Source organism: Saccharothrix deserti (assembly GCF_009769385.1).
Lineage (GTDB): Bacteria > Actinomycetota > Actinomycetes > Mycobacteriales > Pseudonocardiaceae > Actinosynnema > Actinosynnema deserti.
In genome coordinates this window covers 1-55,834 of sequence record NZ_VKAB01000046.1, presented here as the reverse complement: position 1 = coordinate 55,834, position 55,834 = coordinate 1, and the positions used below count along the sequence as shown (strand labels likewise).

Annotated in this window: 60 protein-coding genes, 1 other RNA gene and 2 pseudogenes (1 of these 63 cut by a window edge); 24 read left to right on the top strand and 39 right to left on the bottom strand. The window is 69.2% G+C overall.

The annotated features are described in order from the left end of the window. Nucleotides 1-1,754, bottom strand: the 5' portion of a protein-coding gene (locus FM051_RS42865; RefSeq protein ID WP_158852835.1) for a phage tail protein. It extends 445 nt beyond the left edge of the window; only the first 1,754 of its 2,199 coding nucleotides appear in the window; it begins with the start codon at nt 1,752-1,754; its stop codon lies beyond the left edge, outside the window. Nucleotides 1,755-1,969: 215 nt separating this feature from the next. Beyond that, on the bottom strand, nt 1,970-2,461 hold the full coding sequence (locus FM051_RS42860; protein WP_420803659.1) for a DUF7426 family protein: 492 nt from the start codon (nt 2,459-2,461) through the stop codon (nt 1,970-1,972). 213 nt (nt 2,462-2,674) lie between these two features. On the opposite strand from FM051_RS42860, the gene FM051_RS42855 reads away from it, so the two are divergent. Beyond that, nucleotides 2,675-3,595, top strand: coding sequence for a YaaC family protein (locus tag FM051_RS42855; protein ID WP_158852833.1), 921 nt, complete (start codon nt 2,675-2,677; stop codon nt 3,593-3,595). Nucleotides 3,596-3,610: 15 nt separating this feature from the next. Here the strand turns inward: FM051_RS42855 and FM051_RS42850 are convergent. The 4 genes and pseudogenes from FM051_RS42850 to FM051_RS42835 all read right to left on the bottom strand — a co-directional run. Next, a pseudogene (locus tag FM051_RS42850) lies at nt 3,611-4,042 on the bottom strand (phage tail tube protein); the annotation flags it as partial. A gap of 397 nt (nt 4,043-4,439) precedes the next feature. Further along, nucleotides 4,440-4,694, bottom strand: coding sequence for a hypothetical protein (locus tag FM051_RS42845; protein ID WP_158852831.1), 255 nt, complete (start codon nt 4,692-4,694; stop codon nt 4,440-4,442). Nucleotides 4,695-4,714: 20 nt separating this feature from the next. Next, the gene (locus FM051_RS42840; protein WP_158852830.1) at nt 4,715-5,149 is read right to left on the bottom strand and encodes a minor capsid protein; all 435 of its coding nucleotides are present in this window, start codon (nt 5,147-5,149) and stop codon (nt 4,715-4,717) included. Continuing rightward, the gene (locus FM051_RS42835; protein ID WP_202919338.1) at nt 5,146-5,391 is read right to left on the bottom strand and encodes a hypothetical protein; all 246 of its coding nucleotides are present in this window, start codon (nt 5,389-5,391) and stop codon (nt 5,146-5,148) included. Before FM051_RS42835 ends, FM051_RS42840 begins: the two co-directional genes overlap by 4 nt. Before the next feature lie 188 nt (nt 5,392-5,579). Between FM051_RS42835 and FM051_RS42830 the strand changes: the two genes are divergently transcribed. Continuing rightward, nucleotides 5,580-6,299, top strand: coding sequence for a restriction endonuclease (locus FM051_RS42830; RefSeq protein ID WP_158852829.1), 720 nt, complete (start codon nt 5,580-5,582; stop codon nt 6,297-6,299). Here the strand turns inward: FM051_RS42830 and FM051_RS42825 are convergent, their stop codons facing one another. From FM051_RS42825 to FM051_RS42805, 5 genes are read right to left on the bottom strand one after another with little or no spacing between them, the layout of a single operon-like run. Beyond that, the gene (locus FM051_RS42825; RefSeq protein ID WP_158852828.1) at nt 6,300-6,632 is read right to left on the bottom strand and encodes a hypothetical protein; all 333 of its coding nucleotides are present in this window, start codon (nt 6,630-6,632) and stop codon (nt 6,300-6,302) included. Nucleotides 6,633-6,646: 14 nt separating this feature from the next. Continuing rightward, a complete protein-coding gene (locus FM051_RS42820) occupies nt 6,647-7,054 on the bottom strand; it encodes a hypothetical protein (RefSeq protein ID WP_158852827.1) in 408 nt (135 codons plus the stop codon). A gap of 5 nt (nt 7,055-7,059) precedes the next feature. Further along, on the bottom strand, nt 7,060-7,329 hold the full coding sequence (locus FM051_RS42815; protein ID WP_158852826.1) for a hypothetical protein: 270 nt from the start codon (nt 7,327-7,329) through the stop codon (nt 7,060-7,062). After that, a complete protein-coding gene (locus FM051_RS42810) occupies nt 7,326-8,204 on the bottom strand; it encodes a major capsid protein (RefSeq protein WP_158852825.1) in 879 nt (292 codons plus the stop codon). Before FM051_RS42810 ends, FM051_RS42815 begins: the two co-directional genes overlap by 4 nt. Nucleotides 8,205-8,206: 2 nt before the next feature. Continuing rightward, nucleotides 8,207-8,836, bottom strand: coding sequence for a hypothetical protein (locus FM051_RS42805; RefSeq protein ID WP_158852824.1), 630 nt, complete (start codon nt 8,834-8,836; stop codon nt 8,207-8,209). Nucleotides 8,837-8,977: 141 nt separating this feature from the next. Between FM051_RS42805 and FM051_RS42800 the strand changes: the two genes are divergently transcribed. After that, complete coding sequence (locus tag FM051_RS42800; RefSeq protein ID WP_158852823.1) at nt 8,978-9,166, top strand: hypothetical protein; 189 nt, start codon at nt 8,978-8,980, stop codon at nt 9,164-9,166. A 540-nt stretch (nt 9,167-9,706) separates the two neighbouring features. Here the strand turns inward: FM051_RS42800 and FM051_RS42795 are convergent. From FM051_RS42795 to FM051_RS42780, 4 genes are all read right to left on the bottom strand, one after another. After that, nucleotides 9,707-11,626 (bottom strand): phage minor capsid protein, encoded by a 1,920-nt coding sequence (locus tag FM051_RS42795; RefSeq protein WP_158852822.1) that lies wholly within the window; start codon nt 11,624-11,626, stop codon nt 9,707-9,709. After that, nucleotides 11,598-13,106 carry a phage portal protein gene (locus tag FM051_RS42790; protein ID WP_202919337.1) on the bottom strand — a complete coding sequence of 503 codons (1,509 nt, stop codon included), beginning with the start codon at nt 13,104-13,106 and terminating at the stop codon, nt 11,598-11,600. The genes FM051_RS42795 and FM051_RS42790 overlap by 29 nt, the downstream gene beginning before the upstream one ends. A 138-nt stretch (nt 13,107-13,244) precedes the next feature. Beyond that, the gene (locus FM051_RS42785) at nt 13,245-14,078 is read right to left on the bottom strand and encodes a hypothetical protein (protein ID WP_158852820.1); all 834 of its coding nucleotides are present in this window, start codon (nt 14,076-14,078) and stop codon (nt 13,245-13,247) included. A 123-nt stretch (nt 14,079-14,201) separates the two neighbouring features. Continuing rightward, a complete protein-coding gene (locus tag FM051_RS42780; protein WP_158852819.1) occupies nt 14,202-15,461 on the bottom strand; it encodes a PBSX family phage terminase large subunit in 1,260 nt (419 codons plus the stop codon). Nucleotides 15,462-15,516: 55 nt separating this feature from the next. Here FM051_RS42780 and FM051_RS42775 point away from each other — a divergent pair, with 55 nt between their 5' ends. Beyond that, complete coding sequence (locus FM051_RS42775; protein WP_158852818.1) at nt 15,517-15,987, top strand: hypothetical protein; 471 nt, start codon at nt 15,517-15,519, stop codon at nt 15,985-15,987. Here the strand turns inward: FM051_RS42775 and FM051_RS42770 are convergent. From FM051_RS42770 to FM051_RS42700, 15 genes are all read right to left on the bottom strand, one after another. Then, nucleotides 15,962-16,456, bottom strand: coding sequence for a helix-turn-helix domain-containing protein (locus FM051_RS42770; protein WP_202919336.1), 495 nt, complete (start codon nt 16,454-16,456; stop codon nt 15,962-15,964). The two genes, FM051_RS42775 and FM051_RS42770, sit on opposite strands and share 26 nt — an antisense overlap. 164 nt (nt 16,457-16,620) lie before the next feature. Continuing rightward, entirely contained in the window at nt 16,621-17,349 is a 729-nt protein-coding gene (locus FM051_RS42765; protein WP_158852817.1) for a hypothetical protein, read from the bottom strand. Further along, nucleotides 17,312-18,208, bottom strand: coding sequence for a hypothetical protein (locus FM051_RS42760; RefSeq protein WP_158852816.1), 897 nt, complete (start codon nt 18,206-18,208; stop codon nt 17,312-17,314). The genes FM051_RS42765 and FM051_RS42760 overlap by 38 nt, the downstream gene beginning before the upstream one ends. 743 nt (nt 18,209-18,951) lie before the next feature. Next, complete coding sequence (locus FM051_RS42755) at nt 18,952-19,485, bottom strand: WhiB family transcriptional regulator (RefSeq protein WP_158852815.1); 534 nt, start codon at nt 19,483-19,485, stop codon at nt 18,952-18,954. Continuing rightward, on the bottom strand, nt 19,469-19,663 hold the full coding sequence (locus tag FM051_RS42750; RefSeq protein WP_158852814.1) for a hypothetical protein: 195 nt from the start codon (nt 19,661-19,663) through the stop codon (nt 19,469-19,471). The genes FM051_RS42755 and FM051_RS42750 overlap by 17 nt, the downstream gene beginning before the upstream one ends. Then, entirely contained in the window at nt 19,663-20,115 is a 453-nt protein-coding gene (locus tag FM051_RS42745) for a RusA family crossover junction endodeoxyribonuclease (RefSeq protein WP_202919335.1), read from the bottom strand. The genes FM051_RS42750 and FM051_RS42745 overlap by 1 nt, the downstream gene beginning before the upstream one ends. Continuing rightward, nucleotides 20,112-20,645 carry a zinc finger domain-containing protein gene (locus FM051_RS53430; protein WP_158852813.1) on the bottom strand — a complete coding sequence of 178 codons (534 nt, stop codon included), beginning with the start codon at nt 20,643-20,645 and terminating at the stop codon, nt 20,112-20,114. Before FM051_RS53430 ends, FM051_RS42745 begins: the two co-directional genes overlap by 4 nt. Next, nucleotides 20,642-21,505 carry a helix-turn-helix domain-containing protein gene (locus FM051_RS42735; RefSeq protein ID WP_158852812.1) on the bottom strand — a complete coding sequence of 288 codons (864 nt, stop codon included), beginning with the start codon at nt 21,503-21,505 and terminating at the stop codon, nt 20,642-20,644. The genes FM051_RS53430 and FM051_RS42735 overlap by 4 nt, the downstream gene beginning before the upstream one ends. Then, nucleotides 21,502-21,744, bottom strand: a complete 243-nt coding sequence (locus FM051_RS42730) for a hypothetical protein (protein ID WP_158852811.1) — start codon at nt 21,742-21,744, stop codon at nt 21,502-21,504. The genes FM051_RS42735 and FM051_RS42730 overlap by 4 nt, the downstream gene beginning before the upstream one ends. Before the next feature lie 94 nt (nt 21,745-21,838). Continuing rightward, nucleotides 21,839-22,183: a hypothetical protein gene (locus FM051_RS42725; protein ID WP_158852810.1), complete on the bottom strand. Its 345-nt coding sequence runs from the start codon at nt 22,181-22,183 to the stop codon at nt 21,839-21,841. Next, entirely contained in the window at nt 22,162-22,428 is a 267-nt protein-coding gene (locus FM051_RS42720; RefSeq protein ID WP_158852809.1) for a hypothetical protein, read from the bottom strand. The genes FM051_RS42725 and FM051_RS42720 overlap by 22 nt, the downstream gene beginning before the upstream one ends. Next, nucleotides 22,425-22,811, bottom strand: a complete 387-nt coding sequence (locus tag FM051_RS42715; protein ID WP_238413064.1) for a hypothetical protein — start codon at nt 22,809-22,811, stop codon at nt 22,425-22,427. The genes FM051_RS42720 and FM051_RS42715 overlap by 4 nt, the downstream gene beginning before the upstream one ends. Further along, on the bottom strand, nt 22,808-23,647 hold the full coding sequence (locus tag FM051_RS42710; protein ID WP_158852808.1) for a recombinase RecT: 840 nt from the start codon (nt 23,645-23,647) through the stop codon (nt 22,808-22,810). Before FM051_RS42710 ends, FM051_RS42715 begins: the two co-directional genes overlap by 4 nt. A gap of 63 nt (nt 23,648-23,710) precedes the next feature. Beyond that, the gene (locus FM051_RS42705) at nt 23,711-24,490 is read right to left on the bottom strand and encodes a YqaJ viral recombinase family nuclease (RefSeq protein ID WP_274383875.1); all 780 of its coding nucleotides are present in this window, start codon (nt 24,488-24,490) and stop codon (nt 23,711-23,713) included. Nucleotides 24,491-24,544: 54 nt separating this feature from the next. After that, the gene (locus FM051_RS42700) at nt 24,545-24,805 is read right to left on the bottom strand and encodes a helix-turn-helix domain-containing protein (protein WP_158852806.1); all 261 of its coding nucleotides are present in this window, start codon (nt 24,803-24,805) and stop codon (nt 24,545-24,547) included. Nucleotides 24,806-25,954: 1,149 nt separating this feature from the next. On the opposite strand from FM051_RS42700, the pseudogene FM051_RS42695 reads away from it, so the two are divergent. The 6 genes and pseudogenes from FM051_RS42695 to FM051_RS42670 form a co-directional block, all read left to right on the top strand. Next, nucleotides 25,955-26,590, top strand: a pseudogene (locus tag FM051_RS42695) (S1 family peptidase); the annotation flags it as partial. 87 nt (nt 26,591-26,677) lie between these two features. Beyond that, an RNA gene (ffs, locus tag FM051_RS42690) (signal recognition particle sRNA small type) lies at nt 26,678-26,774 on the top strand. Nucleotides 26,775-26,804: 30 nt separating this feature from the next. Then, complete coding sequence (locus tag FM051_RS42685; protein ID WP_158852805.1) at nt 26,805-28,850, top strand: DNA polymerase III subunit gamma and tau; 2,046 nt, start codon at nt 26,805-26,807, stop codon at nt 28,848-28,850. A 74-nt stretch (nt 28,851-28,924) separates the two neighbouring features. Next, nucleotides 28,925-29,251, top strand: a complete 327-nt coding sequence (locus tag FM051_RS42680) for a YbaB/EbfC family nucleoid-associated protein (RefSeq protein ID WP_238413062.1) — start codon at nt 28,925-28,927, stop codon at nt 29,249-29,251. Continuing rightward, a complete protein-coding gene (gene recR / locus FM051_RS42675) occupies nt 29,251-29,844 on the top strand; it encodes a recombination mediator RecR (protein WP_158852803.1) in 594 nt (197 codons plus the stop codon). The genes FM051_RS42680 and recR overlap by 1 nt, the downstream gene beginning before the upstream one ends. After that, the gene (locus FM051_RS42670) at nt 29,841-30,326 is read left to right on the top strand and encodes a uridine kinase family protein (protein WP_158852802.1); all 486 of its coding nucleotides are present in this window, start codon (nt 29,841-29,843) and stop codon (nt 30,324-30,326) included. The genes recR and FM051_RS42670 overlap by 4 nt, the downstream gene beginning before the upstream one ends. A gap of 7 nt (nt 30,327-30,333) precedes the next feature. Here FM051_RS42670 and FM051_RS42665 read toward each other — a convergent pair whose 3' ends face one another. Next, nucleotides 30,334-33,660 (bottom strand): AfsR/SARP family transcriptional regulator, encoded by a 3,327-nt coding sequence (locus tag FM051_RS42665; RefSeq protein WP_158852801.1) that lies wholly within the window; start codon nt 33,658-33,660, stop codon nt 30,334-30,336. A gap of 229 nt (nt 33,661-33,889) precedes the next feature. On the opposite strand from FM051_RS42665, the gene FM051_RS42660 reads away from it, so the two are divergent. The 5 genes from FM051_RS42660 to FM051_RS42640 are packed head-to-tail and all read left to right on the top strand — an operon-like array spanning nt 33,890 to nt 39,700. Further along, nucleotides 33,890-35,572 (top strand): ABC transporter substrate-binding protein, encoded by a 1,683-nt coding sequence (locus tag FM051_RS42660; RefSeq protein WP_158852800.1) that lies wholly within the window; start codon nt 33,890-33,892, stop codon nt 35,570-35,572. 37 nt (nt 35,573-35,609) lie between these two features. Continuing rightward, nucleotides 35,610-36,614, top strand: coding sequence for an ABC transporter permease (locus tag FM051_RS42655; RefSeq protein ID WP_158852799.1), 1,005 nt, complete (start codon nt 35,610-35,612; stop codon nt 36,612-36,614). A gap of 6 nt (nt 36,615-36,620) precedes the next feature. Further along, a complete protein-coding gene (locus FM051_RS42650; protein ID WP_158852798.1) occupies nt 36,621-37,553 on the top strand; it encodes an ABC transporter permease in 933 nt (310 codons plus the stop codon). A gap of 3 nt (nt 37,554-37,556) precedes the next feature. Further along, nucleotides 37,557-38,552 (top strand): ABC transporter ATP-binding protein, encoded by a 996-nt coding sequence (locus FM051_RS42645; protein ID WP_158852797.1) that lies wholly within the window; start codon nt 37,557-37,559, stop codon nt 38,550-38,552. 56 nt (nt 38,553-38,608) lie between these two features. Continuing rightward, nucleotides 38,609-39,700 (top strand): ABC transporter ATP-binding protein, encoded by a 1,092-nt coding sequence (locus tag FM051_RS42640; RefSeq protein ID WP_158852851.1) that lies wholly within the window; start codon nt 38,609-38,611, stop codon nt 39,698-39,700. 46 nt (nt 39,701-39,746) lie between these two features. On the opposite strand, the gene FM051_RS42635 is transcribed toward FM051_RS42640, so the two are convergent. Next, complete coding sequence (locus FM051_RS42635) at nt 39,747-40,454, bottom strand: SDR family oxidoreductase (RefSeq protein WP_158852796.1); 708 nt, start codon at nt 40,452-40,454, stop codon at nt 39,747-39,749. Nucleotides 40,455-40,533: 79 nt separating this feature from the next. On the opposite strand from FM051_RS42635, the gene FM051_RS42630 reads away from it, so the two are divergent. Further along, entirely contained in the window at nt 40,534-40,971 is a 438-nt protein-coding gene (locus FM051_RS42630) for a winged helix-turn-helix transcriptional regulator (protein ID WP_238413061.1), read from the top strand. Nucleotides 40,972-41,028: 57 nt separating this feature from the next. On the opposite strand, the gene FM051_RS42625 is transcribed toward FM051_RS42630, so the two are convergent. After that, nucleotides 41,029-41,592, bottom strand: coding sequence for a TIGR03086 family metal-binding protein (locus tag FM051_RS42625; protein WP_158852795.1), 564 nt, complete (start codon nt 41,590-41,592; stop codon nt 41,029-41,031). A gap of 69 nt (nt 41,593-41,661) precedes the next feature. On the opposite strand from FM051_RS42625, the gene FM051_RS42620 reads away from it, so the two are divergent. Continuing rightward, entirely contained in the window at nt 41,662-42,291 is a 630-nt protein-coding gene (locus tag FM051_RS42620; protein WP_158852794.1) for a TetR/AcrR family transcriptional regulator, read from the top strand. Here FM051_RS42620 and FM051_RS42615 read toward each other — a convergent pair. Then, nucleotides 42,246-42,815, bottom strand: coding sequence for a DedA family protein (locus FM051_RS42615; protein WP_158852793.1), 570 nt, complete (start codon nt 42,813-42,815; stop codon nt 42,246-42,248). The genes FM051_RS42620 and FM051_RS42615 overlap by 46 nt on opposite strands. 481 nt (nt 42,816-43,296) lie before the next feature. Here FM051_RS42615 and FM051_RS42610 point away from each other — a divergent pair, with 481 nt between their 5' ends. Beyond that, entirely contained in the window at nt 43,297-43,671 is a 375-nt protein-coding gene (locus FM051_RS42610) for a peptidase inhibitor family I36 protein (protein WP_158852792.1), read from the top strand. A gap of 28 nt (nt 43,672-43,699) precedes the next feature. On the opposite strand, the gene FM051_RS42605 is transcribed toward FM051_RS42610, so the two are convergent. Further along, on the bottom strand, nt 43,700-44,665 hold the full coding sequence (locus FM051_RS42605) for a helix-turn-helix transcriptional regulator (protein WP_162470798.1): 966 nt from the start codon (nt 44,663-44,665) through the stop codon (nt 43,700-43,702). Nucleotides 44,666-44,728: 63 nt separating this feature from the next. On the opposite strand from FM051_RS42605, the gene FM051_RS42595 reads away from it, so the two are divergent. Continuing rightward, nucleotides 44,729-45,973 (top strand): epoxide hydrolase family protein, encoded by a 1,245-nt coding sequence (locus tag FM051_RS42595; RefSeq protein ID WP_158852790.1) that lies wholly within the window; start codon nt 44,729-44,731, stop codon nt 45,971-45,973. 57 nt (nt 45,974-46,030) lie between these two features. Here FM051_RS42595 and leuA read toward each other — a convergent pair whose 3' ends face one another. After that, entirely contained in the window at nt 46,031-47,821 is a 1,791-nt protein-coding gene (gene leuA / locus FM051_RS42590) for a 2-isopropylmalate synthase (RefSeq protein ID WP_158852789.1), read from the bottom strand. A 247-nt stretch (nt 47,822-48,068) separates the two neighbouring features. On the opposite strand from leuA, the gene FM051_RS42585 reads away from it, so the two are divergent. Beyond that, the gene (locus FM051_RS42585) at nt 48,069-48,368 is read left to right on the top strand and encodes a hypothetical protein (protein ID WP_158852788.1); all 300 of its coding nucleotides are present in this window, start codon (nt 48,069-48,071) and stop codon (nt 48,366-48,368) included. On the opposite strand, the gene FM051_RS42580 is transcribed toward FM051_RS42585, so the two are convergent. Both FM051_RS42580 and FM051_RS42575 read right to left on the bottom strand, forming a co-directional pair. Continuing rightward, the gene (locus tag FM051_RS42580) at nt 48,365-48,949 is read right to left on the bottom strand and encodes a nitroreductase family protein (RefSeq protein WP_158852787.1); all 585 of its coding nucleotides are present in this window, start codon (nt 48,947-48,949) and stop codon (nt 48,365-48,367) included. The two genes, FM051_RS42585 and FM051_RS42580, sit on opposite strands and share 4 nt — an antisense overlap. Nucleotides 48,950-48,965: 16 nt before the next feature. Then, on the bottom strand, nt 48,966-50,189 hold the full coding sequence (locus tag FM051_RS42575) for a hypothetical protein (RefSeq protein ID WP_158852786.1): 1,224 nt from the start codon (nt 50,187-50,189) through the stop codon (nt 48,966-48,968). A 75-nt stretch (nt 50,190-50,264) separates the two neighbouring features. Here FM051_RS42575 and FM051_RS42570 point away from each other — a divergent pair, with 75 nt between their 5' ends. From FM051_RS42570 to FM051_RS42560, 3 genes are read left to right on the top strand one after another with little or no spacing between them, the layout of a single operon-like run. Next, a complete protein-coding gene (locus FM051_RS42570) occupies nt 50,265-51,530 on the top strand; it encodes an aspartate kinase (protein ID WP_158852785.1) in 1,266 nt (421 codons plus the stop codon). After that, nucleotides 51,527-52,588: an aspartate-semialdehyde dehydrogenase gene (locus FM051_RS42565; protein ID WP_158852784.1), complete on the top strand. Its 1,062-nt coding sequence runs from the start codon at nt 51,527-51,529 to the stop codon at nt 52,586-52,588. The genes FM051_RS42570 and FM051_RS42565 overlap by 4 nt, the downstream gene beginning before the upstream one ends. A 25-nt stretch (nt 52,589-52,613) precedes the next feature. Further along, nucleotides 52,614-54,041, top strand: a complete 1,428-nt coding sequence (locus FM051_RS42560) for a gluconokinase (RefSeq protein ID WP_158852783.1) — start codon at nt 52,614-52,616, stop codon at nt 54,039-54,041. On the opposite strand, the gene FM051_RS42555 is transcribed toward FM051_RS42560, so the two are convergent. Beyond that, on the bottom strand, nt 54,024-55,208 hold the full coding sequence (locus FM051_RS42555) for an MFS transporter (RefSeq protein ID WP_158852782.1): 1,185 nt from the start codon (nt 55,206-55,208) through the stop codon (nt 54,024-54,026). The genes FM051_RS42560 and FM051_RS42555 overlap by 18 nt on opposite strands. Nucleotides 55,209-55,294: 86 nt before the next feature. On the opposite strand from FM051_RS42555, the gene FM051_RS42550 reads away from it, so the two are divergent. After that, a complete protein-coding gene (locus FM051_RS42550; protein WP_158852781.1) occupies nt 55,295-55,729 on the top strand; it encodes a Fur family transcriptional regulator in 435 nt (144 codons plus the stop codon). The last annotated feature ends 105 nt before the right edge of the window (nt 55,730-55,834 follow it).

Genomic DNA, 55,834 nt, shown 5'->3' with positions numbered 1-55,834 from the left:
TCGTACAGGAGCCGACCGAGGTCGCCGAGCGCGTCGAGGATGCGCCCAGGCACGCCGCGTACCCAGTCGACCGCCTCGGACCAGCGGGCCACCACGGCATCCTTGACCTGCACAAACCAGGCACCGACGCGCCCCGGCAGCTCGCCCAGCCATCCGACGGCGTCGAGCACCCACTGCACCGCGGTGCGCACGCCCGAGACGATCGAGTCCCAGTGTTTGATGATCAAGCCGGGCAACGACCAGTTGAGGAACAGGTCGACGAGGAACTCGGCCGCTCCCCGGACCGCGCCGACGATCCAGTCCCAGGCCGCTTGACCAGCCGAAACGAGCCAATCCCAGGCGGCGCCGACGGTCGAGGTGATTGTGTCCCAGTTGGTGACGATCAACGTGACGAGCGTGATCGTGGCGGCGATGATCAGCGCCCAGGGGTTCGCGGCGCTGATCACGTTCAGCACGCGCACGGCCGTCGAGACCACCCCGAACGCCTGCGCAGCCGCGTAGAGCCCGATCGCCAACGGGCCTAGCCAACCGATGTTGGCCGAGAGGAACCCGGCCAGGTTCAACAGGAGCGGACCGGCCATGAGCAGGGCCGAGGTCAGGCTCGAACCGAGCTGCGTCGCCAGTTCCGAGAAGCTCGGCACCAGCGCCACGACCACGGGGGCGAGCTGGCGTAGCGCGGTCAGCAGAACCGATGTCACGACCGACGAGACGGTGCCGAGCAGCTCGCCGAGAGAGGCTAGGGCCTGCTGCCCCTCGAACGATTCGAGGAACTCACGCACCCCGCCCGTGACGCGCAGCAGCGTGTCGACCAGCGACGCGCCCCCGGTGTCCAGCGCTCCGAACACGCTGCGCGCGATGGCGAACAAGTTGCCGAGCACCTGGCCCAACTCGCCCAGCGTCGACAGCCCCGACGAGATCCACTCGCGTAGCTGCCCGCTCTCGCGTGCCGCGCTCACGAACTCGGCCGCGCGCTGTGCGGCGTCGCCGAACCCACCCGACAGGTTCGGGAGGAACTCCGAGCCGACGGCGACCAGGTCGAGCAGGATCGACACCAGCGCCGGAACCGCCGAGGTCGCCGCGCCGATCGACGCCCGGACCTGCCCGAAAATGCCGCTGACGGTCTGCACCTGCTGCGACTGCGCCAGGAACCCGGCGGTACCGCGCGCGGCGACGTTGAACTCGCCCGCCACTCCGGACAACCCGGTTTTCAGCACCGGCAGGTACCCGGCGCCCAGCTTGCGCACCTCGTCGGCGACCCCGGCGAACAACGCGTCTTGCGTGGCCTGCTGAACGCCCTTCCACGCGGGCGCGAGATCCCGCACGGCGAGCGCGGTCTCACGCGCCGCCGGGGAGAGCTTTTCGAGGCTCTCGGCGAACTTCGCCGGGTCGTCGATCGCGGCGAGCGCGTCACCGAACCCGGCCATACCGACCTTGGCCGCGACCATGCCGACCGCCACGGCCGCGCCGATCGCGGGCAGCAGCGCCAGGGCGCCGCCCATCGCGGCGACGATCCGCACGACACCTTGCGCGGCCGACGCGGCGCCCGCCACGTTGGTGATCGACATCGCCAGGCGCAGGAACGACGCGCCCGCCTTGCTACCCGCCGAGTCGACGCGGTCGGCGAGGTCTTTCAAGTCGCGCGCGGAATCCCGAGCGATCCGGGAGAGCGCGGCACGCGCGTCGCCGAGCCCGCGGCGCCACGCCGACGTGTCGACGCGCAGGTACCCGACCAACTCGCCGATGGTCAGCGCCACGGGGGACCACCCCCCGGCGTGCTGGTCGGGCGCCGATCAGTGGCGCGGCCGGTGCCGTTCGGGAGGGGCCAGGGCGCGGGCGAGACGGGACTCGCACGAGAGCAACCCGACGATGCGGGTACGCAGCCAGCGCCACGACCGGGCGCGCAGAATGCCCGACTCGACGTCGACGCCGTAAACCTCGTGCAGGTCAGCCTCGACGAGCTGCCAGCGTTCTAGGACTTCCGTCCACGTGTGGCCTTCGCCGTCGCCTTCGGCGCTGCCTTGCGGGTGCGGGTCGTACCACTCGCGGAGTCCGGTTGCCGGGTCGATCGGGCCGCCCGACGGCTCGCCCGATTCCCGGCCAACGCTTCCGGGGAGCCGGCCGCGTTCCAATACGCCTCGGCCGTCTCGCGCGACATCGCGGCGTCGAGCCACGCCGTGACACCGGCGATCTTCAACGCCGGCCACGGCACCCGGTCGGCGACCATCTCGTCGTACGCGGCGCCGAGCGCGTCGCGGTAGAGGTCGACCTCGGCGGCGTCGTCGAGCACGATGCCGTCGAGCGACCCGCCGTTCTCGGCGGCGTCGGCGACCTGCGCGGCGACCTCGGCGAGCCGTTGCAGCTTCAGACCCGTCTCGGCGTCGACCGGGGGCACGGTGTAGACCTTGCCCCAGATCGGAAGCGCGAGCCCAGCATCGAGAACTTCTGATAGGTCACGAAACATGTGCGACCCTCCAATAATGAATCACATGTGGATGCCGACTCGAAGTCACTGACTGGCTAATCGGACTTCGTATGACAAGATGGCGGGATGATGACACCTGGCTCGCCGATCGGATTTATGGCCAGTAGGGCTCCCACCTGGGGCTCCTTGGCGCGGGCGCCGCTAGATGCCGTTTGGAGGCAAATCAGAAGCCTGCGGCATAGCCCTCCAGGATTGGCCGTCGAAGGTGAAAGACGAAAAGTCTTCAGCGCTTCCCTGGAGCAGGCGGAACAGTTGTTCGCCGCAGCATCTAGGGTTGATTGGGCTAGTCGGCCCATTCTGCTCTTCTATGGACTCAGTCAGGCGGGCCGTGCTATCGCTGCGGCGGCAAACTCCCTCAACGACGACGATTCCCGGCTCGCTGGACACGGCATAAAGCAGGTCAACCTCGACGATCGTCCTGACTTGTCCGCCCTTGAAGTCATGGATACCCGAAAAGGAAGCTTTGTAACGCTCGCGCGAGCTTTGAATTCCTCGACGGTCCCAGATGGAACCACGCTTGGGGAGATATGGCAGACCATACCCGAGTTGGCTCAGCATCCGCTCGAAAAATCTGCTCCGGGGTACCCGCCGTTGTTGCTTGAACTATTCACCCCGAGCGCGGGCGATGAGGTGATCTACGGTGCCATTCGTTCGAAAGTGCTGCCTGCTCTGCTGGAGAACACGGAGGAAGGGGTCGTGTCCTTCCTTGGCCACTATCCGACTTTGCGGGACTCGCTAAAGCCGGATAACGGTATCGGGAGTGTGAACCGGGCGCATGAGGGCATGGCTTTGACAAGAGCGTGGAGTATGCCTCAAGACGTCAAAGCGCTTAAGCGCAGGATCACAAACCCGTATCTGGACAGGAATGACCTATGGGTGTTCCCGGCTGTGGTAGGCAACGGTCGTCCGCTGCATCCGCTAATTTCCTGGTGGGCGGTACTCTTTGCGCTGTCCATGCTGGCCCGCTACGAACCGTCGAGTTGGGTTAGTCACCTAACAGTCGACGAAAGTGCCGACGCCACTCGGCTGGAATTCGCGCAAGATATCGCCTTGGACGTTTGTCCACGTCTTATACTTAATGCGATTGAGACTGTTGCGGGCGGTGTGGAGTAGTCGGGCGATTATCGGTTAGGTGTTCGTTGCATCCTGCTGTACCGATGGATTGGGAATCTCGACCGGAGCGCCCTGCCCGTTCAACGTGAAGTTGAACGGTTCGAGGTCAGTCACGGCGCCGCCCTTGGTGAACCCCGACACGGTCGCGGTCCCTTCGTAGGCGTCGGGGGAACCGTCGCGCCGGTACCAGCGCACGCGGATGTTGGCGGAGAACCCCACCACGCGCCCGGCCTTGCGAATGGACTCCTGTCCGGGGTCGGGGGTGAACGCCTGCGCATCGGTGCGCTTGCGCTTGCCCTCGGCCTCGATCGACCACGTGCGCTGTGTGACGACCGTGGAACCCCAGCCGTCGGAGTCGAAATCGCCGTCGTCCTCGGTGTTGTCGTCGGTGGTTTCGGTGAAGCTGGTCAATCCGTTGACGCGCGTCCACTGGGGGAGTGGCGGCGCCTGTTGCGCGGGTGTCCACCTCCAATGCCCAGTCTTTTGCTAGGAGTGACCTGAGTGCCATCATTACCTCTCATTTTTGCTTGGCAGACGCGATGGCAGGGAATGACTGAAGTCGGAGTTCTTTTCTGATCTGCGCCAGAGCCTTTTCGTGCTGTTCGGTAACCTGTCGCTCCATGAGTTGACGATTTGCTACCGGCATCACTTCTTTTGCGACGAGGTCGAAGAACCAATCGAGTCGCAGGCCATGTAGTCCTGTTGCGAGGTTGACCAGTTCTTCGGAGCCGTATATTTCGACGAGGATGACAGCCTTTTCGAGCGCAGCGTCTGCCTCTAGGAAACCCTCATGGCCCCAGTCGTCTGGGGCGGTGTGGAGTGAAGCCAGTCTCGCGCCCTTCTGTCAAGCATCGGATGCCTGCAACAGATTCACGTAAATATCCGTCTTGCGGTCTAGCCAGTATTTGTCGAAGTCGTGCTCTTGTGCCTTTTGGTCCTTCTCGACTTCACGCTGCCACCGCAGGTCTTCTCGTTCCTTTTCCCGCTTCCATCGGATGTCTTCACGCCGTGCGTTGATAAGTTGTCCTGCAATGACGCCTGCAAGGCCAATAATCCCGACGACGATCGGTACCCAGATAGGCACTTGTCCGCTCTGCATGACGCGAACTTAATGCATCCCTAAGTTCGATGTCGTGTCGGATGATGGGCTGTGAGTTGGTAGGTGTCGGCGTGTTCGTAACGGCCCGACCGGTCGCGGCTGAGCGGCACGGACGCGGCGCGTTGCGCGAGGTGGACCAGGGCGCCGCCGAGGTCGAGGTGAGTCGCGCCGTGCAGCTCGTCGAACACGGCGTCGAGCAGGTCGAGCGCCGGGCGCGGGTCGGGTCCGGCTGACCGGGCGCGTACCTGTAGACCGAGCACGCTGTCGGCCTGGTCGACGTCGTCGGCGAGCGGGTACGGGGTGAGCACGAGCACGCTCGGCGGCGCGGCGGGCACGATGCCGACAACGATGCCGACCTCGTCGTCGCGGTAGACCCCGGTCGGCCGATAGAGCGCGACCCCGGCGTCGGCGAGGTAGACGGCGAGCCCGTGCACAAGGGTCGACGTCCAGCTCATGACCCGAGCGCTTTCCTGATCTGCGCCTGTAGCAGCCGGGCGACGACGTCGCGTTCGGACGCGAGCGCAGACTCTAGGAACTTCGGCCCGCCGGTGCGGTGGTGGTAGTCGAGTTCCTCGTGCTGCCTTGCGGCGTAAGGGGTGTCGTATGAGACGGCGGCGGTGAGCGAGTCGGCATCGTGGCTTGCGGTCGCGCTGTCGCGCAGTGCCGCCGTGTCCAGCGGTGCCCGGTCGACCGACATCCCGCGCACGTGCTCGGCACCCAAACCGAGCCCACGCGCGGCACCCCGGCGGGCGGCCTGGTCGGCCTGGTCGCCGTCCCACTCGATGCGGATTGCCCCATTGCCGGTGATTTCGACCGCTATGTCACACCTCCCGGTATGTTGTCACGTGCGTGCTGTACTGGGGTCGGATGAATGGAGCTTGCGTCATGGGCGGGGCCGACGATTCGCAGGAATTGCCACTGCTCCACCTTGAGCCACCTTTGACTGCATGGCCAACTCCGGAAGAGTTCGAGAAGTATGTCTATCGTCTGGTGAAACTACTGGGGCGCGATCTGAGAAACCTGAGAGTGGAGCACCTCGAAAAAATCGAAGGGTATGACGGTTCGTACATCTTCGACGTGACTGCCCGATTCACCGGATTCGGACATCTTGACTTCGTGTGTCTATTCGAGTGTAAGCGCCATAAGAGACCGGTTGAACGTGGTGACATGATGGAGCTTCACGGAAAGAAAGAGTCTGTGGGGGCGCAAAAGGCGATCATGGTCTCGACGGCCGGGTTTCAAAGCGGCGCGATCGAGTTTGCTCGAAAGCATGGAATTGCTTCTGTTCAGATAGTCGATCAAGTCGTGCGGTATTTGACTAATTCGGCGAACCCGCCCAGTCCTGGACGGCTCCTAAAGCCCGTCAGGGGGCGATATGCTACTTGGCTTCATCACGGCCGCGAAGGTGGCACGGGCATAGATGTGGCGGAGTTGCATCCCGATCTTATTCGGCAAACTCTAGGACTTCCGATTCCTGCCGGGACGATAGTTCATGAAGACCCTTGCCGGGGGTGTGGGGAAGTGGCGTACCTTGTCGGGAGGCGGTTCCACGTCAATCGGCGCGACGGCGTGGTGCCTATTGACGAGCTTGACGACAGTCATTGATTACGTCAGCGACAGTTCAACATGTGACCAGCTCGATGGATGGTCGAACAGATTGGTGGTGATCACGAGGGCGATGCGCTGTTGCGGAGTGCCTGCCCAGACGGTGACCAGCGAGCCGACCGGGATGTGTTCACTCGGGCGAGTGCGCACGGTGGTCTCGCTGACGACTTCCTCGCCGCTGGTTGAGCGGACGAGTCGGCGCCGGTCCTCGACGAACGTGCGCCGGATGACGACCGGGTCGCCGTGTATGTCGCCGTAGGGTCCGGTGCCGAGGTAGGGCCGTACGGTGATCGTGTGCGGGAGCAGCACGGCGGGTATTTGCACGGGGTTCACCTCCCCTGGTGCGGTCACGGCTTGCCGAGCAGTCCCCAGTGGTCGGGCGAGAGTGGCGAGTGCGCGAGCAGTCCGGCGGTTGCCAGGATGCGCACGGCGCCCGGCGGTATCTCCGGGGCCGAGGCGGTCTCGGCGCGCTTGAGTCGCAGGGTGCCGAGCTGCGCCTCGGTGAACTGTCCGCCGGCGCCGGTCGGGTCGCCGGTCTCGTGCCACCACTCGACGACGACGCACGTTGCCCGGCGCAGCGCGTCGCGGGTCTGCTCGTCGGCCGGGTAGCCCTGCGCGTCGGTGTCGTAGATGGCGGTGATGAGCAGGGAGTCGACCAGTTCGGACGCGCGGCCGAGCAGTCGGGGCGAGTCGTCGTCGACCACGTGTTCACCGGCGTAGGCGGCGAGTTCGGCCGTGGTGGCGTAGACGCGCACGGCGGCTACCTCTCGTCGTCCTCGTCGTCGAACAGCCGGGCCAGGTCGTCACGCGAGAGGCTCTCGGCGTCGGCGCGGGAGTAGCCGCGGCCGATCGCGAACTCGACCCACTCGGCTTTACGCGCGCCCTTCACCGGCCGCGCCGGGGTGACGGTCTCGGCGGTCTCGAACGGTTCCCACACGTCCGGCAGGGAGGCGAGCCGCTCGGCCATCCACGAACCCGGTTCGGGCTCGTGCACCTCGCCGGTGCGGGTGTTGCGGTAGGCCACCATCACGCGCCCGCCTTGCGCCTGATCAACACGGCGCGCTTGGGGTCGAGCGTCTTGACGCCCATGAGGCAGTCAATGCTGACGATGTCCTGCTTCTTGGCCATGTCGTAGCCGTAGATCACCCGCAGCCCGAACCCCTTGTAGTTCACGATCGCGCCCTGTCCGGCGCCGATGCCTCGGGGCAGCGGCAGCGTCCGGGTTGCCAGCGCGAACGCCTCGCGCCGGAAAGCGACGCTGACGTCGTCCTTGATGTTCTGCGACATTACGTTGTTGAACCCGCGCTTGCGGCCGATGCTCGCCTCACGCAGCGCGGTTCCGTCGTCGCCGACCTGGTCGGCCTGGCTGAACAGCGGGTCGGCCTGGAGCAGCTCCGTTAGCGCGGTGCTCTCGACCGCGCGCCGATCGGCCATCGGCACGTTGGCGTCGTTGAGCACGCGCCCGGCGCGCAGCAGCACGTTGGACACGTTCGCGGCGGCGGGGTCGTACTCGACGGCCTGCGTGATGTCGGCGCGCAGCCCGAGCACGAGCCGGTCGGCGTACTGCGAGATCGCCTCCATTGCCGGCTGTAGGAACTGCTCGGAGAAGTCCGAGATGCGCAGCGACCAGTCCTCGGAGGTGACCGCGAACGACACGTCGGGGATCTTGTCGAGCGTGAGCGTGGCCGAGGTCTCCCGCGCTTCCTGCAAGACGATTCCGGTCTGCCGGTTGAACTCGTTCACCTGGAACACGGCGGGCTTGCGGATGGTGATGGTGTCGCCGCTGTTGCCGGTGAAGTCGCCTTCGTAGTCGCGGTGTACGAGCGAGGCCATGACGGTCTGTTCGTACAGCGTGGCGATTGCCTCGCGGGCGATCACGTCGACGGTCAGGAGCTGGTTGGGCATGGTCAGCTACGCCCCTTCCTGGTGCGCTTGATGTAGTCCTCGACCGACAGCGAGCCGAGGTCGTCGGAACCGGTCGGTGAACCGCCGGTGATCTGTCCGCCGCTGCGCGGAGCGGCGGCGGGCGCGGTGGCGAGGCGTGGGTTTGCCTGCACGGTCGCGGTGATGGCGGCGGCGACCTTGTCGGCGAAGTCGGCGGCCGAGGGGTCGAGGTCGGCGACGCGCTTGCGGAAGCTCGCCGAGTCGAGCAGCGCGTCGGGGTCGGCGCCCACGGTGGGCGCGGAGCGGTACACGGCCAGGTCGACCGCACGCTCGCGTGCCTCGCGCTGTGCTGCGGTGAGCTGCTCTGTGACCTGCTCGACGGTCGGTGCCTCGCCCGCCTTGCCGAGGCCGAGCGCGGCGGCGATCTTGTCGACGATGCCCTGCTGCGCACCCTCGAATCGGTCGCGCCACCCGGCGACCTCGGCGCGCAGGGCCTCGACGTCGGGCGAGCCCTGCTCGCCTCGCTGCTGCTCGCCGGTCGGGCCGCTGTCCTGGTCGCCCGGCGGTGCCGGGTTGTCCTGTGGGTTCGGTGGTGCCGGTGGGATACCGGTCGGGTCGCCCGTAGGCGGTGAGGCGGGCACGGGTGCGGACATGGGCGGACCTCCTAGGCCAGCGATCACGAGAAGCGCCCGACAGACGTCGAGAGCGCGCGAAAGAAGTCGTCTCGGTTCTGGACAACTTCCGGCGGAGTGCCGTAAAGTTGTCGCCAACAGAGACGACTTAAGGGGTGTCAGATGGGCGAGCTGTTCACCGACATGGATCTGTTCGGCGCCGAACAGGGCGACCTGTTCGAGGGGGACGTCGACACGGTCGACGCACCTGCGACCGTCGAGCCGGTCGCCACGGTCGAGGACGTCATGCCCGCCACGTGGGAACTGATTCCGATGGAGACGATCACCGGGCAGGGGGTGCTCGGCGCGTGACCGCGCGCTACCTCGACATGGCGGGTTTGGGCCGGGCTCTGCGGAGCCCGGTCTCTCGTCATGCGGTCGTCAAGTGGCGTGAACGGCACCCGGCAGGCTCCGCACACCCGTTCCCCGAACCCGACGTCACGATCGGCTCATACGAAGTCGACCCCAACACGGGCAAGCTCGTCGACGACGAGGGAGGCGTACCCGGTTGGCTGCCCGAGCGTCTACCCGAGATCGAGGCTTGGCGTGCGGGTCTACCGGGACGGACCGGGCGACCTCGAAAAGATCAACCTGAGTAGTCGACCGGAGGCGCCGGGGTGAGTCCCCGGTCGGCGGCGTAGGCGGCTTGTCCGTCCTGGTAGCCGAGACGCCACACACGGGCCAGGAGTAGGGCGGGGCGGTCGCGTTGCCGGGCTGCCGCCTGCTCGGCTGGTGTCCGTGGCCCCAACCACACGGGTACGTGCGGCGGGGCGTAGGGATTGGGCATGGGAGGTTGGAGCGCGTAGCCGGCGGCATAGCCCTCGGCGCGTGCGGTGCGCGCTTGCTCGGCTGTTACCGGAGCCACGACTCACCCCCTGTGCGGAACCGTTGTCCGTTACCACCATTGAGAAGTTGGTCGGCGAACTGGTCGAAGGTCAGCCTACCGTTGATGTCCCACCACTCTTTGAGTTCGTCGGACGCCCACCGACGGGCATAGGTCTCGTTCTGCCGCCACAGGTTCCGAGGGTCGATGCCCTTGCGCTGTCCCTCGGCGGTGAGCAGGTAGCCGTTCGTCGCGTCCTCGGCGGCGAAGTAGTCGCGTTCGAGCGCGTCGGCGTAAGCGGCGCGGGCGAGTTCGTCGAAACCACGACCGCGGTACCCCTCGGCGCGTAGGCGCTGGATCACCTCGTCACGGCGCAAACGCTCGATGTCCTTGTCGAACACCTCGGCGTAAGCCTGTTCGTAGTCCCAGCCTTCGGCGACGAGTCGGTCGACCTCGGCCCACTGCTCGGCGTTCGGGTCGTCGTCCTCGGTGGCGTCCTGGTCCTGCGCGGTGTCCTGCTCGGCCTCGGCCTGGCGGCGATCCATCTCGGCGAGCACCGCCTCGACCGCTGCGTCGTTGTCAGCGACCTCGGCGAGCCGCTCGTCGAGTTCCTCGTCGGTCAAGGCGGTGAGGTCGACCGCGGCCTCGGCGGCGAGCCGCTCGCGCTCGGCCTGCTCGGCGGCGAGACGTTCACGGTCGCGTCGGGCGACTTGTTCGACGGCGACGGCGTCGAGTCGGGTCTGCTCGGCGGTGCCCTCGGCGAGCTGCTCGGCGAGCGCGGCGCGGCGGCGCCGGGCGGCCGAGAGGGTGCCGTGCCCGAGGTTGAGCTGCTCGCGGTAGCGCTTGCGGTTGAGCCCGGTCGCGTCGACGTGCTCGCGGATCTCGGCCTGTAGCTCCCGGATGCGTTGCCCTGCCCGGCGCCGTCCGGCGGTGTCGAGCGCCCCGGCTTCCTTCCGCTTCTCCATGCGCACCTTGCGCTCCAGCTCGCGAAGGTGCTCGCGTTCGTCCTCGGCGGCCTGGTCGTGCTCGACCGGCTTGTCGAGCCGGGTCACACCGGGGATGAACGGTAGGAAGGTGTGCCGACAGTTCGGGTGCATCAATCCTGCGGCACGGGCCTCGTCGACGGTTCCGGCGACGTCGACCGTCATCGGCTTGCCGGTGAGTTCGTTCTCGACGGTGCGTTCACCCGCGCTGCCGGTGCGGGCGAGGATGCGCCCTTGCCATACCGAGCACAGCGCGCACCCGTCGGTGGTGTTCGAGATGGTGACCAGTTCGACGCCCAACTCGTCGAGGCGGGCGAGGTGTCCCTCGTTCCACGCTCGGGCGGTCGCGGTCCTGGTCGCCATCTCGACGTAGCTCGCGAGGTTCCACGCGCGGCCGGACCGGTCGACGAACCCGGTCACCCCGTCGGCGACCAGCCGATCCCACGCGGCGCGCTGCGCCGAGCGCGTCGTGCCGGTGCCGAGCAGTTGCGCGGGCGCGGCGGCGGCAACCGCGACTTGGTAGGCGTCCTGTCCCCAACGCAGAACACGCAGGTACAGCGCGTCGAGCCGACTGGTGAGGTCGGCGGCGAGCAGCGCGGCGGCGTCCATGCCGGGGATGACGTCCCGCAGCGCGACGAGCTGCGGCTCGTCGAGCGCGCCGAGGTCGGCGAGCTGGGCAAGCGCGGCGCCGCTACCCGCCTGCCACGCGGCGAGCACGGCCTCGGCCGCGCTGGTGTCGACCTCGGCGCGTAGCTGGGTGAGCATCCGCTCGACGGCGAGCCGCACCTCGCGCACGGCGGCGGCCTTCTGCGCCGCCCACTCGGGAACCTCGGCGCCGGCGTTGGCGCGGCGGGCGATGTCGGCGAGCAGTCGCGCCTCGGCTTGGGTGAACACGGCGAGGATGTCGCGGGCGAGCTGCTCGACAACCTCGGCCGGATCACTGCCCGGTGCGGGCTCCCACACCATCGCGCGCGCCCCCGTCCTGGTTGCCTCGCCAGGTGGCGGGGTTGGGCACGCTGCGGCCGGTCTCGGCATGGATGGCGGCGACCTCGGCGTCGACTTGGTCGTCGTCCCACTCGGGGTGGACCATGCGCACCCGGACCTCGGTCGAGGCGGCCTCGGCGGCGAGCAGCGCTTGCGCGGTGTGGGCGAGCTCGGCCGGGTCCGGTTGGGCCTGGTCGCCGAAGTTCACGGCCGGTTCGGCGCCGAGCACGCCGGGAGTGCCGAACACGTGCGCGTCGACGTCCAACAGGGTGCCGGTGATCGCGGCGAGCGCGGCCGACCAGTAACGCGACTTTTTGTCGCGGGTGGTCTCCGAGGACAGCCGGCGGTCGACGACCTCGGTCGCGGTGACGCCGGTCGCAGCGCCGTCGGTCTCGCCGAAGCTCGACGGTGAGTACCCGGCGGCGCGCAACACGTCGTGCGTGATCTGCTCGACGGTCTCGCGGTGCTCGCGCACCCTGATCGCGAACTGCGAGGCGGTGATCGGCGGCGCGCCGTCCCCGCGGCCGGTAAGCATGTTCAGCTCGTGGAAGACCTCTTGATCGTCGTCGAACGTCGCGCCCTGTCCGGGGCCGTTCGGTTGCAGGTAGCCGGTCGGTACGAGTAGCCGGGCCTTGGCGAGCCTGACGTCGCGCATCCACGACGAGTACGTCTCGTCGAGCGCGTCGAGCAGCGGCTCGACCCCGTCGAAGTCACTGCGCCCCAACGGACGCAGCGCGGGCACCGGGCGCCACTGCCGTGACGGCCGGATGTTCGGCGCGTAGGCCGCGGTGAGCCGACGGGTGCCGGTGCCGATCGCGCCGTCGGCGTCGACCAGCTCGGCGGCCCATGCGGTCGACGGGTGCTCGGTGAGCGGGATCGCGCGGCCGAGTTCGTCGTCGCTGCCCTCGTGCAGGGTGTGCACGATGCGTCCGGGCTCGTGGCGTTCGAGGTGGCGCAGCACGGTCGGGCCGTCGGCGGTGACGGTCTGCCAGAACGTGACCGCCGCTAGCTGCTTCCACCGCCATTCCGGCACGGCGGCGTCGGCGTCGACCGGGTCGAGCATCGGGTGCGAGCGCACGTCGGCATCCCAGACCACCCGCAGGTAGACCCCGCCGAGTGCGGCGGCGACCTCGGCGGCCTCCAGTAGCGAGCTGTGCACATCCGGGGTGTTGAGGATCTGGTCGAGCCGGGCCTGCGCCGAGTCGTTCTCGACGGTGATCCGGGGAGGCTCGGCGAACAGCAGATCGGCCGAGGCGGTCGCGATGTCCGAGGCGAGCGGCACGTGCAACCGGGTCCGCTGCTGCCCCCGAGGGGAGACCGGGCGCCCCCAGAAGAACCGCGACACCGCGCCGACCAGCCCGCCCCGGTACTGACCGGGGCGGGTGTGCACGACCGGCCCGGACCCGTATAGGGCGGCGAGCTGCTCGGGGCTGCCGGTGTACCAGGCATCCCACTCGCGCATTTTCGCCGCTGCGCGATCGAAGGGTTTCGGCGGCCAGGTGGAACCCATATCCGCCTCCCTTCCACCTGAATGAAGTGGTCGAGGCGAATTGAGTTCGAATTATTCAGTTATGCCTGTGTGCGGCGTTTGTCTTCTTCTCTAGCTTGTGCGTTCGTCGCCCTGGGGTGATGTTGTTTCAAGTTTGCGGTTGCCCTGTTTCGACAGGTAATACTCGCGTGTTTGCTGACTGATGTATGTCGTAACTATAGGCGGATCTGTTTGGCCGTTGCGGATTCTCCATCCGGCCAAGTCGTTCAGGATGGGTTCGACAGGGTAGCTGTATAGCTCGATTTTCCAGCGGTCGACTATGCCCTCGTCGTAAGGGTCGCTACAGATTACCTCGCCGCCGGTTTTGCCTGCGGCGGCTTCGCCACCCCGCCTTGCTTCCCAAACTTCTGACCACTGTTGCAACGTCCGTTGATCGGCAAGTCGGAATTCGCAGCTTTCCCCTGGTGCAAGGAGAACCGTAATGCGTCCACCGTTCGGGGTGATGTTCCCATTCTCGGGTCGGAGTAGCGTGACTTCGTTGGCGTCTATCCCTACCCTCTGGGATCGGTCGCCCTCATTTTTGATGTCGACTTGAGCGCCCGTCAGTAGGTACTGGTAGTCGTCCTCAGTCCTGCGGAACGTACGATCAACCGGCCAAGGTCGAGGTTGTCCGGAACCCGACGGACCCATCACGACTTCGCCGTGAGTTGGTGCCGCTGTCACCAAAAGACGTGGAGCGCGAGCGTCAAGGCGAGCTTTCGTCGAATCGATCGCGAGTGCCTGCGAAACCTCTAGTGAGCGCTGGCCTATCTCTACTCCGCCTCGGCCCGCCTGCGCCGTCCGCCTGGTTTCCCACGCCTGCCAGGCAATCAGTCCTGCGCTTACGCCAGTCACCAAGGCTCCCGCGCCGGTCGCTATGGCACCGACCTGTGTCCAATCGGTCATCTGGCTCTCCTTGACTCACCGCACAAACCACGGCACGTGCGGCGGGAGAGTAGCCGATCAAGACGCGGGGGTGCGGGGGACTTGCGAGGTCCATCTCAAGAGCGGCCATCATGCCGAACTTGATCAGGCGGCAAGAGCCAGCGTGGAACGCCAAAGGTTTTCGGTGGTGATGATCGCGTACCGGGCGGCGTCGAGGCTGTGATCGGCCACCTTGACCGGGGCGTCGGTGCCCTTGACGGTTGCCGAGTCGTCCCACGAGTAGCCGGGTGCTTCGCCGATGAAGCCGCGGCACCGGTCGGCCACGAACAGCCGGCGCTCGGCCAGCAGCGACGACACGACACGGACGCCGTATGCGACGTCGTTGTCGGCGGCCTGCGTGGTCACCCCGTCGTTGTGGAGTTGCACCCGGAACGACGCGGCCGAGGGATCGGCGACGACCCATTGCGGACGCAGCCCGGTCGGGCGGGGAAGGTGCCCGGTGCCGAGCCAGTCGCGCAGCCCCGCGGAGAGCTGAGAGTCGGTGAGCCTCACCCGCGCGTGCGTGGGGTCGTGGCGCCACTCGTCGACCAGGTACAGCCGGTGGTCGACACCCTCGCCGAGCAGCAGAGCGGCCGTCGCGTTGGTCGTGCCGTAGTCGATCCCGACCGCCAGAAGCCGCGCCATGTCCGGCAGTTCCGGCCAGGGCAGCACGTGCTCGTCGGGCGACCACATGTCGAACACCGCGCCCTCGGCCGCGACCCACTCGCCGAGCACGAACCGGCGGAACCACAACCCGGTGTACTCACGACGAACCGAGTCCTTATAGGACTGTCCTAGCGCCGGGTTGTCGTCGAGGATAAAGGAGAACGAGCGCCAGTCGGGCAGCTTGCCCAGCCGATCGAGGTAGCGCCGTTTCAGCCAGTGAGCGGGCGAATCGGGGTTCGTCGTCGCGAAACACTGCGCACCCGGAACGCTCATCCGGCCGAGCAACTGCGTAAAGAAGTCCTCGGCTACGACCGTCAGCTCGTCGACGTAGGCGCCCGCGACGGTCATGCCGCGCAGCACCTTCTCGGCCTTCGCGTCACTCGCTCCGAGCACGTAGACGGTGCGGTCGAGAATCCGGGCGGTCGGCGCCCCGGCGGTGTAGTGCACCTGGTCGGCGATCGGTCCGAACAGGCTCGGGTCTTGCAGCGGAGCGAACACGTTGCGCGCGACCGAGTCGCGGGTGCGACCCACGACAACGAGCTGCCCGCCACGCGGCGCCGACGCGACGTAGATCAACCAGCGCAGAAGCGACGCGGTCGTCTTGCCCGACCTGATCGCACCCGACCAGATCGACACGCGCGTCGACGACCCTCGCAGCGACTCAACCTGCTTCGGGGACAGCGGAAGGTCGAAGACCATCGACTCACCCCGCCGACCCAACAGACCTAGCCGACAAGCGAGGTAGCGTTACGCAATGGTCGCGTGGGTAGCGCTAGCAGTGTCCTTACTCTCGCTGGGCTGGCAAATTATTTCCTGGGTTCGTTCAGGTGCTCGCATCATCGTCAAATCTGCCGACGAATTCATCTTCGCCGAGCCGAAACGTCGACGAATTGTTGTCGTAGTGACCAACGTCGGGAGAATGGCCACTACGGTGCAACAGGTCGGATTGAAAGCCTCCAACACGGCTGTCAAGCAAGGAAAAGTAATGCCGTCCGACGTGTCAGTCGGTCCTGGCGAACGGGACGAGCTTCCGAAACGCCTTGAGGCTGGCGAGGAGTTGATCATCAGATTCGACGGCCCTGATATGCAAGATTACGTAGCCGCTGGCATCGAGTCGTCCGACTTTGTTCCTTACGCGCGCTCGGCAGGGCGTAAGTTGACTACGGGAAGATATTCGCCGAACGAAAAGCGGGTCGACTTCACGCAGGAGAAGTCGGCACGCTGACGCCGAGCGCAAGGGCAATCCCGCCCAACATCGACTTAGCGCCCTCACTGCCCTTGTCCGCGTCGACCTGCTCAAGGCGGGAAGCCGCCGACAGGTGCGTCGACAACGCGCTCGCGAGCGCCTTCTCGTCCGGCGCCGGGACGTGGTCCAGCGTCTTGGACTCAATGCCGTTGATCGTCGTCGCGGTGAACACGTACCGGTCGGCTTCCAACCGGGCGAGCAGGTGCTCGACGCGGCCGTAGAGCCGGCCGACGATCTCGGTGCGCCTCGACCGGTTGTCGATCTGCCGAGCGGCCGTCGCGGCGGCGGTCTTGCTGCGGTCGAACGACAGCCCCAGCTCACGGGCGATACCGGTCACCGTCGACGACGAGCGGTTGATCGCGCGGGCGATGTCGTTGCGGGTCTTGCCCTCGGCGTGCAGCTCCCGCACGCGGGCGCGGTCGGCGTCTGTGACCAGGTTGCGAGGCACGGCCGACCACCTCGCCCCGGTCCAGAAATGGGGCAGCCCCGCGACCAGGGGGGAGGGGTCGCGGGGCTGCCGGTTCCGGGTGTGGGTACAGCTCACCCGCTGCTGATCACCAGTTTAGGCGCAATCGGTGGCTCTTTGGGTGACGCAGCAAGGTGACCCGTCGCCTAGCCACGTGACGAAAGCGAGTCCAACCATGCACGGACGAGTCCGCTGATATACCTCCTCGCTTCGTCTGGCGTCATCGTGTGCTGAGGGCTCCCGCTGTTGGGTCGAGCATGGCGTGCAGTGTCGCCACTCACATGGGGCAAGTTCGCCGATGCGGTGAAAGCGCTCAGCTCTTGCCTCGACTTCTTCCTCGACTTCCAACCGCTGTTGATCAGCTCTTGTTGCCCTCCAACGTTGTCTCTGACGATCTCGAAGACCTTGTAGAGGGTGAACCAATCGAGCGGGTCTACCCCTGCCATCAGCCGGAACACCTCAGTCACGTCCGGATGTTGTCCGGCTAGTCTGGCCAGCTTTGGCGCGGGAGATGGCGTGGGCTCCTGCGGTACACCGTTGACAGATACGGTCGCCATCGCGAAGGCGGTGGCAGTCTCGACAGCCGTACCGAGAACGGCGACGTGTCCTCTGCCCTCGCTGTCGCTGTACGACCCCCTGAGTCGAACTGGACGGTAGTCGGGGTTAAGCACACAAGAGGCGCCATTGAGGGGGACGAGGAGTGACGATGCGGCATCCCGGAAGTCCGCAGGATTGGAGAACAGCGCGTCCAAGCTCGATGAGGTGAGGTAGTAGTTCTCGCCATCGTCACAACGAATCGCCGGGTCGCCGGTGAAGTTGCGCGCGAGTACGACTAGATCATTTGGACGCCCGTCCAGCCACGCCATGACGGTCACGGCTCCAGGGTAGACCGGATGGCGCAATTTGAGTCCTGCTCGGGGTGGCGAGCGCGACGTCGATCACCTCGCCGACCAGGTACCGAGGGCGACCACGCTCGTCGGGCTCGCGCCGAGTGAGCCTCCCGTTTCGTGCCCACGTGCGCACCGTGTTCGCGGACAGGTCGCGGCCGAGCAGCCTCGGCAGCGCGCGGGCGACCTCGGCCGCAGTGGCGAGCTGGGCGCGGGCGGCGTCGAGCAGCGCGGCGCGCAGCGCCTCGACGTCGTGCTGCGACTCGCACTCGCGGCACCCGATCGTCGCCCGGTCGGGGCGCGCGTAGAGGTCGGCGCCGCAGTTCGGACACGGCCCGCAGTACAGCCGCGCTGGGGGAAGGTCAACCGCCCGGCGGGCGCGCTCGACGGCGTCGGTGATCTCGTCGACCAGCTCGCCGGCCGCCTGGTGGTACTCGATCCACGAGGGATGACGGCGCAGCCACGCGGCCATGTCCGGCAGGGTGTCGTCGAGGTCGAGCGGGTCGAGTTCCGCGACCACGACCGGCGAACCGCCCGGTGCCGTCTCGCCGGTGGGTACCTCGTGGCGCGGCCCGTGCGTCTCCCACAGCTCACGTACCCACGTCGACAACACGTTCCGTAGGTCGTCGCGAACCTCGGCCGCACCGACGTTGAACGGCAAGCCGGTGTCGGACGGACGCGAGCCGACTCGCTGCCCGGTCCGGGTGCGCCGCGCGACCGTGTCGTCGAGGTCGTCGACCAACTCGTCGACCGCGGCCAGGTCGCCGAGCAACCGGCCGAGGCACAGCCCGCAGACCTCACCGCCAGCAGTCGGGTTGCTGCACGAAGGAACGCTGCACGTGATCACGCATCCGAGCGTCAACCCTCGGTGTCACCGGCCCGCCGCTGTCATTTGCTGTGATTTGAAACACCGGAATGTTCACTCTGTCGAGTTAAAGAACGGCATAGCAAAGCCAGCCTGGCTAGACAGGCGAACATTATTAATGCTGGTCAGGACGGTTTGCCTGGATAGCCAAGTGATCATCAGCAATCACTGAAAACGATCTTGGTTTGTTGCGTTCAGTTGTGATCTGCCTTTAAATCTTCAGTGTCGATTCATTTCGTGTCCAGCAGCAACAGGGAGGTCTCAGAGTGTCCGCGTCGGGGATGCAGCCCCGAGCCTCGGGGCTCCAGGCGCGGAGGAAGAGAAGAGGACACGCTGATGATTCGACGACGGGGGGTGCCGCTCGGCGAACCTCGCAACCCTGTCGCTGACCTGCTCGAACGGTATGCGCTGGGGTTGGAGGTCGCCGGGATAGCCGCTGACCTCCTCGGCGAGAGCGACCTCGCCCGTTGGACGAGGCCGCTCGCCGGGGGGCTCCGCTTTGCTGCTGGATGGCTGCGTAGGCGAAAGTAACCCCTTGGGCGGTGACCGCATATCGCGTAGTGCTTGCCCACATACGCGGCGGTTGCCGCCCATTTCGTCGTGCGTGGCCGTCGCTCCCACGCATCGCACTATCACATTACCGCAGGAATTATGGTTTTAAGCAAGCCGGACAGACGGACAGACGGACAGCGTGGTTGACAGCCCGGCGCACGTTCCTACTGGGCTCACGCGGCCGAGGTGACTGGGGCAACCTGCTGTTCGGCATCTTGGTGCTCGACGTCATCGGGCACAGGCAGACCGAGCAGGGGTAGGAGGTACTGACCGACACCCACCCACGTGCGACCGGTGCGCACGGGCTCGGCGAGCACGATCGGCCGTTCCCACGGATCGGCCGCATGCGCCTGTGTCCGGTTGCGCTCTCGGCGCTGCCGGTCGTAGGTGGTGTGCGCTTCGCGGCAGAGGTCGCAGCGGCAACCGTGCTTGGCGTAGCGGCTGTTGGTCCCGTGCGCTGGCTTGACCATCGGTACCGGGTGGCCGGTCTCCTCGGCGAGCTGCTCGCGCTGGTCGGCGTCGAGTCCTCCCCAGATGCCCCACGCCTCGCCGTTGTCGAGGGCCTCGGCGAGGCACTGCTCGGCGACTGGGCACCCGGCGCACAGTGCGCGGCACTCGGCGAGCTGCTCGGCGGGTGGCTCGATGAAGTCCAGATCGAACCGGCCTCGGCAGGCTGCCCGTGTTCGCCACTCAGGCAGACGCAGCATCGAGCAGCCTCCGCAGGGTGTCGAGCGCGTCGTCGAGCGCGCGAGTGATCGGGGAGTAGGTCACGCGAGCGGCGCCGGTGAGGTCGGCGTCGTGCTCGTCGCGGCGCCGGTGGTGCGCGAGTGCCCGCTCGACGGCCTCGGAGACGAGCCCCAGGGCGCTGCGGGTATCGGCGTCCATCACGCGACCCCATCAGGCGGGCTGTCGTTGACGGACTCGACGACGAGCACCAGGGCGCCGCGCTCGCCGAGCACGATCTCGGGCATGTGCTTGACCATGAGCGTGGGTACGTCGTCGTCGACGACCCCGGCGTCGACCAACCCGTCGCAGCACGCCTTGAGGGTGGGCACGAGGTTGTCGGCGTCGCGGCGGCGCCGATCGGTGACGGTCCACACCAGTCGGACCGAGCAGCGGCCGAGCGCGGGCACGCCGACCGAGCGAGCGAGCGTGGCGGTAGCGCGGCGAACCCCGGCGGTCAGCCGAGCCCGGCGGCGCCAGTGGTGCCGCTGGTTGGCGGTGAGCGGTGGACGGTCGTAAGGCAGCGGCAGCAGGTAGGAGGTCGGCGCGTCGCCCGCGCGCACGCGCGGCGACGCTGTCGACCGGTCGCGACCGGTGCTGTTGAGGTTGGTCACTGGTCCCCCTGGTTGCTGGTTGCGGCGAGTGCGGCGTCGAATCGGGCGGGGTGCGCCGGGGTCTTGGTGAGCGGTCGTCCGCCGGGTCCGGTGCAGGGGTGGCCGGGGTAGGCGCGGCAGTAGGGGCACGCCACGACGAGGTAGGCGCGGCGGGCGTCGGCTTCGGCCTCGGCGTACTCGGGGTCGACGCCACGGGCGACGGCGAGCGCGGCGGTGACGCGGGCGATGCCGGATCGGATGGCGCGCAGCCCGTTCTCGTCGAGTCGGCGGGGACGGGCGGTCAGCTCGGCGCGGTGGCGCTGCTCGGCGGCGTCGCGGCGGGCGGTGCGCCAGTGCTCGACGATGTCGGCGGGCATGATCGTCTCGGTTCGGCGCCGGTAGTGCTCGCGCACGGCGTCGGCGGCGACCTCGGCGGGCACGTCGTCGAGCACAGCGGCCCACATGGCGAGCACGTCGGCGTCGGGCGCAGGAATGCGCGGGTCGACGGCCGAGGCGGCGCCGAGCAGGGTCGCGACCTGGGCGCGGTTCACCGTGCCCCCTCGATGGCGAGCCGGTCGGGCTCGACGGGGTCGACCTGGTCGTCGGCGAGCGCGAGCCAACCGCGGACCTTGTCGCCGCGCGTGGCTCGACCGGTCGACGGGCTCGGCGGTCGACGAGCTGCGGCGGCGGCCTTGACCGCGTCGTCGTACAGGTGCGGCAGCAGTCCGGGACGGGCGTCGGGTCGTCGGTGCCACTCGTCGAGGGCGGCGCGCAGGGCGGTCGGGTCGCCTCCGTCGCGCAGCACGGCGTCGACGTGGCGGGCGAGTGCGCGCACGGTCTGCGGCCGGTAGGCGGCGCCGGTGTCGGCGCGCCAAGTGGACACCAGCCGATAGGCGTCGGGCCGAACAGCACTCGCCGAGAGGTCGACGAGCGTGGTCGTGCCTCGCGTGCGCGGGCGCGCGGCGCTGCTTTTCGGTTCCGTAGTTCGGTTCAGTAGTTCCGGTTCACCTTGGGGTGTCGCTGTGTCACCCGCGTGGGCTGTCGCTGTGACAGTCCGGGGGTGTCGCTCTGGCACCGGGGGACTGTCGCTGTGTCCACCGGGGGTGTCGTTCTGACCGACGGGGGCGGCCGATCGGGGGTGGTCGTCGAGGGCGAGGCGGTACTCGTTCGACGTATCGGCGCCGGTGCCGCGCTGCCGACGGGCGCGGCCGATCAGACGGCGCTCGGCGAGCGCGTCGAGGGCTCGGCGCACGGTCCGCTCGCTCGCCTCGGTTTCGCGCGCCAGCGTGGCTACCGAGGTGGTCGCGCGCCCGTCGCGGTTGGCGTGTTCGGCGAGCGCGTAGAGGACGAGTTTCGGCATGGGTCCGCCAGCGGTCTGCTCGGCGGCCCATCGCACGGCGACCACGCTCACCGCGGCCTCACGGTGGCGTACTGGTCGGCGATCTCGGCCGGGTCGACGTCGAGCAGCTCGGCGACCTGGTTGAGCCGGTCGCCTCGGCGGCCGAGGATGCGCAGCACCTCGGCGGCCTCGGGCGCCGGTAGAACGCGGAACGGTCGGTGTCCGCGCAGTGCGGTCTCGACGGTGAGCGGGTCGAGTCGGCGAGCGGTCGACGAGCGCTCGTCGACGTGGTGCGAAAGGTCGGTGATCACTGTTTCCCCCGGTGGCTGCGGCGGGCGCGGGCGTGCGTCATCGCGCCCGCCGCAGAGCTGCGACGAACTTCGTCGGGTGGTCCTGTGTGGGTGGTTAGGCGGCCGAGGCGGCGCTGCGGGCGATCCAGACGCGATTACGGCTCGCTCGGCGCGAGCGGCGTCGGCTGCGGTACTCGCCGCACGACACGATCACCCGGCGCGCGGCCCAAATGCCGAGCACGGACGGCAGCACGTTCGGCGAGTGCGCCTCGGCGGCGACCTCGTCGGGAATGGCCTTGCGCACGTCGTCGGCAGTGAAGGGCCGCCCCTGGCGCACCAGCTCGGCGAGCACGGTCTCGACGGTCTCGCGGTACCGCTTGTGCACCGCAGAGGCGGCGGCGAGGTTGTCTTGCTGGCCGGCGTTGCGGTCGGCGAACGCTAGGGCGAGCTGATCAGGCACGGCGGCGCCTCCCTTCCGATCGGGCGCGAGCGGATGTCGTTCGCCCACTCGACGAGCGCGAGCACCAGGTCGCGATGTACGGCGGCGTCGGCCGCGCGCTGCTGCGGTGTGCGTGCCTGCACCACGGGACAGACGGGGCACTCCGGGCAGCACGGGGCGCAGTCGACGGCGTCGCAGCAGCCGCTCGGCAGGTGCTCGGCGCAGCAGACGAGCACGCGGCCGGTGGGAACGAGTGCGGTCGTCACGACGCGACACCCCGCAGGGCGTTGCGCAGCGTCGACAGCGACCGCTCGGCCCGCTCGGCGCGGCGCTTCCACTGGTCGCGATCGACGACGAGCTGCTCGCGCTCGGCGAGCCGGGCGACGACCTCGGCGAGGGTCAGCCCGCCAAGGCTGCCGAGATCGCCGAGCCCGCGCTCGCCGCGGTGCTTGTTCAGGTGCGGCCGGATCGACCGCATGTTCGGCGAGGTGTAGTCGCAGTGCGCGCACCCGTAGACCGTCCGGCCGTCGGCGAGCGTCAGCGTGCGCGTCTGCTGCCACAGCACGGGCGTACCGGCGTTGTCGCGCATCGGCGCCGGGGTCGGCTCGTCGGCGACCACACGCACACCGTCGACGCTGGTCGCGGTCACCGCGCACCACCCGCCGAAGTCGGGGCCTGGTCCTGCTCGCGCGGGGCCTGGTCGTCGACGATCTCGGCGTCGACGACATCCTCGCCGGCACGGGGCGAGCCGACCGGTGGCGCGGGCTGCTCGGCGACGACCTCACGAGCGGCACGCATAGCCTCGCGCCGGTACTCCGACGACGTCGGCACCCACTTCTCAAGCTCGTGAACAGCCGACTTGAGCCACATCGACTCTTCCCACGTGTTCCACGGGGAATCGTCACCGCTAGTGCCGCGCGCGACCGCCTTGCGCTTCATGACGTCGGCACGGTTCATCATCACCACGCGCGACGTGCCACCGTCGAGCATCACGGCGTAGGCGTAGACACCGACCAGCTCGCCGCGCTCGGCGAACCAGTCCGGCCGATGGCGCGGCCTCTCCATCACGTCGGGCTCATAGACGAACGGGTCGGCGGTCTTGACCACCTCGGCCTTCACCGACCGGATCGCGCCCGCCCGGTACATCCGTTCGATGACGCCTTGATACTGCTCGATGCCGACGACCTCGACCGTGTTGTTCTTGCGGTCCTTGAACGGCACCAGGGCGTAGGCATCGGTGCCCGGCTCGTGGCCCAACCTCGCGCACTCCAGCAACGCGGCCAGGAACGACGCCGAGTTGCGCTCGGCGGCATCGGCCAGCTTGGCGTTACGGCGTAGCAACCCCTGCGACAAGCGCACGAAGGTCGCCGGCTTCACGTGGTCGGGGAGAACGGCGGCGAAGTCGTCGCGGTACTGCTTGATCAGCGCCTGTGCTGCGGTCTCCCGCTTGGCGACGGCGCCGGTGATGGTCTGGGCGTTGCTCATGCTGCGGGGCTCACCTTCCGGGGCGTCGAACGGACAGGGGAAGGGCGAAGGGAGGGCGGCGCGTCACCGCGACCGGGCACCCGGATCGCGATCGACTCGCCGTCGACCACAGCCCGGCGCGGTGCCGAGCACGTCGAGCACCTCGACCGTCGCCCGCTGCTTGGCTGCCTCGGCGACCTTGTGCTCGGCGACCGCCACCCGGTACCGCTCGGCGAGCGCCGGGTCGATCTCGACCTCGACGTCGTCGATATCCGGGTGCAGCTCGCGCACCGTCCGGTAGGTCGCCCCGTGCTCGTCGAGGTCGGGGCGCTCGTCGCGGTCGAGGGTGTCGAGGAACTCGCGGGCCTCGGCGCGCAGCACCTCGGCCTCGGTGGCGTTCCAGTCGACGACGTACTCGCGGAAGTCAAGCCGGCTGGTGAGCACCGCGACGTAGGCGCGCGAAAGGCCCATCGTGTCGAGCTGCCACATCACCTGACACCGGTAGAAGATTGGCACCTCGTCGGTACCCGGCGTGCCCCACTCGTCGGGCTCCGTCGACGTCTTGATCTCCAACAGCCCGCGACCATTGCGCGCGTAGAGCACACGGTCGGGCGTGGCGATCTGCCACGGCCGATGCCGGTTCGCCCACGTGCCGGTACGGCGCACCCGGTACTCGGGGTGCTCGTCGGCGAACCACGACGCGACCACGGGTTCGAGCCGACGACCTCGGCTCATGGCGTCGTTGTCCGGCGTCGCCGGGATAATCCCCTTCTTGCGATACCACAGCGAGAAACGGCTCTCCCACGGCGACAAGCCGAGTACGGCGGCGATCTCCGAACCCCCCCAGGCCGGACGAACGCGCAGAACTCCACTCAGCCGAACCGGGTTCCCAACTACCCAAACGGATCGCGGCGGCGCTCATTCGCCCGCCTTGCGGTCGACATTCTCCGAATCGGGTTCGGAACGCTCGATCTCGAACACATCGTCAAAATCGACGCCAAGTGTCGCAATGGTGGCGGCGATGAACTCGTTACCGGGAAGCTGCTCGGACTTCAGAACACGGCCGACCGTCGACGGTGCCACGCCAAGCCGCTTGGCAAGCGCGTAGTTAGACCTCAGATCGCGGTCAGCCTTGATTCTTTCGAAAGCATCCACGCGGACGTGAACACGCACAGACATCGAATCCCCCATAGCATCCGTGGAACGGCGGCAGCGCGCCCCACGAATCGGACACTACGGTGGGTGTACGTGAGCCTTCAACGATTGCGTATGCGCAAGCACCATGTAAATAGCCAGTCGCGAGCACTGCGCTGTGTGCATGGATGCAAGGGTTGTCCGCCCGGCGGGACAGGTCGCAGGCCCGCGCCGTCGGCGAATCATCGCGGAGAGTGACAGCGCTCCCAGAGTCTCTATCAGCACCTTCGGCGCGCAACATCGTTTCGAGACCGCAAGATTGCGGCCTCGAACATGTGGTCGACTGGTGTGTGTCACCGTCAGCGATGGCCGTGTTTTCGTCACCGAGCGTGTATCGCGTACACGCAAATACTGGTGTGATCAAATGACCACGGCGGGTTACCACCCAGTCAAGTTGCCTGGGATCTTCGTGATTATTGCCACGTCTGGGAATAAGCGAGACAGTCGACGGCAACTAGTCCATTCGAGTGACGGTGGCTGCCGTCTTTCTTTAGCCTAGTTAAACACTTGCGTGGATGCAACGAGTGGAATCGTCCGCTGTGTGAGCCCGAGGTGAGACTCTTGCCGGACGTCACTTCGCTTGGGTCTGCGAGTCGTGGCCGAGTCGCCGTCGGTCCAAGAGGGTGAAGCGATGGTCGGCACGACCGGTCAAGTGGGTCTGGTGAAGAGATCCACTCCGCGCTAAGGTGGCTTCTGTGAGGTCGCACTATCGCGCCCCTCGTTACATTGCGCGACCTTGGGAAATTGGCAACTAGCACACCGCAGCCGCTGGCACTATTTCCAGTCGTGCGCACTAGGCCACTATGCGAATCCTCCGCCGGAGAGCCTACCGGAGCGCCTCCCGGCGACCCAAAACGGGTGGTCGGGAGGCGGTTTCCGCTGATCGTGGATGGCCGTTCCGCGCGGTTCGCTGCCAGAGTCGTGATCATCACCCGTTCGGGGGACAAGGAGATCGCGTTGATCGGAAACGCCTCGTGGTGGCTGCCGTCGCGGTCATCGCACTGGGCCTCTCGGTGACGGCGGGCACGGCGGTCGCCGGACCGCCCAACGTCACACCGGACGTCGTCGGCGGCGAGGGCGTGTCGAACGGGAAGTACCCGTTCATGGTCACCTTCCAGCGCAAGCAGGGGGACCAACGCCTACGAACGGCACTACTGCGGCGGGTCGCTGATCGGCCCGCGTGCCGTGCTGACCGCCGCGCACTGCGTGCAGGACATCCGGCCGGACATGGTCGGCGACGTCTCGGTGATCGTCGGCCGCACCGTGCTCAGCGACGACAGCCAGGGCTACGCCCGTGACGTCCGGCAGATTTACGTGCACCCGAAGTACAAGGACGACTACGCGTACGACGCGGCGGTGCTGATCCTGAGCTCGCCGGTGACCGAGGTCGCGCCGATCCAGCTGGCGACACCGGGCACCGACGCGCTGGAGCGGCCCGGCCGGCTGCTCACGGGGATCGGCTGGGGCAACACCGTCCAGCAGGACCCGTTCCCGAACGAGGGCGTGTGGAACGGCCCGGACCAGTTGCAGGAAGTGCAGGTCCCGGTCGTCTCGGCCGCCGAGTGCTCGATCTCCTACGACGACCTCGACCCCGCGCTGGACCTGTGCGCGGGCAAGACCGGCAAGGACACCTGCCAAGGCGACTCCGGCGGACCGCTGTTCGTGAAGGTCCCCCGGCAGGAGAGCTACGTCCAGGTCGGCCTCGTGTCGCGGGGCATCGGCTGCGCCGCGACCGGCTACCCCGGCGTCTACACGCGGGTGGCGAACTGAGGAGATCGGCGCGTTCATCGCCCAACCGTGGGGGTGACGGGCCGGCACCCCTCTAGGCGGTGGCGTCGGACCGTCCCGCTACACTGGAGTCGGACCTCGTGCGGCACATATCTCGCGAACCTCCCCAGGGCCGGAAGGCAGCAAGGATAAGCGGGCTCTGGTGGGTGCACGGGGTCCCCTTCTTTTGTCGGACCCTCCCGGTAAGGTCCCCGACGTGGCGCTCGCCCTCTACCGCAAGTACCGTCCGGCCACCTTCGGCGAGGTGGTCGGGCAGGAGCACGTGACCGACCCGCTGCGCATCGCCCTGGCGGCCGGTCGGATCAACCACGCGTACCTGTTCTCCGGACCGCGCGGCTGCGGCAAGACGTCCAGCGCCCGCATCCTGGCGCGGTCGCTGAACTGCGTGAAGGGCCCGACGCCCGAGCCGTGCGGCGTGTGCAACTCGTGCATCGGCCTGGCGCCCAACGGTCCGGGCAGCGTGGACGTGGTGGAGCTCGACGCGGCCAGCCACGGCGGCGTCGACGACGCCCGCGAGCTGCGCGACAAGGCGTTCTACGCGCCGGCCGAGGCGCGCTACCGGGTGTTCATCATCGACGAGGCGCACATGGTCACCACGCAGGGCTTCAACGCCCTGCTGAAGATCGTGGAAGAGCCGCCCGAGCACCTGATCTTCATCTTCGCCACCACCGAGCCGGACAAGGTGCTGCCCACCATCCGCTCGCGCACGCACCACTACCCGTTCCGGCTGATCCCGCCGAGCGCGATGCGGGCGCTGCTGGAGCGCAACTGCGCCGCCGAGGGCGTGGCGGTCGACCCGGCGGTGTTCCCGCTGGTGATCCGCGCGGGCGGTGGGTCGGCCCGTGACACGCAGTCGGTGATGGACCAGCTGCTGTCCGGCGCGGGCCCCGAAGGGGTGCGCTACGACCGGGCGATCGCGCTGCTCGGCGTGACGGACGTGGCGCTGATCGACGACGTGGTGGACGGCCTGGCGGCGGGTGACGGCTCGGCGGTGTTCGGCACCGTCGACCGGCTGGTCGAGGCCGGTCACGACCCGCGCCGGTTCGCCTCCGACCTGCTCGACCGGCTGCGCGACCTGGTGCTGCTGCACGCCGTGCCGGACGCGGCGGAGCGCGGTCTGGTGTCCGCGCCGGACGACGAGCTGGTCAAGATGGCCGCGCAGCGTGAGGCGACCAGGCCGGCGACCGTCACCCGGTGGGCGGAAATCCTGCACCAGGGGTTGACGGAGATGCGCGGCTCGACCGCGCCCCGGCTGCTCCTCGAACTCGTGACCGCGCGGATGCTGCTGCCGTCCGTCGGCGATGTCGAGTCGGGCCTGTTGCAACGCGTCGAGCAGTTGGAACGCCACGGCCCACCGGCCGGCGGCGCACCGGCAGGGCCGGCAACGGCAGCCGGCGCGGCCCCGGAGCCCCGGTTCCAGCGCCCCTCCCAGCGTGCCGCCGAACCGGCACAATCCGCACCCGCCGCGCCCGCGCCGTCGGGAGAACGGCCCGTTGCCCCGCCTGCCGGCCCACCGCCCGCGCCGCCGGTTCTGCAATCCGCGCCGCCGGTCAAAGGCACCGGAGTTGCGCCGGTGGAACGGCTCGCTCCGCCGACGGCCGAGGCTGTCGCGCCCGTCCCGCCCCGTCAGGTGGAAGAGTCGGCGGTGGAGCAGCCTGCGCGACCCAGTCGGGTCGACGCCGCGGAGATTCGCCGCCGGTGGCCCGAACTGTGCGGCATCGTGCGCGACCTCGAAGTCCGCGCTGGTGCGTTGCTCACCAGCGGGGCCACCGTCGCAGATGTCGACGGCGACACGGTCACGGTGGCCCACACCTCCGCCCCGCTGGCCCAGAGGCTGGCCGAGCCGCGCCACGTCGATGCGATCGCGACCGCGTTGGCCCGGGTGTTCGGCGGCACGTGGCAGGTGCGCTGCGTGCACGGCCAGGCCGGCCCCGGCCCGACCCGGCAGGCGCCACAGAAGCCGCAGCGTTCCGCACCGACCAGGCCCAGCCGAGCACAGCAGACCCGCACGCCAGAGCCGACCCGCCAGGCACAGGCCCGACCGACCCCGGCCGACGACGTGCCGCCGCCGCCCGAGCCGCCGGAGCCCGATGAGCCCCTCCCGCCGGAGCCGGTGGACGAGGAGGAGATGTTGGCCGAGGCCGCCCTCCCGGGCGACGCGGACGGTCAGCGGCTCGACCCGGAGGCGGTCGTGCTCAAGCTCCTCGCCGACGAGCTTGGTGCTCGGCCGTTGAAGGGCTGATCGACGCGACTACGCTGGTGAACGGCGGCAAACCCCGAAGAGAGGAACCCGCGGTGCAACCCGGTGGTGCCAACATGCAGCAAATCCTCCAGCAGGCGCAGAAGATGCAGCAGCAGCTGGCCGCTGCGCAGCAGGAGCTGGCCGAGGCCGAGGTCACCGGCACGGCCGGCGGCGGTCTGGTCACCGCCGTGGTGTCCGGCGGCGGAGAGCTCAAGAGCCTGAACATCGACCCGAAGGCGGTCGACCCGGACGACGTCGAGACGCTGTCCGACCTGGTGGTCGCGGCCGTGCGCGACGCGAACCGCGCCGCCCAGGAGCTGGCCGCCCAGAAGATGGGCCCGCTGGCCAGCGGTATGGGCGGGATGGACGACCTGGGTGGTCTCGGGAAGCTGTTCGGCTGATGTACGAAGGGCCCGTCCAGGACTTGATCGACGAACTCGGCCGGTTGCCGGGCGTCGGTCCGAAGAGCGCGCAGCGCATCGCCTTCCACCTGCTCGCCGCGGACCCGGCCGACATCGGCCGGCTCCAGGACGCGTTGCAGAAGGTCAAGGACGGCGTGGTGTTCTGCGACGTGTGCGGCAACGTTTCGGCCGAGACGACCTGCCGCATCTGTCGCGACCCGCGCCGTGACCTGACCCTGATCTGCGTGGTGGAGGAGCCGAAGGACGTGCTCGCGGTCGAGCGGACCCGTGAGTTCAAGGGCCGCTACCACGTCCTGGGCGGTGCGCTCGACCCGTTGTCCGGGGTCGGGCCGGACCAGCTGCGGATCAGGCAGCTGCTCACCCGGATCGGCACGGATGTGTCCGAGATCATCATCGCCACCGACCCGAACACGGAGGGTGAGGCGACCGCGACCTACCTGGTCCGGATGCTGCGCGACTTCCCGGGCCTCACCGTCACCAGGCTCGCGTCGGGCCTGCCGATGGGCGGGGACCTGGAGTTCGCCGACGAGCTCACCCTCGGTCGGGCCCTGTCCGGCCGGCGCAGCATGTGAGGCTGGTCGCGGTCGACGGGCCGTCGGGTTCGGGCAAGTCGACCTACGCGGCGCGCCTCGCCGAGGAGCTGGGCGCGACCGTGGTGCCGACCGACCACTTCGCCACCTGGACCGACCCGGTGTCGTGGTGGCCGCGGCTGGTCGCGGACGTGCTCGAACCGCTGTGGCACGGCCGCGAGGCCCGCTACCGGCGGATGGACTGGACGGAAGGCTGGCCGCGCCTGGGCGACTGGGTGACCGTGCCGGTGCCGGACGTCCTGATCATCGAAGGCGTCTCGGCGGCCCGCCGTTCCATCGCCGCACGCCTGGACGAGGCGATCTGGGTGGAACTCCCGGACCCGGAGGAACGCCTGCGCCGCGCCGTCGCGCGGGACGGCGAGAAGAGCCGCGAGCACCTCAAGCGCTGGCAGGCCTTCGAACGCGGCTGGTTCGCCGTGGACGACACCAAATCCCGCGCCGACCGGATCGTCATCGTCAGCTGACCGGCCGCTACTCCGAACCGGGCGGCGCCTGTTCCCCCGGTGCCTGTTCCCCCGGTGCCTGTTCTCGCGGTGCCTGTTCTCGCAGGGCAGCCCGCGCGATCTCCGCCTCCGGTGACCCGATGGCGGTGAACCACTCCAGCGCGGTGTGCCAGTGCCCGCGCGCGCCGGTGAGGTCGCCGGTGGCGGCCAGGGAGTCACCGGCCAGGTGGGCGGCCCGCGCCCGCACGAACCGCTGCCCCGTGGTCCGGCTCAGCTCCAGGCAGCGCAGCGCCAGGTCGAGGGCCTGCGACACGTCACCCTGGTCGAGCCTGATCCGCCCGAGCACGGCCAGCACGTCCACCTCGGCGATCTTCAGCCGGTAGCGGACCGCGCTGTCCAGCGCCTGGCCGGCCGAGTACCGCGCCTCGTCCAGCCTGCCCGCCGCCCGGTGGATGAGTGCCAGGCTGCGCCGCGCCGCGCAGATGCCCAACGGGTAGCCGGTCTCCTCGGCGATCCGCAGCGCCTCCGTGGTGCGCTCGACCGCCTCGTCCAGCCGCCCCAGCCCGCACAGCGCCTCACCCAGGGCGTTCTTCGCGTCGCACAACCCCTTCAGGTTGCCCAACTCCTCCGCGATCGCCACCGCGCGACCGGCTTCACGTGCGGCATCCGCCCAACGGCCCCGCATCACGTGCGCCAACGCCAGGCCCTCGTGCGAGAAGTGCGCGAACCCGCGTGCGCCGGCCCGTTCGTACAGCTCACCGCACCTCTCGTAGAGCTGCGCGGCCCGTTCCGGCTGCCCGAGGAACAGGTGCACCTCGGCCAACGCCCGGTGGCTGTCGGCCTGCGTCATCCACGCGCCGAGCCGGTTGCCGACGTCCAGCGCGCCCTCGAACGACGACACCGCCCGGTCCAGCTGCCCGAGCTGCATGTAGACGCCGCCGAGGTTGAGCTGGGCGATGCCCTCCTGCTGCAACGCCCCGATGGACCGCGTGATCACCAAAGCGCGTTCCAGGTGGTCAGCGGCCTGCTCGAGGTCGCCCACGTCGATGTAGACCGCGCCGAGGTTCGCCAACACGGCCGCCTCGACGGCGGGCGCGGCGCCGGTGCGCTGCTGGATCGGGATGGCCCGGCGGAAGTAGTCGACGGCCACCCGGTGCTGCCCGATCGCCCAGTACAGCGTGCCCAGCGACGACAGCATCGCCACCTCACCGACCGCGTCCTGCGCGGCCTGCGCCACCGCCAGCCCGGCCTTGGCGGTCGCCAGCCACTCCACCGGCAACCCGATCGTGTAGAAGTACCGCCGCAACGCGTCGGCCAGCTGCCACACGTCCCGGTCGGGCTGGCGGTCGGCCGCGTGCACGACGAGCCCGACCAGGTTGCCCCGCTCGGCGTCCAGCCAGGCCAACGCCTCCGCCGAGGTGGAGAACAGGCGCGGGGTCACGCCCGGCACGACGTCCGTGCGCGGCAACCTCAACAACGTGCTCTTGAACGCGTCCGTGGCGTTGTCCACCGACCGGATCGACCAGTCCAGCAGCCGCCGCTCGGCCTGGGCGCTCTCCGCCGGGTCGTCCTCGATCGACCGCCGCTCGGCCGCGTAGTCCCTCAGCAGGTCGTGGAACTGGTACCGGCCGGGCGCGTGGTTGTCCACGAGGTTCGCCGTGGCCAGCCGGTCGAGCCGCCGCCGGGCGTCCTGCGTGGTCAGGCCGCCCAACGCCGCCGCCACGTCCGGCGTGATGTCGCCCGGCGCGAGGCTGAGCAGCCGGAACAGCGACGCCAGCTCCGGCTTCAACGCCGTGTACGAGAGGTCGAACGCCGCGTGCACCGCGGCGCGCTCGTCACCCTCCACGGCCAACGCCGCCAGCCGGTTGCCCGCCCGCAGCTCCTCCACGTACGACGCGATGGTGATCTCCGGCCGGGACAGCAGGTTCGCCGCCGCGATCCGCAACGCCAACGGCAGGTGCGCGCACAGCTCGGCCAGCTCGTCGGCCGCCTCCGACTGCGACGCCACCACCTCCTCGCCGAGCATCCCGGCCAGCAGCGCCCGCGTCTCGGCCCGGTCGAGCACGTCCAGCCGCACGTTCGACGCGGCGTGGCTCACGGCCAGCCCGCGCAGGGTGTCCCGGCTGGTCACGAGCACGGCGCACCCCGGCGATCCGGGCAGCAGCGGCCGGATCTGCTCGGCGTTGGCCGCGTTGTCCAGCACCAGCAGCACCTGCTGGTCGGTCAGCCGCGACCGGAACATCGCCTCCTGCTCGTCCTGGTCCAGCGGCACCGACTCGGGCGGCACGCCCTGCGCCCGCAGGAACCGCGGTAGCACGTCCACCGCGCTCAACGGCGGCCCCTGGGCGTACCCGCGCAGGTTCACGTACAGCTGCCCGTCCGGGAAGAAGTGCCGCATCTTGTGCGCCGCGTGCACCGCCAGCGCCGTCTTGCCCACCCCCGGCGGCCCGGCCAACGTCACCACCGGCACGCCCTGAGCGGTCCGCAACAACGCCTCGATCAGCTGAACGGCCTGCTCACGGCCCACGAAGTCACCGATGTCGGCGGGCAGCTGCGACGGCACCACCCGGTCACGCCGCGCGGTCGTCGCGCTCTGCCCCGGGTCAAGCGCCGGCGACCCGCCCAGCACCTGCTGGTGCACGCGCCGCAGCTCGTCACCGGGGTCGATGCCCAGCTGCTCGGCCAGCAGCCCGCTGACCCGCCGGTACGCGCCCAGCGCGTCGGCCTGCCGCCCGGACCGGTACAGCGCGATCATCAGCTGCGACCACAGCCGTTCCCGCAGCGGGTGTTCCCTGGTCAGCCGGGACAGCTCGGGGATCAGCTCGGCGTGCCTGCCCAGTTCCAGGTCGACCTCGACCCGGCGTTCCTCCACGTGCAGCCGCCGTTCGCCCAGGCGGGGCACCTCGTCCCGGTGCAGCACCTCCGACGGGACGTCCACCATCGCGGGCCCCCGCCACAGCGCCAGCGCCGCGGTGAAGATCGCCGACGCGGACTCCAGCCTGCCTGCGGCCCGCTCCCGCTCGCCCTCCTCGACCAGCTGCTCGAACCGCATCACGTCGATCGTGCGTTCGTCGACGTCGATCAGGTAACCGTCGGGCACGGTCCGGATCGGCACGGCCGGGCCCAGCGCCTGCCGCAACCGCATGACGTAGGTCTGCAACGTGCCGCGTGCCCGCGCGGGTGGCTCGGTGCCCCAGATGTGCTCCGCCAACTCGTCGACCGAGACACCGGCTCCGGCGCGCATGAGCAGCGACACCAGCAGCGAACGCTGCCGTCCCGCCCGCACCACGACTTGCTCGCCGTCGACCAGCACCTGCAGCGGGCCGAGGACGCGGAACTCGACCACAGGGTTCACCGGCGACCTCCCTCCGCACACGTGCAGGTTTCTGTTGTCCGTTGTACAGCGTAGGAGGACGTATGCCCGATCGGCTGTGGTCACGTTGGGTCAGCGAAGGTGGGCCGGACGTATGAGAATGCCCATTCACGTGGCCGGATCGTGACCTGGGTCGACTCCGAAGAGTTGTGGTAACCGGTTAGGGTCCGTGACCACACCGTGAGATCCCGGATTTCCCTAGGGGTGTTTGATGGTTCATTCCCGAACGGCCCGACGCCGTTGGACGGCCGCGATCGGCCTGACCGGCGTCGCTGCGCTCGCACTGTCCGCCTGCGCTGAATCCGGGCGGACGGACGACCCGGGGGCCGGCCAGGTCGGCGGCACGCTCACCTTTGGTGCGGCCGGTGCTCCCAAGCTGTTCGACCCGTTCTACGCCACTGATGGCGAGACGTTCCGCGTCTCCCGCCAGATGTACGAGGGTCTGGTCGGCTTCAAGCCCGGGACCGCCGAGGTGGAGCCCGCCTTGGCGACGGACTGGGACTCGTCGGAAGACGGCAAGACGTGGACGTTCACACTGAAAGAAAATGTGAAATTCCACGACGACACGGACTTCAACGCCGAAGCGGTGTGCTTCAACTTCAACCGCTGGTACAACCAGAAGGGCGCCGCTCAGTCGGACGCCGTTTCGCAGTACTGGCTGGACAACTTCGGCGGCTTCGCGGACACCCCGGACAAGCCGTCGCTGTTCAAGTCCTGCACGGTCAAGGACACCAAGACCGCGGTCATCGAGCTGAACGAGGCGACCTCGCAGTTCCCGTCGGTGTTGGGCTTCACGTCGTTCTCCATCTCCAGCCCGGACGCGCTGAAGAAGTACGACGCGGACAACGTCGTCGCCGCGGGTGACAGCTTCACCTACCCCGCGTACGCGAACGAACACCCGACCGGCACCGGTCCGTTCAAGTTCGGCAAGTTCGACAAGGCGAACAACGTCGTCGAGCTGGTCCGGCACGACAACTACCACGGGACGAAGGCGAAGCTCGACAAGATCGTCTTCCGCATCATCCCGGACGAGACCGCGCGCAAGCAGGCCCTCGAGGCCGGCGACATCGACGGCTACGACCTGCCGAACGCGGCGGACTGGCCGGGCCTGAAGGAGAAGGGCTTCAACGTCGCGGTCCGCCCGGCGTTCAACATCTTCTACCTGGGCATCAACCAGAAGAACAACCCGAAGCTCCAGGACCTCCGGGTCCGGCAGGCGCTGATGTACGCGATCAACCGCGAGCAGCTGGTGACGTCGCAGCTGCCCGAGGGCGCGTCGGTGGCCAGCCAGTTCATGCCGAGCACGGTCGACGGCTACAACAAGGAGCTCAAGCCGGTCGGGTACGACCCGGAGAAGGCCAAGGCGCTGCTGGCCGAGGCCGGCGCGTCCGACCTGACGCTGAAGTTCTTCTGGCCGACCGAGGTCACCCGGCCGTACATGCCGAGCCCGAAGGACATCCAGGCCGCCATCGCCGGTGACCTGGAGAAGGCCGGCATCAAGCTGGAGGTCTCCAGCAAGCCGTGGAACGGCGGCTACCTGACCGACGTCGACCTGGGCATCCCGGACCTGCACCTGCTGGGCTGGACCGGTGACAACGGCACGCCGCAGAACTGGATCGGCACGTTCTTCGGCCGCACCGACAACCGGTTCAACACCGGCGCGTCGCCGTGGGGCCAGACGCTGGCCGACGAGCTGGCGAAGGCGAACTCGGAGCCCAACGAGGAAAAGCGCCGCGGCATGTACGAGGACCTGAACAAGAAGATCATGGAGGAGTACCTGCCCGCCATCCCGGTGTCGCACTCGCCGCCGGCGTTGGTGCTCAAGTCGGACATCAAGGGCGTCGTGCCCAGCCCGTTGACCGACGAGAGGTTCGGTTCGGCCAGCAAGGGCTGAGCCGCACAACTCCAGATAGAGACGACGGGGTAGCTCAATGCTCCGCTACACGATCCGACGGCTCATCCAGCTGGTCGGCGTGGTGCTGGTGCTGTCCCTGCTGCTCTTCGCGTGGCTCCGCGCTCTCCCGGGAGGTCCGGTATCGGCCCTCCTGGGGGAGCGCGCCACCCCAGAGTCGCGGGAAGCCCTCACCAAACAGCTCGGCTTGGACCAGCCGATCTTCGTCCAGTACTTCAAGTTCATGGGCCGTGCGCTGTCGGGCGACTTCGGCGTGTCGACGGGCGTGCAGCCCGGCGACTCGGCCCTCGACATCTTCCTCCAGCGCTTCCCCGCGACGATCGAGCTGAGCTTCCTGGCCATCGTCATCGCCATCGCCGTCGGCATCCCGCTGGGGTACATGGCCGCGAAGCGCCGCGGTGGCTGGTTCGACAACCTCAGCGTCGGCGGCTCGCTGCTCGGCGTCGCCGTGCCGGTGTTCTTCCTGGCCTACGTGCTCAAGGACGTGCTGTCGTCCGCTCTGGGCCTGCCGACCGAGGGGCGACAGGACGCGATCGACGCGACCCGCGTCACCGGGTTCTTCGTCCTCGACGGTGTGATCACCCAGGAGTGGGACGCGGCGCTGAACGCGTTGGAGCACCTGATCCTGCCCGCGATCGCGCTGGCCACCATCCCGTTCGCGGTGGTCTTCCGGATCACCCGGGCCGCCGTGCTCGACGTGCTCGACGAGGACTTCGTGCGCACCGCCGAGTCCAAGGGCCTGACCGCGCCGGTCATCCGGCGCAGGCACGTGCTGCGCAACGCGATGCTGCCGGTCGTCACGACCATCGGTCTGCAGACCGGTGCCCTGCTGGCGGGCGCGGTGCTCACGGAGAAGGTGTTCTCGTTCGCCGGGGTGGGCCAGGCGCTGGCCATCGGGTTCGAGAGACGCGACTACCCGGTGCTGCTGCTGCTGATCATCATGGCCACGGTCGTGTACGTGGTGGTCAACCTCCTGGTGGACCTCTCGTACGCGATCATCGACCCGCGGATCAGGACGAGGTAGGCCGCGATGGTCACTCCGACTCGCAAGAAAGACCGCATCGACAAGCTGGCCGGGACCAGTTCCGACGCGGGCGTGAGCCTCGCCGCGAGCGCGTGGCGGACGTTGCGCCGCAGCCCGGTGTTCCTCACCGGCGCCGTCATCATCGGCCTGTTCGTGCTGGTGTCGCTGCTGTCGCCGTGGCTCGCGCCGCACGACCCGTCCGACCCGATGCTGATCGACCAGGTCATCAAGGCGCGCAACCAGATCCCGCCGGTCCAGGACGGCCACCCGCTCGGTGGCGACCTGCAGGGCCGCGACTTCCTGTCCCGGCTGCTCATCGGCTCGCAGCAGACGCTGATCGTCGGCGTGCTGGCCACCCTGATCGGGTTGGCCGGCGGGTTGACGCTCGGCACGTTGGCGGGCGCGTTCGGCGGCTGGGTCGACTCGGTGGTCATGCGCCTGGTCGACGTCATGCTGTCGCTGCCCAGCCTGCTGCTGGCGTTCAGCATCAGCGCGATGTTCGCCCGGCCCAACCAGTACACCGTGATCATCGCGGTGGCGGTGGTGCAGATCCCGGTGTTCGCCCGGCTGCTGCGCGGCTCGATGCTCGCCCAGCGGCACAGCGACCACGTGCTGGCCGCGACCGCGCTCGGCGTGAAGCCGGGTGCGATCGTGTTCCGGCACATGCTGCCCAACTCGCTCGGCCCGGTGATCGTGCAGTCGACGTTGGTGCTGGCCACGGCCATCATCGACGCGGCGGCGCTGTCGTTCCTCGGCCTGGGCAACCCCGACGACCGGATCCCGGAGTGGGGGCAGATGCTCGGCGACGTGCAGAACGTGTTCGACACGCACCCGCAGCTCGCGTTCTGGCCGGCGGGTTGCATCATCGTCGTCGCGCTCGGCTTCACGCTGATGGGCGAGACGCTGCGCGAAGCCCTCGACCCCAAGAGCAGGCGGTGAGTCGTGCCACTCCTCGAAGTACGTGACCTCACCGTGGTTTTCGAGCGCAAGGGGGAGCAGCCCTTCACCGCCGTCGACCACGTGAGCTTCGACGTGGAGCCGGGCCAGACCGTCGGCCTGGTCGGCGAGTCGGGGTGCGGCAAGTCCGTGACGTCGCTCGCGATCATGGGGTTGCTGCCCAAGCGCGGCGCGCGGATCTCCGGTTCGGTGCAGTACGAAGGCGTGAACCTGCTGTCGCTGTCGGATCGCGAGATGCGCGACCGGCGCGGCCGTGACCTGGGCATGGTGTTCCAGGACCCGCTGTCCTCGCTGAACCCGGTGATCCCGATCGGGTTGCAGGTCACCGAGGTGCTGGAACGGCACCGGGACATGCCGCGCAAGAAGGCGATGGTGGAGGCGGCCGAGCTGCTGGACAAGGTCGGCATCCCCGACCCGAACCGGCGGCTCACCGAGTACCCGCACCAGCTGTCCGGCGGTATGCGGCAGCGCGCGTTGATCGCGATCGCGTTGGCGTGCCGGCCGCGGCTGCTGATCGCGGACGAGCCGACGACCGCGCTCGACGTGACGATCCAGGCGCAGATCCTGGCGTTGCTGAAGGAACTGGTGCGCGACATGGGCACCGCGCTGGTCATGATCACGCACGACCTGGGCGTGGTCGCGGGCCTGTGCGACGAGGTGAACGTGCTCTACGCCGGGCGCGTGGTGGAGAAGGCGCAGCGGCACGAGCTGTTCGCCGCGCCGCGCCACCCGTACACGCACGGCCTGCTGTCGTCCATCCCGCGGCTGGACGCGCCGCGCGGGGAGAGGCTGAACCCGATCCGGGGTTCGGTGTCGGACAACATCCCGTGGACCGAGGGGTGCGCGTTCGCGCCTCGGTGCCCGAACAAGCTGGACGTGTGCGTGCGGGTGACACCCGAGCAGGAGGACATCGGCGGTGGCCGGTTGCTGCGCTGCCACAACCCGGTGAAGCCGCCGGTGGCCGAGGAGGTGTCGGTGTGAGCACCGCTGTGACCCCGCAGCCGGAGACCCCTCGGCCGGACACCACGGCCGACACGCTGGTCACCGTCGAGGGCATCAAGGTCCACTTCCCGATCAAGCGCGGCGTGATCCTCGACCGCACGGTCGGCCACGTGTACGCGGTGGACGGGGTGGACCTGTCGGTCCGGCGCGGCGAGACGTACGGCCTGGTCGGCGAGTCCGGCTGCGGCAAGTCCACCCTCGGGCGGGCGGTGCTGCGGCTGACCGAGCCGACGGCCGGGCGGGTGGTGTTCGACGGCACCGACCTCTCCTCGTTGAAGGGCGAGGAACTGCGCCGGATGCGCCGCCGGATGCAGATGGTGTTCCAGGACCCGATGTCGTCCCTGGACCCGCGGCAGTCGGTGGAGTCGATCCTGGTCGAGGGCCTGCGGGCGCACGACCTGGACAAGGGGCGCGAGGCGACCGGCAAGCGCTTGCGCACGTTGCTGTCGGCGGTCGGGCTGCCGACCACGTCGCTGCGCAAGTACCCGCACGAGTTCTCCGGCGGTCAGCGGCAGCGCATCGGCATCGCGCGGGCGTTGGCGGTCGAGCCGGACCTGATCATCGCCGACGAGCCGGTGTCCGCGCTGGACGTGTCGGTGCAGGCGCAGGTCGTCAACCTGCTGGAGGAGTTGCAGGACGAGTTCGGCCTCACCTACCTGGTGATCGCGCACGACCTCGCCGTGGTCCGGCACATCTCCGACCGGGTCGGCGTGATGTACCTCGGCGGTCTGGTGGAGGAGGCGACCTCGGACGACCTCTACGCCGAGCCGCTGCACCCGTACACCAGGGCGCTGCTGTCGGCGATCCCGGTGCCGGACCCGCTGGTCGAGGACCGGCGGGAGCGCATCCTGCTGACGGGCGACCTGCCGTCACCCGCGAACCCGCCGAAGGGCTGCCGCTTCCACACCCGCTGCCCGTGGAAGCAGGCGACCCGCTGCGACACCGAACGACCCGAGCTGCGCGAGGTGCTGCCGGGCCACAAGGTGGCGTGCCACTGGGCGGAGGACATCCGCGCCGGCAGGATCCGGCCGCACGAGGTCGAGGCCGTGCTGGTGGAGGAAGAGGGCATCTCGCCCGACGTCCCGCTGGTCGGTCCCGCCTCGGTGACGGAGGCCTTGAACCCGTGAGCCCCGGTTCCGGGGGCGCTCGTCCGCGTCCCCGGAACCCGGGCCGTCAGATTCCGACCACCTGCGGGTAGAGGGCGCTCGGGTCGGCGGACAGGGCGGCCTTGAGGGCGACGACACCCTCGTCGGCCAGCACCTCGATCCGGCCGGCCTCGATGCCGTCCAGGGCGGCGCGGACGACGTCGGCGGGGTCGTTCTTCGGCATGTCCAGGCCCGCCGTCATGTCGGTGTCCGTCGGCCCCAGGTGCAGGCCGGCGACCAGCGTGCCCTGGCCGGCGAGTTCCACGCGGATGCCGTTGGTGAGGCTCCACTGCGCCGCTTTGGCCGCGCTGTACGCGGTGGCGCGGTCGTAGGACACCCACGACATCGACGACAGCACGTTGAGGATCGCGCCGCCGCCGTTGGTGGCGAGGACCGGTGCGAACGCGCGGATCACGTCCAGCGTGCCGTAGAAGTGCGTGTCCATCTCCAGCTTGATCGCGGCCGGGTCGCCGGTGACGAGGTTCTCGCCGGTGATCAGGCCCGCGTTGTTGACCAGCAGCGTGACGTCGCGGGCGGCGGTGGCCGCGGCGGCGACGGTGGCCGGGTCGGTGATGTCCAGCCGCAGCACCTCGACGCCCGGCACGTCGACCAGGTCGGGGTTGCGCGCGGTCGCGTAGACCTTGGCCGCACCCCGTTCGAGGAGTTGCCGGGCGAAGTGCCGGCCGATGCCGCGGTTGGCGCCGGTGACCAGGGCGACCGAGTTGGCGATCTTCAAGGGTGTCTCCCAGGCGTGGATTGGTTTTACCAACCTAGCCTGGCTGGATTGGATTGCACAACCGAGCCATACTGGGCCCGTGACGGCACCCGACGACTCCTCCTGCTCCATGGTCAAGGCGGTGGAGATCGTCGGTGAGCGCTGGACCTTCTTCGTCCTGCGCGAGGCGCTGGCGGGCGCGACCCGCTTCTCGGAGTTCCGCTCCCGGCTCGGCATCGCGTCCGACGTGCTCGCCGCCCGGCTCGCCAAGCTGGTGGACACCGGGCTCATGGCCAGGCAGACCTACCGGGAACCGGGGCAGCGCCCCCGCGACGGCTACCACCTCACGGACGCGGGCCAGCGGCTGGGCGTGGTGCTGTGCGCGTTGCAGGAGTGGGGCAACGAGCACATCCCGTGCACCGTCCCCACGGTCGCCTACCGCGCGTCCGACGGCCGGCCCGTGTGCGTGCAGTTCGTGGACCCCAACGGTGTCGTGGTTCCCCGCAACGAGGTCCGCGTGGAGCGGATCGCGGACTAGGCGTGCCCGTGTCGGGGGCGCCTCCCCCTGTGGTGGCGCCCCCGACACGGTGATCGGTTACGCGGGCCAGTTCGGTGAGCGGCCGAGCAGGCCCACCAGTCGGTCCGTGATCGGCGCGTCCTCCGGCACGTCGACCGGCATCGCGAACGAACCTCCCGGTCCTCGAACGTTCGGCGTCGTCGGATAGTGCCGCGCCATCCGGTACGCGGCCGTGGCGAGTTCGGTGTCGAGGGTGCCGTCGATGCCGATCGCCCGGCACAGGTCCCAGGCGTGCACGAGGTTGTCCACGAAGTGCGCGGCCACCAACTCCTTGCCCGGCCGGGTGCCGAAGCTCGCGAACTCCACCCGCCGCTCCAGCACGCCGTCCGCGCGGAACGCCTCGGTGACCGCGTCGGTGGCCGCGCGGTAGGCGGTGACCATGTCGTCGTCGGCCGGGTCGTCGGGGGACGTGCCGCGGACGAACGCGGTGAACGCCAGCGTGCTGTCGACCTGGTGGCGCAGCAGTTCGTAGACGGTCCACCCGGCGCACGGCGTGGCCATGTCCAGGTGGGCCTCTTCGAGGTCCGCCATCAGCTTCAGGTTGAGGTCGAGCGACGACCGGTTCAGGTCCAGGAGATCCATGTGTTCATCCACCCCTCAAGTTGTACGAACGATCGTACAATTAGTTTGCGAGTGGTCAAGGGGGCTAGCGTGGACGCTGTGAAGGTCGACGGACGGGTGGAGCGCGGCGAGCAGACGCGGCGGCAGATCCTGCGGCGAGCGGCGGACATCGCGTCGGTCGAAGGGCTGGAGGGCCTGTCGATCGGGCGGCTGGCCACCGAGCTGGAGGTCAGCAAGAGCGGGGTGTTCGCGCACTTCGGGTCGAAGGAGGAGCTGCAACTCGCGACCGTGCGCGCGGCGGCGGCGATCTTCGTGAAGCAGGTCGTGGACCCCGCGCTCGCCGTGCCGCCGGGCTTGGGGCGGCTGGAGGCGCTGCTGGACGGGTGGTTGACGTACTCGGAGAACCGGACGTTCCCGGGCGGGTGCTTCTTCTACGCCGTGCAGGCCGAGTTCGACGCCCGGCACGGGCGGGTGCGCGACGCGATCGCCGGGTACGGGCGCAAGTGGACCGAGTACGTGCGGGAGACGATCGCGGCCGTTCCGGAGTTGGCCGACCCGGACCAGTTGGCGTTCGAGCTGATCGCGTTCCTGGAGATGGCCAACGTCCAGTCGGTCCTGCACGACGACCCGCTCGCCTACTCACGCGCCCGAACGGCCGTGCGGGCGCGGTTGGCTCAGGCGGGCACGACCTCGGCTGCGGCGTCCACGACCCTGCGCTGAGCCGCCTTGACGGCCATCCCGATCGGCACGCTGATCAGGGTCGCGACCACGAACGAGATCAGCGTGGCCACCAGCGGGTCGGTGAAGATCCGGCCGCCGAAGTACCCGAGCGTGGCCGTGTAGGCGCTCCACAGCGCGGCACCGACGAGGGCGATCGGCGCGAACCGCCGGATCGGCCACCGCAGCGACCCGGCCAGGACCGCCCCGGCCAGCCCGCCGCCCGGCACGAACCGCACCGCGACCAGGATCGACTCACCGCGCGTGGCCAGCTTCGACGCCGTCCACGCCACCACGGCGCGCGGTCCGGGGCGTTGGCTGAACCTGGTGAGCGCACGCATGCCGGCCGTCCGCCCGACGGTGAAGTTGATCAGGTCGGACAGGGTGCAGCCGACAGCGGCCACTCCGATCACGGCGGCCAGCGGCAGGTCGCCGGACGCGGCCAGCACACCGCAGCCGATCAGCACGGCCTCGGTCGGCGCCAACGGCACGACGGCGACCACGAACAGCACCACGAGGGCGGTCATGATCGGGGAACGCTGAGGGGTTCCGGATCCTCTCCAACCTGTCGGTGTCTTCAGCAAGCCGTCAGGTCCGGTTCACAAATGGGCAGGTGGGAAGTCGCGGGTGTTACGGACGGCGGGCGCGGTCCTGAGAGCTCTCCGCCACCCGAGCCGTCACGGGGGTTCGCCGACTGAGGGCGACCACGCGGTGTCCGCGTTGAGGTCACCCGACTGGGTAATCACGGTGTCGTGCCCCGGTTCCCAGCGGTGACGCGATTGATTCCGGCAATTCCTTGCGGTAGCCGGTGCCGGTCGATTGCGCATTCCCGATATTTCCCTCTTCTGTGTGACTGGTCCCGGATCGCGCTCCGGCGGTACCGTCACCGTGGTTGACGTGTGCCCGCGATCGGCGTGCACGGAGGGGGCTCGGACTCATTCGGTGTCGGTATTCCGCCGTCCGTAAACGGAATCGTGTCGCGGCGTGTCCAAGGGGAGGGTGATCTTCATGCGGGTCCCTTCGTTCGCTGCCCGGATGGCGAAACTGTTTGCCGTGGTCAGCATGGGTGTCACGGCGGTGGTTGCGCCTGCGGCGTCCGCATCCGCGACTGCCGCCGCGTGGGATTGCAGCGACAACTTCATCTGCTTCTACCAAGAGGCGGACGGCAAGGGCAAGAAGTGCCAGTACTCGAAGAACCACCCCAGGGCGAACGAGATCTGTTCGTGGGGCCTGGTCAACGCGCATTCCGTGCGGAACCTGTCGAACGACCGGGTCCACTATTGCGCCGAGCACAACTACAAGAGCAGGATCGGCAGCACCGTGGCGGGCGACCAGGGAAACCTCGCCGGCACGTACACCATTCGGTCCCTCAAGTTCGATTGATCGCGGGGAGTGGTCGGGCAGCCTTCCGTCAGGGCCGGGGCTGCCCGGCCGCCCGCAGGCAGCGGTCGGCGTGGGTGCGCAGGGCGGCGGCCAGGGCGGGCGGGCCGCTGGTCACGGTGAAGTCGACGTCCACCGAGGTGATCATCCAGACGAGGTCGCGGGCGGTTTCGGCGCCGACGTGCAGGACACAGCTGTTCTCGTCCACGGCCTCGAGCACGCCCATACCCGGCCAGAGCCGCTCGGCCACGGAGTCCGCCGACTCGTGCAGCGTGACGGTCGCCCGCACCGGCCAGGCCCGTGACGACAGCTGGTGCGCCAGATAGGTCGCCACGTCACCGTCGGGCGGTTCGCGTGGTGCGAAGCGCGGGCCGTTCGGCGACCGCAACGCCAACCGGTCGACCCGGAAGCTGCGCCAGTCGTCGCGGTCGGTGTCCCAGGCGACGAGGTACCAGTGCCGGACGAAGCTGACCAGGCTGTGCGGTTCGACGGAACGCGTCGTGCCGCCGCCGCGCGGGCTGGTGTAGTCGAAGCGCAGCGCCTCACGCCGGCGGCAGGCGTCGGCGATGGCCATCAGCACGTCCGGGTCCACGCGAGGTCCGCCGACGCCCACCCGGACGGTTGCCGAGTGCAGGGTGACGACCCGGTGCCGCAGCCGTGCCGGCAGCACCTGTTCCAGCTTGGCGAGCGCCCGCAACGACGTCTCCTCGATCCCCGCGACGGAACCGCCGGCGGCCGTGCGCAGGCCGACCGCAACGGCCACCGCCTCGTCGTCTTCGAGCAGCAACGGCGGCAGGGCGGCTCCCGCGCCGAGCCGATACCCGGCCGTGCCGCGGGTGGCGTGCACCGGATAGCCCAGGCCACGCAAACGTTCGACGTCACGGCGGACCGTGCGCGTGGTGACGTCCAACCGGTCCGCGAGTTCGGCGCCGGACCAGTCCCGCCGGGTCTGCAACAGCGACAGCAGCCGGAGCAGCCGCGCGGACGTGTCCGCCATGTCGTCCAGACTGCCCGATTCTTAGGACCGGAACTGTCCCAACCGCTTCCTAGCGTCGCGCCCATGAACGCACAGCACGACATCCGCCCGTTCCGCATCGACATCCCGCAGGAGCAACTCGACGACCTGAAGGCACGGCTGGCCGACACCCGCTGGCCGGACGAACTGCCCGGCGTCGGCTGGAGCCGGGGCGTGCCGGTGGACTACCTGAAGGAACTCGCCGAGCGCTGGCGCACCACCTACGACTGGCGGGCGCACGAGGCGGCGATCAATGAGCACCCGCAGTACCTGACCACCGTCGACGGGCAGAACGTGCACTTCCTGCACGTCCGCTCACCCGAGCCGGACGCCCTGCCCCTCGTGCTGCTGCACGGCTGGCCGGGCGGGGTGGTCGACTTCCTCGACGTCATCGGGCCCCTGTCGAATCCCCGTGCGCACGGCGGTGACCCGACCGAGGCGTTCCACCTGGTCATCCCGTCACTGCCGGGCTTCGGGTTCTCCACGCCGCTGGCCGGGCCGGGCATGGGCGCGGCGCGGATGGCCGGTGTGCTGATCGAGTTGATGTCCCAACTCGGGTACGAGCGGTACGGCGTCCAGGGCTACGACACGGGTTCGTGGGTCGCCCCCGAGATGGGCAAGCAGGCCCCGGACCGGGTGATCGGGGTCCACCTCAACGCCATGCTCACGTTCCCGATCGGCGTGGACGGCGAGTTGGACGGTCTCACCGAGGTCGAGCAACGGCGGTGGGCGGCCATGCAGAACTTCAACGACGGCTACCTCCAGTGCAACTCCAAACGGCCCCAGACGGTGGCCTACGGGCTGCACGACTCGCCGGTCGGCCAACTCGCCTGGATCGTGGAGAAGTTCAAGGAGTTCACCGACCCGGAAGACGGCCTGCCCGAGGACAGCGTCGACCGCGACCGCATCCTCACCGACGTCTCGCTGTACTGGCTGACCGGCACGGCCGCGTCGGCGGCGCAGGTGTACTACGAGGAGATCTCCGCGAACGCGTGGAGCGACACGGCCGGAGAAGAAAAAGCGGAGTGGAGCGCCGAGGGCGCTGAAGGGGAGGGCGCTGAAGGGGAGAGCGCCGAAAGCGATGCCGGTGACTGGGCGGCGAGCGCGCCGGGGACCGTGCCGACCGGTGTGCTGGTGTCCGTCCACGACGTGACCATCCGCCGCTGGGCCGAACGCGACCACAACGTGGTGCGCTGGACCGAACTCGACCGCGGCGGCCACTTCCTCGCGATGGAACAGCCGGACCTGCTGGTCGCCGACGTGCGCGAGTTCTTCGCCAAGCTGCGCTGAAAAAGCGGTGTCGCCTCGCCGTCCGACGATCAGGACGGCGAGGCGACACCCGAACCCTTACCGGTTGGCGCGGTTGACCGCCGACACCAGGGCGCGGAGCGCCGCGGACACCGTGGAGCTGTCGATCCCGACGCCCCACAGCACGCGGTCGGCCACGGCGCACTCCAGGTACGCCGCGGCACGGGCGTCGTCACCCGACGACATCGCGTGCTCGACGTAGTCCAGCACCCGCACGTCGTACCCGATGGTGGCCAGGGCGTCGACGAACGCGGCGATCGGGCCGTTCCCGCTGCCCGTGATCTCCTGCGTCTCGCCGTCCACCACCACGACGGCCTTGATCTTCTCGTGGCCGCTGCCGTCGCCGGACACCTTCTGCCGCAGCAGCCTGAGCGGCACGATCCCGTCCAGGTACTCGTCGGAGAACGAGTCCCACATGTCCTTGGGGCTGATCTCGCCGCCCTGAGTGTCCGTGACCTCCTGGATGACCCTGGAGAACTCGACCTGCAGCCGCCGCGGCAGGTCCAGGTGGTGCTCGGTCTTCATCAGGTACGCCACGCCGCCCTTGCCGGACTGCGAGTTGACCCGGATCACGGCCTCGTAGTTGCGGCCGACGTCCTTCGGGTCGATCGGCAGGTACGGGACCTCCCACGGGAACTCGTCCACGTGCTGCCCGGCCGCCTTGGCGGCGTCCTCCAGGGCCTCGAAGCCCTTCTTGATCGCGTCCTGGTGCGAGCCCGAGAACGCGGTGAACACCAGGTCACCGCCGTACGGGTGGCGCTCGGCCACCGGCAGCTGGTTGCAGTACTCGACGGTCCGCCGGATCTCGTCGATGTCGGAGAAGTCGATCTGCGGGTCGACGCCCTGGCTGAACATGTTCATGCCCAGCGTCACCAGGCACACGTTGCCCGTCCGCTCGCCGTTGCCGAACAGGCACCCCTCGATCCGGTCGGCGCCGGCCAGGTAGCCCAGCTCGGCAGCCGCCACACCGGTGCCGCGGTCGTTGTGCGGGTGCAGCGACAGGATGATCGACTCACGCCGCGCCAGGTTGCGGGACATCCACTCGATCGAGTCCGCGTAGACGTTCGGCGTGGCCATCTCGACCGTCGCGGGCAGGTTGATGATCAGCGGCTTCTCCGGCGTCGGCTGGATGATCTCCGACACCGCGTCGCAGACCTCCAGCGCGTACGACAGCTCGGTCCCGGTGTACGACTCGGGCGAGTACTCGTACCGGAACTCGGTCTCCGGGTAGTCCCTCTCCTGCTCCAACGCGAACGCGGCGGCGTCCGTGGCGATCTTCTTGATGCCCTCGCGGTCGGACTTGAACACGACCCGGCGCTGCAGGATCGACGTGGAGTTGTAGAAGTGCACGATCGCCTTCGCCGCGCCGCGCAGCGATTCGAACGTCCGCGTGATCAGCTCGGGCCGGCACTGGGTCAGCACCTGGATGGTGACGTCCGGCGGGATGGCGCCGTCCTCGATGATCTCGCGGACGAAGTCGAAGTCGGTCTGCGAGGCGGCCGGGAAGCCGACCTCGATCTCCTTGTAGCCCATCCGCACGAGCAGGTCGAACATCTTGCGCTTGCGCGCGGGCGACATGGGGTCGATCAGCGCCTGGTTGCCGTCGCGCAGGTCGACGGCGCACCACAGCGGCGCCTTGGTGATCCGCTTGTTCGGCCACGTGCGGTCCGGTACGTCGACCGCCTCGACGACCTCGTGGAACGGCCGGTAGCGGTGGACGGGCATGGACGTGCCGCGCTGCGGGTTCCACACGGGCTGATCGGGAACGGGACGCGCCGGGGGCCGGATTCGGCTGGTACCGGTGGTGTAGGCGTCCGGGCTGGTGGTCATGTTCGGGGTGCTCCTGCTGCCGGTGGGTAGACGACCGGCGGCAACGCTCGATCCCGCGACGGGGGGCCGGTCTGATCAGACCCCGTCACGGCGGCGAAGCAGGAGGGCACGTGCCATGACGCACAGGTTAACCGGATTCCGCGCCGAGGCGGAACTCGCGCGCCCAGATGGTGGAACTTCCCCGGTCGATGGTGGAACTTGCACCCGCCGGAGTTTCACCTGATCGTGGGACGGGCACCTTCTTGACATGTCCAGATGGCGAACCTCAACGCGCAGCGGGAGCTACACCGCTGCCCGAGTGATCCGCGGTGTTGGCGCCGTGTTCGCGCTCATCGAGGTCCTCTACATCCTGATGATCCTCTTCGGGGCGAACCCCGCCAACGCGTTCTTCCTGTTCGTCCAGCAGTTGGCAGTGCCGCTGGCGTTGTTCTTCCCCGGCCTGTTCCAGCTGGGCAACGCGAACCTCGACCTGATCGTCAACTACGGCCTGGCGGCGGTCTTCTGGATCGTCGTGGCGAACCTGCTGGCCCGCCTCGTCGCCCGCTAAGCCTCGGTGGGGTCGGCCGGGAACGCGGGCTGACCCCACTGACCTGTGAAAACCGTCTCGGTCAGCGGTTTGCGCACGCGTTGCCGCCGCTCGCGCGCCTGCAGGTCCTCGGGCAGCTCCGAAACGTCACCGAGCACCCCGACCGCGATCACCACGACCGGCCGCACGTGGTCCGGCAGCCCGAACGCCTCGCGCACCGCGTCCGGCGAGAACCCGCCCACCTGGTGCGTGACCAGGCCCAGGTCCACGGCCTGCAACACCAGGTTCTGCACGGCCAGCCCCAGCCCGAACTCGGTGTTCGGCATCGGCCCGCGCTCGTCCGACTCGGCCGCCGCGGCCACCAGCAGCACCGACGCCCGCTTCGCCCACGCCTGGTTCTTCGGCCGCAGGGCCGCCAGGGTGCGCGCGAACGTGTCGTCGCCCCGGTACCCGAGCAGGAACCGTGCGGGCTGGGTGTTGCCGTGCGAGGCCGCCCACCGGGCCGCCTCCAGCAGCACGCGCATCGTGGCCGGCGTCACCTCGGCCGTGCCGTCGAACGCCCGAGGGCTCCAGCGCCGCGCGATCAGGGAGTTCCCGTCCATCAATTCGATACTGCCATCAGATCGCGTACTGCCAAGCCGTGATGGCGTAGGCGCCGAACCACGCGCTGAACACCGACACCCCCACCAGCACCGCCACCACCGTGCTGGTCCGCCGCCTCGCCAACGCCAACGCGACCGGCACCAGCAGCGTGAACGCGGGCAGCAGCAGCCGTGCCTTCGAGTTCATCAACCCGTTCGACCCGAGGTCCATCGCGAGCACGCCGACGCCGTAGGCGATCAGCGGCCACTCCAGCCCGCGCCGGAAGCTCAGCACCACCAGGGCCAGCGCCACCACCAGCAGCCACACCGTGGCCAACTCCAGCACCGACCGCGGCTCGCCCAGGATGAGCAGCGCGAACTTCCACGTGGCCGCCCCGCCGTCGAACCGGGAGTCCCACCCGATCTGCTGCACGGCGAACCAGCCGTCCCACCGCCCGGTGCGCAGCGCGACGTACCCGAGGTAGCCGACCAGCCCGAGCGGCGCGATCAGCCCGCCCACCCACGGCCGCCACCCGTCCCGCCGCTGCCAGATCGCCACCGCCGCCGCCGCGCACACCGCCAGGATCAGCGCCGCCGCCGTCGGCCGCACCAACCCGGCCGCCGCGCAGCACACCCCGGCCGGCACCCAGCGCCCCTCGACCACACCCACGAGGGACCACACGGCGAGAGCGCAGAACGTCGCCTCGGAGTACGTCATCGACAGCACCACGGCCATCGGCGAGGCCGCGAACAGCACCACCAGCACCAACCCGGCCCGTTGCGACCCGCCGAACACCCGCGACCCCAGCCGGGCCAGCCCGTAGGCGCAGAACACGCCGCTGACCAGGCTCACCGCGAACGCCGCGCCCACCGTCGGCACACCGGGCAGCCCGTCCAGCCACCGCACCAGCGTCGGGTAGCCGGGGAAGAACGCCAGCGGCGTCTCCTCCGAACGCCGCCCGAACGCGTCCACCAGCCACGACGGCACGTTGGCGTAACCGCCCTCGGCGATGCCCAGGAACCACTGCCCGTCCCACGACGTGAGCGCCCTGGTGACGTCCTTGTTCCACCGGGCCGCCATCAGCTGGAGGGCGAGCAGCCCGAGCTCACGCACGGCCAGGTAGAGCACAGCGGGCGCGAGCACGATCGTCACCCTGTGTCTCGCCGCGCGCGCCAGCCGGTCACGCGCGCTCGGCGCGTCCTCGGGGTCCACGCGAACGGCCTCCAGGGTCGACACGGGGTTGAGAGTAGTAGGCGTCACGGGGGCCGCTGTCCACTCCTTGGGCCAGGTACGCTCCCGAAGAGCTGGGCTTTCGCACCTGGGAGGAGTGGATCTGTGGCGCTCGTCGTCCAGAAGTACGGCGGTTCCTCGGTCGGGAGCGCCGAGCGGATCAAACGGGTGGCCGAGCGCATCGTCGCGACCCGCAAAGCGGGCAACGACGTCGTCGTCGCCGTCTCCGCGATGGGCGACACGACCGACGAGCTGCTCGACCTGGCGCGCCAGGTGTCCCCGGTGCCGCCCGCCCGCGAGATGGACATGCTGCTCACGTCCGGTGAGCGCATCTCCATGTCGTTGCTGGCGATGGCGATCAGTTCGCTGGGCGCCGAGGCGCGTTCGTACACCGGCTCGCAGGCCGGCGTGATCACGACGTCCGTGCACGGCAAGGCGCGCATCATCGACGTGACGCCCAGCCGCATCCAGGACGCGCTGTCCGAGGGGGCCATCGCGATCGTCGCGGGCTTCCAGGGCGTCAGCCAGGACAGCAAGGAGATCACCACGCTCGGTCGCGGCGGCACCGACACCACCGCGGTGGCGTTGGCGGCTGCCCTGAAGGCCGACGTCTGCGAGATCTACACCGATGTGGACGGCGTGTTCAGCGCCGATCCGCGCATCGTGCCGAACGCCAAGCGGCTGGAGACCATCACCTACGAGGAGATGCTCGAAATGGCGGCGTGCGGGGCCAAGGTGCTCATGCTGCGCTGCGTCGAGTACGCCCGTCGGTACGGCGTTCCGGTGCACGTCCGATCTTCGTTCAGCAACAAGCCCGGGACCATCGTGTCCGGGTCAGTGGAGGACCTTCCCGTGGAACAGGCGATGATCACCGGCGTCGCGCACGACCGGTCCGAGGCCAAGGTGACCGTGACGGCGGTGCCCGACCTGCCCGGTATGGCGGCGCGCATCTTCCGCGTCGTGGCCCAGGCGGAACTCGACATCGACATGGTCGTGCAGAACGTGTCGCAGGCCGTGTCCGGCCGCACCGACGTGACGTTCACCCTGCCGAAGGACGACGGCCCGCGCGCCGTGGCCGCGTTGGAGAAGGCGCGCGACGAGATCGGCTTCGACCAGGTGCTCTACGACGACCACGTGGGCAAGGTGTCGCTGGTCGGCGCGGGCATGCGCTCGCACCCCGGCGTGACCGCGCAGTTCTGCGAGGCGCTGGCATCGGCGGGCGTCAACATCGAGATCATCTCCACCTCGGAGATCCGGATCTCGGTCATCTGCCGCGACACGCAGCTCGACGACGCCGTCCGTGCGCTGCACGACGCGTTCGAGCTGGGCGGCGACGAAGAGGCTGTGGTTTACGCGGGGAGTGGACGATGAGCCCGGTTCTTGCCCTTGTGGGCGCTACCGGTGCCGTGGGCACCGTCATGATCGACATCATCAACGGCCGGGAGTCCGTGCCGTGGGGTGAGATCCGGCTGATCGCGTCACCGCGCTCGGCGGGCAAGAAGATCACCGTGCGCGGCGAAGAGCTGACCGTGATCGCCTTGTCGCCGGAGGCGTTCGACGGCGTGGACGTCGCGATGTTCGACGTGCCGGACGAGGTGTCGGCCGAGTGGGCGCCGATCGCCGCTTCCCGCGGTGCGGTCGCGGTGGACAACTCGGGCGCGTTCCGGATGGACCCCGAGGTGCCGCTGGTGGTGCCCGAGGTGAACGCGGACCAGATCGGCGTGCGGCCCAAGGGGATCATCGCGAACCCGAACTGCACGACGCTGTCGATGATGGCGTCGCTCGGCGCGCTGCACCGGGAGTTCGAGCTGCGCGAGCTGGTCGTGGCGTCCTACCAGGCGGCGTCCGGCGGCGGGCAGGCGGCGATCGACCGGCTGTACGCGGAGATCTCGGCGCTGGCGGGTCAGGAAGTCGGCGTGCGCGCGGGCGACGTGCGGGAGACGCTGGAGGCCGCCGGTCTGCCGGTGTCCGACTCGCCGTTCCCCGCGCCGCTGGCGTTGAACGTGGTGCCGTGGGCCGGTTCCCTCAAGGACGACGGGTGGACCAGCGAGGAGCTGAAGGTCCGCAACGAGTCCCGCAAGATCCTCGGCATCCCCGAGCTGAAGGTGTCGGCGACCTGCGTGCGCGTGCCCGTGGTGACGACGCACTCGTTGGCGGTGCACGCGACGTTCGCCCGTGAGGTGACCGTCGAGCAGGCGCACAAGATCTTCGAGGAGCAGCCGTCCATCGTGCTGGTGGACGACCCGGCGGCGAAGCGGTTCCCGACGCCGGCGGACGTCGTCGGCGGCGACCCGACCTACGTCGGCCGGGTGCGGCAGGCGCTGGACTTCCCGAACACGCTGGACTTCTTCGTGTGCGGAGACAACCTGCGCAAGGGCGCCGCCCTGAACACCTACGAGATCGCCGAGGAACTGGCGACCCGCCCGTAGGTGCGACGCCTGTAGGTTTCGGCCTATGGCGGAGGTAGTGCTCGCGATCGACCTGGGGACCACGTCGACCAAGGTGATCGCGGTGGACCGGGACGCGGGCGTGGTGGCATCGGCGGAGCACGGCTACCCGATGCGCACCACGCCCTCCGGTGAGGCGACGCACGACCCGGTCGAGGTGTGGGGCGCGGCTCTGCGGGCGTTGCGCGAGATCGCTTCGCAGGGGCATTCGGTGCGGGCGCTGTCGTTGACCGGCGCGATGCACACCCTGGTGGGGTTGGACGCTTCCGGCACGCCAGTCACGCCTTCGTTGTCGTGGGCCGACAACCGTGCGATCGAGCAGACCGCTCGGCTGCGGGGCACTGCGGACGGGATCGCGTTGCACCGGGCCACAGGGACCCCGATCCACACCATGTCGCCGTTGGTGAAGCTGGCCTGGTTCCGTGATCAGGGGTTTTCGGCTGCGCGGTGGTGCGGGCTGAAGGATTTCGCGGGTTTCAAGCTGACCGGAGTGTTCGCGACCGAGCACTCGTCCGGTTCGGCGACCGGGCTGATGGACATCGGGTCGTTGGACTGGCACCCGGAGGCGTTGGCGTTCGCGGGTGTTCGCGCTGATCAACTGCCCGAGCTGCACGCTCCGGTGGACTCGTTCCCGCTGACGTTGGACGTCCCGGGTCTGCCCGCCGGTGTTCCGGTCGTGCTGGGTGGCGGTGACGGTCCGATGGCGAACCTCGGTGTGGGTGCCGTCGTGCCGGGTGTGGCGGCGGTGTCGCTGGGGACGAGCGGTGCGCTGCGCGTGGTGCGTGACGAACCTGCGGTGGACGAGCAGGGGCGGGTGTTCTGCTACGCCATCGCCGAGGGGCTGTGGGTGCTCGGTGGGGCGGTGAGCAACGGCGGTGTGGTCGCGCAGTGGGCCGCCGAGACGTTCGGCGTCGAGGTGGGCGATCTGCTGGACGAGGCCGCCGAGGTGCCCGTCGGTGCCGCCGGTGTGACGGCGTTGCCGTACCTGCTGGGTGAGCGCGCGCCGTGGTGGGACGCGGACGCGACGTCGGCGTTGATCGGGCTGCGGCGCGAACACGGGCGGGCCGAGATCACCCGGGCGTTGGTCGAGGGCGTGGCGCAGCAGTTGGCGCTGGTGCTGGACGCGGTGCGTTCGGTGGCGGACGTGCACGCGGTGCGCGTGACCGGCGGCGCGTTCCGGAGCGACCTGTGGGCGACCGTCCTGGCGTCCGCGCTGGGCCTGGACCTGGAACTGGCCGAAGACAGCGAGGGCTCGGGCGTGGGCGCGGCCCTGGTCGCCTGGCGGGCCTTGAACGAGATCCCGTCCCTGACCATCGCCGCCGACCTCGTCAAACCGGTGAAAACGATCGCCCCCGACCCCGACTCGGTCCGCCACTACGCCCGAGCCCGCCCCGCCATCGAGCGCCTCTACCAGGCCCTACGCGATCTGGTCTGAGCCCGCGCCGACGACGGTGGCGCGGCGGCTCAGCACGACTGTCCCCGCGGCGATCAGGACCGCGCCCAGCCCGGCCACCGCGAAACCCCACGCCGGTGACGAGTGGTCGATCACGAAGCCCGTCAGGGGCGCGCCGAAGGCCACACCCAGCGTGAACGCCGACCCCTGGAGGCCCATCGCCACGCCGCGCGCGGACGCCGGGGCGTACTTCGTGATCGCCTCACCGGTTGCCGTGATCGTCGGCGCGCACAGGAAGTTCGTCGGCACCAACGCCAGCGCCAGCCACCACGGCGACCAGCCGAACAGGCCGATCGGCACGGCCAGCAACCCCATGCTGCCCATCAGCGCCCACAGCGGCGGCACGCGGGTCAGGCCGCCGTAGAGGAAACCGCCCGCCAGCGACGCCACGCACATCACCACGATCAGCGCGCCCGTCCACGACGTCAGCCCCAGCCCGCGCATCGACGCCACCACCGCCACCTCGACGCCCGACAGCACGAACGTGGCACCGCCCGCGCTGATCAGCACGCCCAGCAGCCGACCGTCCAGCCACTCCCGGCGCGGCACGCGTTCACCGCTCTCGCCCTCGCTGCGGACCGGCGGGTTCACCGCCCACAGGACCCCGCCGAGCACCACCATCGCCACGCCGATCGCCCACATCGCGGTCCGGCTCGACGCCTGCGTGGTGAGCGCGACGCCCAGCGCCGGGCCCGCCATGAACGCCACCTCGACCGCCATCGAGTCCATCGCCAACGCCGTGCGCCTGCGGTCGTCCGGCACGAGCGCGGTGAGGATCTGCCTGCCCATCGACATGACCGGCATCGTCGTGATGCCCGCGACGAAGGCCGTGACCAGCAGCAACTCGTACGACAGCAGCGGTGCGACGAACCAGAAGACGCCCTCGGTGATCATCGACAAGGTCAACATCGCGCGCAGGCCGCGCCGGTCGACCAGGTGGCCCATCAGCGGCGAGCCCAACGCGATGCCGACCGTGCTGACCGCCCCGACCAGGCCCGCGGCGCCGTAACCCCGGTCGAGGCCGAGCAGGACGTGCATGGTGACCGTCATGCCTGCGGCCGTCGACGGCACGCGCGCCAACAGCATCAGCAGCATGAAGCCGGGCACGCGCGGCAGTCGGAGGACGGCCAGGTAAGGGGAGACGTTCACATGACTCATCTTCACTCGGAGGGGCAACAGGTTTAACTGTTCGCTTTCTTGACTAACTCCAGAGAGCGTGGTGGAGTGGGGGAGCCATGACCCCAGGACCACGCGAGCTGCTCAAGGACGCCGGGCTGCGCATCACCGCACCCCGGATCGCGGTGCTCGACTGGCTCGCCGAACACCCCCACGCCACCGCCGACCAGGTCGCGGACGGCGTGCGGGCCAGGTTGGGGTCCGTGTCGACGCAGGCCGTCTACGACGTGCTGCACGCGTGCGCGCGGACCGGGTTGTTGCGCCGGATCGAACCCGCCGGGCACCCGGCGCGCTACGAGACGCGGACCGGCGACAACCACCACCACCTCGTGTGCCGGGACTGCGGTCGGACCGAGGACGTCGACTGCGTCCACGGCGCCGCGCCCTGCCTGGAACCCCTCGACACGGCCGGCTTCGCCGTGGACGAGGCGGAGGTCCTGTTCTGGGGTCTGTGTCCGGACTGCCGTCCCTCCGGAACCTGTCAATGGTGTTGAGACAGTTCAGGCTGCTTGTTCTGTTTCGTGTTCTGTCTCCTCGTTTTCTTGGGGTGGTTCGTTGATCCAGGCGGATTTGGGTAGCTTGGGTGGGGTCGGTGCGCG

Coding starts and splice junctions, on each gene's coding strand:
- FM051_RS42860 (WP_420803659.1), bottom strand. CDS start 2,461: ATGTTTCGTGACCTATCAGAAGTTCTCGATGCTGGGCTCGCGCTTCCG.
- FM051_RS42845 (WP_158852831.1), bottom strand. CDS start 4,694: ATGCAGAGCGGACAAGTGCCTATCTGGGTACCGATCGTCGTCGGGATT.
- FM051_RS42840 (WP_158852830.1), bottom strand. CDS start 5,149: ATGAGCTGGACGTCGACCCTTGTGCACGGGCTCGCCGTCTACCTCGCC.
- FM051_RS42835 (WP_202919338.1), bottom strand. CDS start 5,391: ATGTCGGTCGACCGGGCACCGCTGGACACGGCGGCACTGCGCGACAGC.
- FM051_RS42830 (WP_158852829.1), top strand. CDS start 5,580: ATGGGCGGGGCCGACGATTCGCAGGAATTGCCACTGCTCCACCTTGAG.
- FM051_RS42810 (WP_158852825.1), bottom strand. CDS start 8,204: ATGCCCAACCAGCTCCTGACCGTCGACGTGATCGCCCGCGAGGCAATC.
- FM051_RS42805 (WP_158852824.1), bottom strand. CDS start 8,836: ATGTCCGCACCCGTGCCCGCCTCACCGCCTACGGGCGACCCGACCGGT.
- FM051_RS42800 (WP_158852823.1), top strand. CDS start 8,978: ATGGGCGAGCTGTTCACCGACATGGATCTGTTCGGCGCCGAACAGGGC.
- FM051_RS42795 (WP_158852822.1), bottom strand. CDS start 11,626: ATGGTGTGGGAGCCCGCACCGGGCAGTGATCCGGCCGAGGTTGTCGAG.
- FM051_RS42790 (WP_202919337.1), bottom strand. CDS start 13,106: ATGCGCGAGTGGGATGCCTGGTACACCGGCAGCCCCGAGCAGCTCGCC.
- FM051_RS42785 (WP_158852820.1), bottom strand. CDS start 14,078: ATGACCGATTGGACACAGGTCGGTGCCATAGCGACCGGCGCGGGAGCC.
- FM051_RS42780 (WP_158852819.1), bottom strand. CDS start 15,461: ATGGTCTTCGACCTTCCGCTGTCCCCGAAGCAGGTTGAGTCGCTGCGA.
- FM051_RS42775 (WP_158852818.1), top strand. CDS start 15,517: ATGGTCGCGTGGGTAGCGCTAGCAGTGTCCTTACTCTCGCTGGGCTGG.
- FM051_RS42755 (WP_158852815.1), bottom strand. CDS start 19,485: ATGCTGCGTCTGCCTGAGTGGCGAACACGGGCAGCCTGCCGAGGCCGG.
- FM051_RS42750 (WP_158852814.1), bottom strand. CDS start 19,663: ATGGACGCCGATACCCGCAGCGCCCTGGGGCTCGTCTCCGAGGCCGTC.
- FM051_RS42710 (WP_158852808.1), bottom strand. CDS start 23,647: ATGAGCAACGCCCAGACCATCACCGGCGCCGTCGCCAAGCGGGAGACC.
- FM051_RS42700 (WP_158852806.1), bottom strand. CDS start 24,805: ATGTCTGTGCGTGTTCACGTCCGCGTGGATGCTTTCGAAAGAATCAAG.
- FM051_RS42680 (WP_238413062.1), top strand. CDS start 28,925: ATGCAGCAAATCCTCCAGCAGGCGCAGAAGATGCAGCAGCAGCTGGCC.
- recR (WP_158852803.1), top strand. CDS start 29,251: ATGTACGAAGGGCCCGTCCAGGACTTGATCGACGAACTCGGCCGGTTG.
- FM051_RS42660 (WP_158852800.1), top strand. CDS start 33,890: ATGGTTCATTCCCGAACGGCCCGACGCCGTTGGACGGCCGCGATCGGC.
- FM051_RS42655 (WP_158852799.1), top strand. CDS start 35,610: ATGCTCCGCTACACGATCCGACGGCTCATCCAGCTGGTCGGCGTGGTG.
- FM051_RS42650 (WP_158852798.1), top strand. CDS start 36,621: ATGGTCACTCCGACTCGCAAGAAAGACCGCATCGACAAGCTGGCCGGG.
- FM051_RS42625 (WP_158852795.1), bottom strand. CDS start 41,592: ATGGATCTCCTGGACCTGAACCGGTCGTCGCTCGACCTCAACCTGAAG.
- FM051_RS42615 (WP_158852793.1), bottom strand. CDS start 42,815: ATGACCGCCCTCGTGGTGCTGTTCGTGGTCGCCGTCGTGCCGTTGGCG.
- FM051_RS42610 (WP_158852792.1), top strand. CDS start 43,297: ATGCGGGTCCCTTCGTTCGCTGCCCGGATGGCGAAACTGTTTGCCGTG.
- FM051_RS42605 (WP_162470798.1), bottom strand. CDS start 44,665: ATGGCGGACACGTCCGCGCGGCTGCTCCGGCTGCTGTCGCTGTTGCAG.
- FM051_RS42595 (WP_158852790.1), top strand. CDS start 44,729: ATGAACGCACAGCACGACATCCGCCCGTTCCGCATCGACATCCCGCAG.
- leuA (WP_158852789.1), bottom strand. CDS start 47,821: ATGACCACCAGCCCGGACGCCTACACCACCGGTACCAGCCGAATCCGG.
- FM051_RS42585 (WP_158852788.1), top strand. CDS start 48,069: ATGTCCAGATGGCGAACCTCAACGCGCAGCGGGAGCTACACCGCTGCC.
- FM051_RS42580 (WP_158852787.1), bottom strand. CDS start 48,949: ATGGACGGGAACTCCCTGATCGCGCGGCGCTGGAGCCCTCGGGCGTTC.
- FM051_RS42565 (WP_158852784.1), top strand. CDS start 51,527: ATGAGCCCGGTTCTTGCCCTTGTGGGCGCTACCGGTGCCGTGGGCACC.
- FM051_RS42560 (WP_158852783.1), top strand. CDS start 52,614: ATGGCGGAGGTAGTGCTCGCGATCGACCTGGGGACCACGTCGACCAAG.
- FM051_RS42550 (WP_158852781.1), top strand. CDS start 55,295: ATGACCCCAGGACCACGCGAGCTGCTCAAGGACGCCGGGCTGCGCATC.